The 57,671-nt window shown below is 46.2% G+C and carries 42 protein-coding genes and 1 pseudogene (1 of these 43 only partly in view); 16 read left to right on the plus strand and 27 right to left on the minus strand.

What is annotated here, in order from left to right; all coding sequences use genetic code 11:
- The 4 genes in view from K4039_RS02390 to K4039_RS02405 are tightly spaced (at most 41 nt apart) and all read right to left on the minus strand, a layout consistent with a single transcriptional unit that may run on beyond the window.
- Positions 1 to 1,096, minus strand: the 5' portion of a protein-coding gene (locus K4039_RS02390) for an McrB family protein (protein WP_265233518.1). 566 nt of this gene lie to the left of the window's left edge; only the first 1,096 of its 1,662 coding nucleotides appear in the window; the start codon lies at positions 1,094 to 1,096; its stop codon lies beyond the left edge, outside the window.
- A gap of 41 nt (positions 1,097 to 1,137) precedes the next feature.
- On the minus strand, positions 1,138 to 1,290 hold the full coding sequence (locus tag K4039_RS02395; RefSeq protein WP_265233519.1) for a hypothetical protein: 153 nt from the start codon (positions 1,288 to 1,290) through the stop codon (positions 1,138 to 1,140).
- 2 nt (positions 1,291 to 1,292) lie between these two features.
- Positions 1,293 to 1,694 (minus strand): type II toxin-antitoxin system VapC family toxin, encoded by a 402-nt coding sequence (locus K4039_RS02400; RefSeq protein WP_265233520.1) that lies wholly within the window; start codon positions 1,692 to 1,694, stop codon positions 1,293 to 1,295.
- Positions 1,694 to 1,921, minus strand: coding sequence for a hypothetical protein (locus tag K4039_RS02405; protein ID WP_265233521.1), 228 nt, complete (start codon positions 1,919 to 1,921; stop codon positions 1,694 to 1,696). The genes K4039_RS02400 and K4039_RS02405 overlap by 1 nt, the downstream gene beginning before the upstream one ends.
- Before the next feature lie 208 nt (positions 1,922 to 2,129).
- On the opposite strand from K4039_RS02405, the gene K4039_RS02410 reads away from it, so the two are divergent.
- Positions 2,130 to 3,779, plus strand: a complete 1,650-nt coding sequence (locus K4039_RS02410; protein ID WP_265233522.1) for an FAD-dependent oxidoreductase — start codon at positions 2,130 to 2,132, stop codon at positions 3,777 to 3,779.
- Between the two features lie 393 nt (positions 3,780 to 4,172).
- Here the strand turns inward: K4039_RS02410 and K4039_RS02415 are convergent, their stop codons facing one another.
- Positions 4,173 to 4,547 carry a type II toxin-antitoxin system RelE/ParE family toxin gene (locus K4039_RS02415; protein WP_265233523.1) on the minus strand — a complete coding sequence of 125 codons (375 nt, stop codon included), beginning with the start codon at positions 4,545 to 4,547 and terminating at the stop codon, positions 4,173 to 4,175.
- On the minus strand, positions 4,540 to 4,875 hold the full coding sequence (locus K4039_RS02420; protein ID WP_265233524.1) for a hypothetical protein: 336 nt from the start codon (positions 4,873 to 4,875) through the stop codon (positions 4,540 to 4,542). Before K4039_RS02420 ends, K4039_RS02415 begins: the two co-directional genes overlap by 8 nt.
- Positions 4,876 to 5,121: 246 nt before the next feature.
- Between K4039_RS02420 and K4039_RS02425 the strand changes: the two genes are divergently transcribed.
- Together K4039_RS02425 and K4039_RS02430 are read left to right on the plus strand one after the other, a co-directional pair.
- Positions 5,122 to 7,848, plus strand: coding sequence for a valine--tRNA ligase (locus K4039_RS02425; protein WP_265233525.1), 2,727 nt, complete (start codon positions 5,122 to 5,124; stop codon positions 7,846 to 7,848).
- A 320-nt stretch (positions 7,849 to 8,168) separates the two neighbouring features.
- Complete coding sequence (locus tag K4039_RS02430; RefSeq protein ID WP_265233526.1) at positions 8,169 to 8,621, plus strand: hypothetical protein; 453 nt, start codon at positions 8,169 to 8,171, stop codon at positions 8,619 to 8,621.
- A 64-nt stretch (positions 8,622 to 8,685) separates the two neighbouring features.
- On the opposite strand, the gene crtB is transcribed toward K4039_RS02430, so the two are convergent.
- Both crtB and pds read right to left on the minus strand, forming a co-directional pair.
- Positions 8,686 to 9,615, minus strand: coding sequence for a 15-cis-phytoene synthase CrtB (crtB, locus tag K4039_RS02435; protein ID WP_265233527.1), 930 nt, complete (start codon positions 9,613 to 9,615; stop codon positions 8,686 to 8,688).
- A gap of 208 nt (positions 9,616 to 9,823) precedes the next feature.
- Positions 9,824 to 11,197 (minus strand): 15-cis-phytoene desaturase, encoded by a 1,374-nt coding sequence (gene pds, locus K4039_RS02440; RefSeq protein WP_265233528.1) that lies wholly within the window; start codon positions 11,195 to 11,197, stop codon positions 9,824 to 9,826.
- 392 nt (positions 11,198 to 11,589) lie between these two features.
- Here pds and K4039_RS02445 point away from each other — a divergent pair, with 392 nt between their 5' ends.
- Positions 11,590 to 12,228, plus strand: coding sequence for a DUF2959 domain-containing protein (locus tag K4039_RS02445; RefSeq protein WP_265233529.1), 639 nt, complete (start codon positions 11,590 to 11,592; stop codon positions 12,226 to 12,228).
- A 193-nt stretch (positions 12,229 to 12,421) separates the two neighbouring features.
- On the opposite strand, the gene K4039_RS02450 is transcribed toward K4039_RS02445, so the two are convergent.
- From K4039_RS02450 to K4039_RS02475, 6 genes are all read right to left on the minus strand, one after another.
- A complete protein-coding gene (locus K4039_RS02450) occupies positions 12,422 to 13,627 on the minus strand; it encodes a hypothetical protein (protein ID WP_265233530.1) in 1,206 nt (401 codons plus the stop codon).
- Positions 13,628 to 13,723: 96 nt separating this feature from the next.
- On the minus strand, positions 13,724 to 14,821 hold the full coding sequence (locus K4039_RS02455; protein WP_265233531.1) for an SPFH domain-containing protein: 1,098 nt from the start codon (positions 14,819 to 14,821) through the stop codon (positions 13,724 to 13,726).
- A gap of 20 nt (positions 14,822 to 14,841) precedes the next feature.
- Complete coding sequence (locus tag K4039_RS02460; RefSeq protein WP_265233532.1) at positions 14,842 to 14,973, minus strand: hypothetical protein; 132 nt, start codon at positions 14,971 to 14,973, stop codon at positions 14,842 to 14,844.
- Entirely contained in the window at positions 14,970 to 15,740 is a 771-nt protein-coding gene (locus tag K4039_RS02465) for a Uma2 family endonuclease (RefSeq protein ID WP_265233533.1), read from the minus strand. Before K4039_RS02465 ends, K4039_RS02460 begins: the two co-directional genes overlap by 4 nt.
- 120 nt (positions 15,741 to 15,860) lie before the next feature.
- Positions 15,861 to 16,115, minus strand: coding sequence for a hypothetical protein (locus K4039_RS02470; RefSeq protein ID WP_265233534.1), 255 nt, complete (start codon positions 16,113 to 16,115; stop codon positions 15,861 to 15,863).
- Between the two features lie 241 nt (positions 16,116 to 16,356).
- Positions 16,357 to 17,607, minus strand: a complete 1,251-nt coding sequence (locus K4039_RS02475; RefSeq protein WP_265233535.1) for an FAD-dependent oxidoreductase — start codon at positions 17,605 to 17,607, stop codon at positions 16,357 to 16,359.
- A gap of 271 nt (positions 17,608 to 17,878) precedes the next feature.
- Here K4039_RS02475 and dnaK point away from each other — a divergent pair, with 271 nt between their 5' ends.
- From dnaK to K4039_RS02500, 5 genes and pseudogenes are all read left to right on the plus strand, one after another.
- On the plus strand, positions 17,879 to 19,975 hold the full coding sequence (gene dnaK / locus K4039_RS02480) for a molecular chaperone DnaK (RefSeq protein ID WP_265233536.1): 2,097 nt from the start codon (positions 17,879 to 17,881) through the stop codon (positions 19,973 to 19,975).
- On the plus strand, positions 19,966 to 20,094 hold the full coding sequence (locus K4039_RS02485) for a hypothetical protein (RefSeq protein WP_265233537.1): 129 nt from the start codon (positions 19,966 to 19,968) through the stop codon (positions 20,092 to 20,094). Before dnaK ends, K4039_RS02485 begins: the two co-directional genes overlap by 10 nt.
- Before the next feature lie 180 nt (positions 20,095 to 20,274).
- Positions 20,275 to 20,587, plus strand: a pseudogene (locus tag K4039_RS02490) (four helix bundle protein).
- A 77-nt stretch (positions 20,588 to 20,664) separates the two neighbouring features.
- Complete coding sequence (locus K4039_RS02495; RefSeq protein WP_265233538.1) at positions 20,665 to 21,780, plus strand: J domain-containing protein; 1,116 nt, start codon at positions 20,665 to 20,667, stop codon at positions 21,778 to 21,780.
- A 248-nt stretch (positions 21,781 to 22,028) separates the two neighbouring features.
- The gene (locus K4039_RS02500; RefSeq protein ID WP_265233539.1) at positions 22,029 to 24,464 is read left to right on the plus strand and encodes a dynamin family protein; all 2,436 of its coding nucleotides are present in this window, start codon (positions 22,029 to 22,031) and stop codon (positions 24,462 to 24,464) included.
- A 345-nt stretch (positions 24,465 to 24,809) separates the two neighbouring features.
- Here the strand turns inward: K4039_RS02500 and K4039_RS02505 are convergent, their stop codons facing one another.
- Both K4039_RS02505 and ilvD read right to left on the minus strand, forming a co-directional pair.
- Entirely contained in the window at positions 24,810 to 25,103 is a 294-nt protein-coding gene (locus tag K4039_RS02505; RefSeq protein ID WP_265233540.1) for a hypothetical protein, read from the minus strand.
- Between the two features lie 170 nt (positions 25,104 to 25,273).
- Positions 25,274 to 26,959, minus strand: coding sequence for a dihydroxy-acid dehydratase (gene ilvD / locus K4039_RS02510; RefSeq protein WP_265233541.1), 1,686 nt, complete (start codon positions 26,957 to 26,959; stop codon positions 25,274 to 25,276).
- A 302-nt stretch (positions 26,960 to 27,261) separates the two neighbouring features.
- Between ilvD and K4039_RS02515 the strand changes: the two genes are divergently transcribed.
- Positions 27,262 to 28,107 carry a pentapeptide repeat-containing protein gene (locus K4039_RS02515; protein ID WP_265233542.1) on the plus strand — a complete coding sequence of 282 codons (846 nt, stop codon included), beginning with the start codon at positions 27,262 to 27,264 and terminating at the stop codon, positions 28,105 to 28,107.
- Positions 28,108 to 28,327: 220 nt separating this feature from the next.
- Positions 28,328 to 29,155: a sulfite exporter TauE/SafE family protein gene (locus tag K4039_RS02520; protein WP_265233543.1), complete on the plus strand. Its 828-nt coding sequence runs from the start codon at positions 28,328 to 28,330 to the stop codon at positions 29,153 to 29,155.
- A 34-nt stretch (positions 29,156 to 29,189) separates the two neighbouring features.
- Here the strand turns inward: K4039_RS02520 and K4039_RS02525 are convergent, their stop codons facing one another.
- Positions 29,190 to 29,990, minus strand: coding sequence for a hypothetical protein (locus K4039_RS02525; protein WP_265233544.1), 801 nt, complete (start codon positions 29,988 to 29,990; stop codon positions 29,190 to 29,192).
- A gap of 207 nt (positions 29,991 to 30,197) precedes the next feature.
- On the opposite strand from K4039_RS02525, the gene K4039_RS02530 reads away from it, so the two are divergent.
- Positions 30,198 to 30,524 (plus strand): hypothetical protein, encoded by a 327-nt coding sequence (locus tag K4039_RS02530; protein WP_265233545.1) that lies wholly within the window; start codon positions 30,198 to 30,200, stop codon positions 30,522 to 30,524.
- Positions 30,525 to 30,781: 257 nt separating this feature from the next.
- On the plus strand, positions 30,782 to 31,321 hold the full coding sequence (locus K4039_RS02535) for a GIY-YIG nuclease family protein (RefSeq protein ID WP_265233546.1): 540 nt from the start codon (positions 30,782 to 30,784) through the stop codon (positions 31,319 to 31,321).
- Positions 31,322 to 31,598: 277 nt separating this feature from the next.
- Here the strand turns inward: K4039_RS02535 and K4039_RS02540 are convergent, their stop codons facing one another.
- From K4039_RS02540 to K4039_RS02550, 3 genes are all read right to left on the minus strand, one after another.
- On the minus strand, positions 31,599 to 32,930 hold the full coding sequence (locus tag K4039_RS02540) for a hybrid sensor histidine kinase/response regulator (protein ID WP_265233547.1): 1,332 nt from the start codon (positions 32,928 to 32,930) through the stop codon (positions 31,599 to 31,601).
- A gap of 390 nt (positions 32,931 to 33,320) precedes the next feature.
- Entirely contained in the window at positions 33,321 to 37,445 is a 4,125-nt protein-coding gene (locus K4039_RS02545; protein WP_265233548.1) for an ATP-binding protein, read from the minus strand.
- A 52-nt stretch (positions 37,446 to 37,497) separates the two neighbouring features.
- The gene (locus tag K4039_RS02550) at positions 37,498 to 43,008 is read right to left on the minus strand and encodes a PAS domain S-box protein (protein WP_265233549.1); all 5,511 of its coding nucleotides are present in this window, start codon (positions 43,006 to 43,008) and stop codon (positions 37,498 to 37,500) included.
- Positions 43,009 to 43,463: 455 nt separating this feature from the next.
- Between K4039_RS02550 and K4039_RS02555 the strand changes: the two genes are divergently transcribed.
- Positions 43,464 to 47,276, plus strand: coding sequence for a beta-galactosidase (locus tag K4039_RS02555; RefSeq protein WP_265233550.1), 3,813 nt, complete (start codon positions 43,464 to 43,466; stop codon positions 47,274 to 47,276).
- A gap of 144 nt (positions 47,277 to 47,420) precedes the next feature.
- Here K4039_RS02555 and K4039_RS02560 read toward each other — a convergent pair whose 3' ends face one another.
- From K4039_RS02560 to K4039_RS02570, 3 genes are all read right to left on the minus strand, one after another.
- The gene (locus tag K4039_RS02560) at positions 47,421 to 47,657 is read right to left on the minus strand and encodes a type II toxin-antitoxin system Phd/YefM family antitoxin (protein ID WP_265233551.1); all 237 of its coding nucleotides are present in this window, start codon (positions 47,655 to 47,657) and stop codon (positions 47,421 to 47,423) included.
- Between the two features lie 88 nt (positions 47,658 to 47,745).
- Positions 47,746 to 47,991 carry an HNH endonuclease gene (locus K4039_RS02565; RefSeq protein ID WP_265233552.1) on the minus strand — a complete coding sequence of 82 codons (246 nt, stop codon included), beginning with the start codon at positions 47,989 to 47,991 and terminating at the stop codon, positions 47,746 to 47,748.
- A gap of 30 nt (positions 47,992 to 48,021) precedes the next feature.
- Positions 48,022 to 48,456, minus strand: coding sequence for a KGK domain-containing protein (locus K4039_RS02570; protein ID WP_265233553.1), 435 nt, complete (start codon positions 48,454 to 48,456; stop codon positions 48,022 to 48,024).
- Between the two features lie 410 nt (positions 48,457 to 48,866).
- On the opposite strand from K4039_RS02570, the gene K4039_RS02575 reads away from it, so the two are divergent.
- Positions 48,867 to 48,995: a hypothetical protein gene (locus K4039_RS02575; protein WP_265233554.1), complete on the plus strand. Its 129-nt coding sequence runs from the start codon at positions 48,867 to 48,869 to the stop codon at positions 48,993 to 48,995.
- On the opposite strand, the gene K4039_RS02580 is transcribed toward K4039_RS02575, so the two are convergent.
- Positions 48,940 to 49,287, minus strand: coding sequence for a hypothetical protein (locus K4039_RS02580; RefSeq protein ID WP_265233588.1), 348 nt, complete (start codon positions 49,285 to 49,287; stop codon positions 48,940 to 48,942). The two genes, K4039_RS02575 and K4039_RS02580, sit on opposite strands and share 56 nt — an antisense overlap.
- A 370-nt stretch (positions 49,288 to 49,657) precedes the next feature.
- On the opposite strand from K4039_RS02580, the gene ileS reads away from it, so the two are divergent.
- Positions 49,658 to 53,242, plus strand: a complete 3,585-nt coding sequence (gene ileS / locus K4039_RS02585; RefSeq protein ID WP_265233555.1) for an isoleucine--tRNA ligase — start codon at positions 49,658 to 49,660, stop codon at positions 53,240 to 53,242.
- Positions 53,243 to 53,347: 105 nt separating this feature from the next.
- On the opposite strand, the gene K4039_RS02590 is transcribed toward ileS, so the two are convergent.
- From K4039_RS02590 to K4039_RS02600, 3 genes are all read right to left on the minus strand, one after another.
- A complete protein-coding gene (locus K4039_RS02590; RefSeq protein WP_265233556.1) occupies positions 53,348 to 53,620 on the minus strand; it encodes a hypothetical protein in 273 nt (90 codons plus the stop codon).
- Between the two features lie 44 nt (positions 53,621 to 53,664).
- Entirely contained in the window at positions 53,665 to 54,174 is a 510-nt protein-coding gene (locus K4039_RS02595; protein WP_265233557.1) for a dihydrofolate reductase family protein, read from the minus strand.
- Positions 54,175 to 54,537: 363 nt separating this feature from the next.
- On the minus strand, positions 54,538 to 57,639 hold the full coding sequence (locus K4039_RS02600; protein WP_265233558.1) for a COR domain-containing protein: 3,102 nt from the start codon (positions 57,637 to 57,639) through the stop codon (positions 54,538 to 54,540).
- Positions 57,640 to 57,671 lie beyond the last annotated feature (32 nt).

Below are 57,671 nucleotides of genomic sequence, written 5' to 3' on the forward strand. Positions count from 1 at the left end.
TTGGATAAGTTAATTGCCCGTCTTGACTTTGGGGGCGGATGCCTTGAATAAAGTCTTCATAAGTATAAGCTGGATGAAATTGGATCGTGTCTGAGAAACCGTCACCCCCGCCGATTAAGTGTTGGGCGAGTTTTTGGGCAAGGAAGGTTTTTCCGGTTCCGGGCGGGCCTTGAATGATGGTTTGGCCTTTGCGGTTAATGGTGTGTATCCATTGGGTTAGTTGGGTTGTTTGAAAACCAGTAGTTTGTGAAATTTCTTCTAGTTGATACACAGGATTAAATTCCTTTTCATATACTGACAAATATTCACTGAGAATAATTGGAGTAAAATAATTATTGTCATCGTAAAAATTGAAAATCAAAAACAATGGAAATAGTTTTTTAAATGTTTGTCCTATTTTCCTAATTAAGCCATTAGCAGAAGATCCTAATATTTTTTGTGATTCAAGTGAGATTTTAACCTGAATTTTAGTAAGTTCTATATTAACTTCATATGGTAGAATACCAGGTGACTCAGTGAAAATGTTTTCTAATAGTTCATAAACATTTTTTGCGGGTTCCATTCTGGAATCAAAATCCCAGTTAGTGAGTTTCAAATCAGTTGCTTTCTGAGTCAAACAGAAGCTATAATTTTTTGGAAGTTGAGAACGTTTAAAGAGTTCGATCATATCATCATCTATATAAGGCAGTAGGCGAAATTCTTTTACTGCCTCAAAATCGTTACTTTCTGAAGAAAAACCAAAAGTTAATTTCTGGTTTTCAAGATTCAGCATTAACTGAGCACGACTTATACAATGCACAGTAGAAATGATATCTTTTAAATCAAAAATTATACTGTAGGCTGTCGATTCCAAATTACCTATTTCATTAATAGAGCCAAACCCCTCACGTTTGACATTTATATATTCTTTAATAAAATCAGGCAACTGCTCTTCTACCTGGCTGGAAATATACTTTAATGGCTCTTCTACATATTTTAAAAATTTTTTCTTGTGTGCTATGTAAAAATCTGAGTTGGGATTTTCAGAAAATTGTGCCAATAAGTTAAATGTCTCTACTGAAAAAGGACATTCAGGATGTACAAAAACTTTTTCCATTTTTTCTGTAGGTTTAAGGTGACTCAATTGTTGTGATTAACTTATTGTAACAGATCGCCATTCCCGACACCAAACATCAGAAATGCGATCGCACTCACCATCCTTACCCACATCAATAGCCCTCCCAAACCAGTAACACAGGCAAAACCGCTAACAACCGTTCCCGAAAATTTAAACTTGCGCCGAGTGCTCACATTTACCAAATTGTGTCTATACTAGATAATTGAATCCGACGATCGCGACTAATAACCGGTACATTAAGATACAAAGCAGTAGCAGCAATAATGCGATCGGGTAAATCGGGAATTTGCGATCGGTCTACTTGCCTTAAAGTCAAAGCTATATTGCGATCGAAAGGAATTTCAACCAATAACGCATCATCGCTCTCAACTTCTCTCAATAATAGATCGAGAGTAGTTGAATTAATCCGCCCTCTCTCGCTCAGATAGACAATTTCTGCTAATGTAATTGATGAAAAAGCCACCTGATTTCCCTCGGCAGCTATCTCTTCTATTGTCGTTCTAGCAGTCACGGAAAGTCGTGAATCGGCAAAGATATACCAGATAACAGCATGAGTATCAGCTACAGCACGCAGCATTAGAAATCTTCCCTTGGGAAATTCGCCCATTCTTCGCTGCGAGCTTCATCTATATCAGCGGTAGAAGGTGCAATTCCCAAGTCAGCACATAAACCCCACAATGATTTGCGGGGAGCGGGCCGAACAACTAATTCTCGTTCTATTTCAGGAACTATCGACTTAATCAATCGTAACTTTTCGGCTAGAGACAAGTGCTTGACAAGATTTAAAACCGCCTCAAAAGTCATGTTTTTTATGTTGCAATTTGTGATTGATGTAATTGTAGCATTTTGGCTGCTAAGGACAGCATCACCAGGTTTGGGTTAAGAAGATTCGTTTACTACGGTTCCCTGAAAAGTTAAAAGTGTGTCGAAACTATCTAAACGTGCTATATTCAACTGCGTCAACCCTGAACAGCGCTTTCAGGTAATGCAAAATTATCAACGAGTCAACTAAATGCCCTCTACTTTCAAGAAATTAGCTTCGATCGCAATCTTCTTCGTAGCAGTCAAAATTTTAGTTGACTCAGGGCACTTCCAAAAAGCTGCCAACGACATCACACACAGAAACCCAGCCAGCGCCACATCAGACACCGAAACTCTCCGACACACAACCAGCAAAACTTCAAAATTGCCCCAAACATCAGCAGATAGAAAGTTTGATGTAGTAGTGTATGGCGATGAAGTACCGGGAATATGTGCCGCAATATGGGCCAAGAAAACTTTAGGTGAAAAAGGCAAAGTTGCGATCGTGCGATCGAACTACGCAACAGCTCTTTTGGGCGGCGTACTCACCCGTGGCGGTTTAGGTTACGTCGATTTAGATAAAATCCCCGATTGGTACCGCCAACCCTACGCCCAATGTTTCCGAGAATTCTTAGACAAAGCCAATGTTCCCGAATCTTGCTTAGAACCAAAAACCGCTGACAAAGCTCTTAGAGAGATGCTTTCGGAAGCCGGAATTAAAGTTATTTCCAACTCAACTCTGACTCCTCATGTAGTAAATCAAAAAATAGAATATGCCGAAGTCAAAGAGAGCAATATAAAAATTGAAGCTAATTCTTTTATTGATGTAACTCAAGACGCAGAACTGGCAAGAAAAGCCGGATTATCTTATTATACAGGATATGAATCGCAAAACATCAAATCAAAAAATGAATCCTTAGCTATATCTGTAGTTCCGACAATTACCGGGCTAACGATCGCCGATTTACGCAAAATAGAAGATGACATTCTCTACGACACTCCTTTAGTAGAAAAGATTAAAGCCAGCATTAGCAAATATAAAGATCCTGCCAGTACAGAATTCTGGATGAGGAATTTTTTGACTCCGATTTATCAAGCCTATCGAGACGGCTACAATATCAGAAGCGTAGCTATAGGTGCAGCATATCACGTAGATAGAAATCTCCCCTTTACTCAAGAAAAAGGATTCTTTTTTGACAAGGCAAATATTTGCGTTTATAAAAATAACTCGATGTCGTGGAACGGGTTTCTGTTTAAATACAAAGTTGACGAATTGATGAAGATGGAAGCTAACGGCAGAAAACCGACTCCTGAAATGGTTAAAGAAATGTCATACCTGCAAGAATGGCTGCAAAAAAAGTCTGGTAAAGATGTAAGACTATTTATCCCGGATGAGATTTATATCAGACAAACTTTGAATGTGCGCGATGTGGTAGCGCCGCTGACGGGGAAGGAGATTATCCAAGGTGGCACATTACCCGAAAAGTCGATCGGCAGTTTTTCCTATGATTTCGACTTGCGGGGCGGAGTCAAGGATTTGGGTTCGAGAATTCCGCCGCTGCCGGTGTATAATTTCGGGATAGAGAGCGCTTTGGCGAGTAAAGTGAGTAATTTAGCTATTGTAGGGCGATCGTCCGGATATGTAGGTATGGCGGTATCAGTCGGGCGAATTGCCACAGTGAATATTTATCAAGGACAAGGTGTGGGCGTAGCCGCTGGTTTGGCTAGCAAGTTGGGCGTGCCGCTGAATACGATTACTTCGAGTAAAACCAGAGAAACTTTGGAAGCTTTAACGGGGAAAACTACGTATTTGTCGGGGAGAGATACGAGTTATGGGGTGGATTATAAGGAGGTCAAATAATATTTGTAAACAGTCGTAAAGGCCGTTAATATGCCTTAAAAATCCGCATTCTTCAAGACTTCGGAAGTTTTAAACAATTAGGGCTTGCTGAAAAAGTCCACAAATCGAATCTAGGTGCCAAACAGCTTGAAAAATGGGAGATTCGGAGATGGGTTTTCAAATTTACTCCACAATTTTCCACCGAAATCCAAGGATTTTGAGCCGACAAACGTCATAACCTTGCACTTTTTTGTCTTTAAAAACCTTGAAACCGTTGGCAGTCATAGCTTCTAGTTATATTCAGCAAGCCCCAATTAGATATCACCAATGTTAAATCCCACCTACAAACTACAAACTTTTGTTTGATAATTTCTATCGAAACCTCATCTTCTACGGCGAAAGATTCCCCAACTCTTAAATATCCTCTCGCTCTTCGCTCTGCTGCTGCTCGTATTCTGTAATAATATTCTGAATATCCTCTGCTGCAATATCGACCTGTTCGGATTTGGTGTAAACGGTCAGCAAAATGATTCCCGTTGCTGTTTGGACGTAGTAAATTAAACGATATCCACCACTTTTACCTTTTTGAGTGTCGCTATTTCGGACTCTTAACTTGAAGACGGCATAACCCACTCCAGCAATTCGATCTCCTGGCAGTTCTCCCCGTGTGAGTTGTTCGATAACGGGTTGAATATCATTGCGTATGCTGCGGTATTTTTTGGCAAGAGTGCGTAAATTGCGATTGAAGGTTGGTGAAACTATAACTTGAATTAAGGGCAAGTCAGTCATTTTCAATTCCTTCCCACATTTGAGCAACCGAAATGGTTTGCCCAGTCATGGCTTCGTGCCAAGCTTGCCGAAAATCTTGTAGAAGCGCTGTTTTAGATTGGCCCTCTCCGTCAATTTCTGAGGGTTCTGGAATACTAAAAGAATTAGCAGGAGGCATCTCTTGGATTTCTGCTGAGAAAACCTCTGGCAGATTATTTTGCGAAATGATTACCCCCTGACGTTGCTTTTGGCTTAGAAACTCTATAAAACTCGCAACTAATGCCAGATGTTCTGGAGAGAGTCGATCGAGCCATCGATCGATTTGATGTCGAAGTGCTGCTACATTCATAATGCCATGATACCTGTGAATTCTACCTTTATTTTAACGTAAAATTACAATGTTTCATCTCAATTACCATAATATTTGTAGGGGCAGCTTCGCCAAGATATATAATGAAAACGAGAGATATAGTAAACCCGCCCCGCCTTGAATATCGCTCTTCCCTCTAACATCCTCTGGCACTGATGTGGTTTAAAACTCTTCTCCTCCCTTCTGTGGCACAATCTTAATATAAAAACAGCACCCTTGCAGCAAATGACCGCAAACCTACCGCCCCAATACGACCCCAAAGCCACCGAAACCAAGTGGCAAAAATACTGGGAAGACAACCAAACCTTCAAAGCAGACCCAGAAACAGGCGGCGAACCCTACTGCGTCGTCATCCCGCCCCCCAACGTCACCGGCAGCCTCCACATGGGACACGCCTTTGAAGAAACCCTCATTGATGTCCTCGTCCGCTATCACCGCATGACTGGACGCAATACCCTGTGGTTGCCGGGAACGGATCATGCTAGCATCGCAGTTCAAACAATTCTCGAAAAACAACTCAAAGCAGAAGGCAAAACTCGCCACGATTTAGGCCGAGAAAAATTCTTAGAACGCGCTTGGGAATGGAAAGCTGAATCTGGCAATACTATTACTAATCAACTCCGCAGTTTGGGCGTGTCTGTCGATTGGTCGCGAGAACGCTTTACGATGGATGAAGGCCTATCCGCTGCGGTTTTAGAAGCCTTTGTCCGCCTCTACGATGAGGGGCTGATTTATCGCGGCAATTACTTGGTGAATTGGTGTCCGGCGAGTCAGTCTGCTGTGTCGGATTTGGAGGTTGACCAGCAGGAAGTTGAGGGGCATTTGTGGCATTTCCGCTATCCTTTGACCGACGGTTCCGGTTATTTGGAGGTGGCGACTACTCGGCCGGAAACGATGCTGGGCGATACTGGGGTGGCCGTGAATCCAGAGGACGATCGCTATAAACATCTTATCGGTAAAACTGTCACTTTGCCCATTCTCAATCGCGAAATTCCCATCATTGCCGATGAGTTTGTCGATCCAACTTTCGGAACTGGCTGTGTCAAAGTGACTCCCGCCCACGATCCGAATGACTTCGAGATGGGTAAGCGTCACAATTTGCCGTTTATTAACATCATGAATAAGGACGGCACTTTAAACGAAAATGCCGGAGAGTTCCAGGGACAAGATAGATTTGTCGCCCGCAAAAATGTGGTAAAGCGGTTAGAAACTGACGGCGTTTTAGTAAAAATAGAAGATTACAAACATACAGTACCGTATAGCGAACGTGGCAAAGTTCCCGTCGAACCTTTGCTATCTACACAATGGTTTGTGAAAATCGATCCGCTTTCTCAACGCGCGTTAGAAGCCTTAGACAAAAGTAATTCGCCTGTATTTGTTCCTGACAGATGGACAAAGGTTTATCGCGATTGGTTGGTGAAGCTGAAAGATTGGTGTATTTCCCGGCAATTGTGGTGGGGACACCAAATCCCGGCTTGGTATGCTGTTAGCGAAACTAACGGCGAAATTACTGATACAACGCCGTTTGTGGTGGCTAAAAGTGAAGCTGATGCTAGGGAAAAAGCAGTGGCTAAGTTTGGCAAAGATGTCGAATTAGCAAGAGATCCAGATGTATTGGATACTTGGTTTTCGTCTGGGTTGTGGCCTTTTTCAACTCTGGGATGGCCGGACGAAACTAAGGATTTGGATTTTTACTATCCGACAACTACTCTGGTGACAGGTTTTGATATCATCTTTTTCTGGGTTGCTAGAATGACGATGATGGCAGGACATTTTACTGAAAAGATGCCGTTTGAGACTGTTTACATTCACGGTTTGGTGTTGGATGAAAACGGTCACAAAATGTCTAAGAGTAAAAACAATGGTATTGATCCGCTGTTGTTAATTGCTAAGTACGGAACTGATGCTTTGCGCTACACTTTGGTTAAGGAAGTGATTGGGGCTGGGCAGAATATTCGCATGGAGTACGATCGCAAAACTGATGAATCGAAATCAGTCGAGGCGTCCCGGAACTTCACAAATAAGCTGTGGAATGCGGCCCGGTTTGTGATGATGAATCTGGAGGGACAGACTCCGCAGCAGTTGGGAAGTCCGGCTGTGGAAGGTGGTAATTTGGAATTGTGCGATCGCTGGATTCTTTCTCGCTATCATCAAGTTGTGCAACAAAGCCGCAATTCTTTGGAAACTTACGGTTTGGGAGAAGCGGCTAAGAATCTTTACGAGTTTATTTGGGGCGATTTTTGCGACTGGTATATTGAGTTAGTCAAATCTCGCTTACAACAGGATGCTGAACCAAATTCTAAGAAAGTCGCGCAGCAAACTTTTGCTTTTGTGTTGGAAGGAATTCTGAAATTGCTGCATCCTTTTATGCCGCACATTACTGAGGAAATTTGGCACACTCTGACTCAAACAGGTGACGATCAATGTTTGGCTTTGCAAGCTTATCCTGAAGCGGATACATCGCTAATCGATCCAGAATTAGAACAGCAGTTTGAGTTGCTGTTCGGGACTATTCGCACTATTCGCAATTTGCGGGCAGATTCTGATATCAAACCCAGTGTGAAGGTGACGGCGATTTTGCAAAGCGAAAGCGAGAAGGAACGCCAAATTATCTCGGATGGAAGCGTTTACATCAAAGATTTGGCTAAGGTGGAAAATCTGACTGTTACTGCTAGTTTGGATGGAGATTTGGGACAGACAATTGCTGGGGTTGTCGGTACTGTACAAGTATTGATTCCTCTGGCTGGGGTGGTGGATTTGGTGGCTTTGCGCGGTAAATTAGAGAAGAAGCTGGCCAAGGTGGAAGCTGAAATTAAGCATACTGCGGCGCGTTTGACTAATCAAAAGTTTGTGGATAAGGCTGATCCGCAAGTGGTTCAGGTGGCGCGGGATGGTTTGGCTGAAGCCGAAAAACAAGCTGAGATTTTGCGCGATCGGCTAAAGTTGTTTTAGTCATTAGTCATTAGTCAGCAGTCATTAGTCGCGGGTTGGGTGAGAAACCGGGTTTCTACCCAATTTTCTGTTTAGTTACCAGAAATCTCGAAAGAAACCCGGTTTCTGAGATGATTCGTGGGTGGGCGAGAAACCGGGTTTCTATGAAATTTTCTGTTTAGTTACGAGAAATCTCGAAAGAAACCCGGTTTCTGAGGTGATTCGCGGGTGGGGTGAGAAACCGGGTTTCTACCCAATTTTCTGTTTAGTTACCAGAAATCTCGAAAGAAACCCGGTTTCTGAGGTTATTGCCGAAATTACCGAAATTACCAATTACCCTGATGTTATATTTAGCCAAAGTACAAAAGAAGGATATTTTAGATGAGATAAGTCTGCAATTGCTGGCTTGTCAAAATGCTGATGAGACTTGGGCTATTCTTCCCGAACAAACTGTCTTGATAGTGCCGCCCAATTGTGACCAAAATGTGTTAAATCAAGGAATGCTAGTATTAGCAGATATTGGCGAAAATCGCAACATTTTGCAGGTTCAAACCGCTACAAACTGGGTGCTAGAATTAGTTGAAAAGTATTTAGCCACAGGCTTTACTCCCGATTTTTTGCAGCAAGAAGCCCAGAAAGCAGAAGAGTGCCGCCAATCTCTCACTTTGCAAAGTCAAGAATTGTCTCGAAGATCGATCGAACTTGAAGCCCGCCGCGAACAAATTCAAAATTTAGAAGCCAAACTCCAGCAGGAAAAACAATTGCTGGAAAGCAAAAATCCGCCCTCGGAATAGAATTTCGATGCGCCATAACAAAGTCCGCCGGCGCGGACTCATATCGAAGCAATATGGCCAGCGGCTAAAGCACTTTTGACTTTATCCAAGCGGCGGGGAGACACAGCAATTTCTGAGAATTGCTGACATAGGCCCGCTTCTGGAAAACATCGTACTGATTCCGTTCGATCGCATTTAAGATTCTGCTGTACAACATCGTAGCAGCCCACACTGTCCAGCGGATATCGGGACTCAAAACTTTGATTCCGGGCTCGGCGCTGGTGTATAATTTGCGAGCTCGCTGAATTTGAAACTTCATCAACTCCCGCCAGCGGTTGTCAATCACACCGTTGAATAAATCTTCTTCGGTGTAGTTAAACAGCGCTAAGTCTTCTAAGGGCAGGTAAATGCGGCCACGACGGGCGTCTTCTCCGACATCGCGCAGAATGTTAGTTAACTGCTTGGCTATACCGAGGGCGATTGCTTCTTCCTTGGGAATTTTATTTCCCCAGTGCCAATTCCAGTTGGCAGCCCGGTTCGATTCGTCCACACCCATCACAGACATCGACATCAGCCCGACAGTACCCGCTACTCGATAACAGTAAAGATTGAGCTCTTCAAAAGTTTGGTAGCGGCTGCGGTACAAGTCCATTTGCTGGCCCGCAATCATCTCTCTAAACGGCTGAATGTCGATCGGGAAACGAGACAAGGTATCCACCAAAGCCACGTCGTAATCGTCGTGGGGATGGCCCGCAAACAATGATTCTAGGCGTTTTTCCCACAGATTTAGGGTTTCAGGGGTCGTGGTCTCAGAACCAGGCCCGTCTACGAGTTCGTCGGTGCGGCGGCACCAAACGTAAATCGCCCAGATAGCCCGACGTTTGGCTTCGGGCATGAGTTGAGTGCCTAAATAAAAATTTTTGGCATAACTCGCTGTGACTTGGCGGCACAATTCGTAGGATTCTTCCAAAGAAGCCAGAGTTCTCATGCACTGGAGTTTTGACAGTTGCAGCATCCGAGAATAAGAAATTTAAAGATTAGAACTGAAATTCCCCCGTTGAGACAACGGGAGATTCTTTTACGTCTTTAGGATTGACGCATCCGAACCGAGAAACCTGGTTTTTTAACCGAGATTGAGGGTTTTCAGCAAATATTTTGGCTAAAAACCCGGTTTCACGTCGCCCGCGCGCAAATCCCAGTATTTATGAAAAATTCTTAATTTTTCATTTTTTATTGGCTGTTGAAATAGCCTGCGCTGTCAGCTTACCAGAAAGCACAGCACCTTCCATACTCGCAAGATAACGCTGCATCGTATAATCCCCCGTTAGATAGAAATTGCTAATGGGAGTGGTTTGGGTGGGACGACACTCTTGGCGGCCGGGAGTGGCTTTGTAGACGGAACGTGGGGTCTTGACTACGTGATATTTGAGCACTTTGGCGGGTTCTGGGATTTGGTCGGGAAAGAGTTTTTCTAACTCGACCATTGTGGCTGCGACGATATCTTCGTCAGACTTGCCTATCCAGTCTTTGGCCGGTGCGAGTACCAGTTCCAGCATGGATTTGTCTGGGTTGGCATATTCGCGGCAGGTGTTGCTCATGTCTGCGTAGACGCTCAGCAAGGGCGATCGCGAGAACAGCAAGTGGTCTATATCTGTTAACTTGCGATCGAACCACAAGTGTACATTAATCACCGGTACACCCTCCAAACCTTCGAGCTTTTTGAAATAACCCATTTCGGCCCAAGGTTTCGGCATCATCAACTTCAGCGGGTCAACCGGCATCGCCGAGACGTAAATATCAGCCGTCAGAACTTCTGACTCTGCACCTTTCACGCCCCGAATCTGGAAACCGCGCACCGTGTTGTCATCATTGAGCAAAAACTCACCAATGGGTGCATTCAGCCGAACTTCGCCACCGCGTTCAGTTATGTAGTCTACCATCGGCTGACACAACCTCTCCGTAGGGGGGCCGTCTAAAAAAGCCATTTTCGAGCCTTTTGTCTCTTGCAAGAAGCGGTTGAGGGCTGTCAGCAGAATGGTTGCAGATATTTCGTGGGGGTCGATAAAATTCAGCGCTTTGGACATGGCGATGAATACTTCTTTTTCGACTCTGGGGGGGACATTTTGCTTCTTCAGCCAGTCGGAAAAGGAGTATTTGTCCATTTCTTCGACGTATTTCTGGCCCTGAAGTATCGCCGGAACCAAACCGAGGCCGAAACTTATTTTTTCGCCCCAGGTGAGCATATCGTTGTTTCTGAGGATAGCCACAAGGCCGTTGAAGGGGGCCGGAATATTCGGAAAGTCAAAGCGCGAATAGGTTCCGGGCGTTTCCGGCTGATTGAAAATCATCGAGTGCTCTTTCCATTGCAGCCTGTCTTCGATGTCTAGTTCTTTGAATAGTTGGAGCATATTTGGGTATGCACCGAAAAATATGTGGAGGCCGGTTTCGTACCAGTCGCCGTCTGCATCTTTCCAAGCGGCTACCTTGCCGCCGAGTACGTCCCGACTTTCTAGGAGAATGGGGGTGTGACCCGCATCGGTGAGATATTTTGCACAGGATAACCCTGCTAGGCCGGCTCCGGCGATCGCAACTCGCATTTAATACTACTGCCCTCTATATTCATTTTGTCTTCATTCTACTTTACAACTCGTTACATCTTTTTGGACAATCTGTAGGGAAACTGCACTACCCAAAGCCGTGTCAACTTAAGGTACAACCCATAGTCCGGCAAGGGTTGAAACCCCTGCCTCAAAGCGCAAGTCCTCTCAAAGAGGACTAATGAGTTCTTGAGTCCTCTTTGAGAGGACTTTAGCTATTAGACAGGGGTTTCAACCCCTGGCGGACTAACGGGCAGACGAAAGACTTGGCGGGCTAACAGCTTAAGTTGACACTCCTTGGGCATTGCCGTCTCCTCTTCCCTTCGTGCCCGATACTTATTAAGTTTTGCTATTATAAATTATCAAAACAATTGCTTAAAAAAGTTAAATTCATGGCACAAACAATTCAAGCTAGAAATGTTGCACTAAATGATTTGGAAGCTCAATTCAAAATTGAGTGGGTTGAGGATGACCAATTCTTTCGGGAGTGGCAAGATGATTTGCCAGAAATAACTGATGCCGAAAAGCAGCGACTGGACAGAGTGAAAGCAAGTTACAGAAATTTGCTCAAACATCCGCCACTGCTAGAAAATACAGTCAAAATGGTCGTACTGTCTCCGCTTTTAGATTTAGCTGATTTTTATCTTGCTCCTTTTCACGTTACTTCAGAAAAATCTGTAGAAATTATTGACGAAGATGAAGGACTAATTGTCAGGGGACAAATGGATGTTTTGGCTTTGTTTCAGGAGTTTTGGGTAGTAGTTGTCGAATCTAAGAAAGCGGCGTTTTCTTTGGAAGTCGGTATTCCGCAGTTATTAGCTTATATGTTAGGTAGTGTGACGGGCGATCGACCTACTTACGGTTTGTTAATGAATGGCTCTAACTTCTTATTTGTCAAGTTGGTTAAGGGGGAAACACCGCAGTACGCTTTTTCTCGCTGGTTTTCTATGTTCAATCCGGGGAATGATTTGTACACTGTGCTGAGTATTTTGAAGCGTCTCGGTGAGTTGAATGTGGGCAATATAGTTTAGCAAGCAATCCCACCAACGATGAATCAGAAACCGGGTTTTTTTCACAATCTTGTGGTTTCATCGAAAAACTTAGCAAAAAACCCGGTTTCTCGGCCACGCAACGATGAATCAGAAACCGGGTTTTTCCGACAATCTTGCGCTTTCATCGAAAAACTTGGCAAAAAACCCGGTTTCTCGGCCACGCAACGACAACTCAGAAACCGGGTTTTTCCGACAATCTTGCGCTTTCATCCACAAACGAAGTTGGTTGGGATTCGGGCTCAGGTAAGCCGGGAATAGGAAGATATCTCCAATTACCACTAAACAATAGGTACATCGCACCCGCAAACACGATACCGCTAACAACAGCAGCAGTAATTTTCCAAACACTGTAGGGACGATCGCCTTGAACTTCAGCGGTGCGAGCATTAACTATTACTTGATATTGCTTGTTTTGATAGCGATAGGCACACATCCACACAGGTAGCAAAATATGCTTAAAAGTGATAGCATTGTAATCTGTAGAAATGCTGTGAACCCGCTGAGTGTCGCCGCCGATATGTCTACAAACATCGAAGTGAATAGTACCCGCCATGACATTTTTAGCAGATTCAAATCCTTGAGGGAGAGAAACTTGCGATCGCTGTGCTTCAAATCCAGCTAAATAAGATGAATTGTACGCGCGTAGCGACTCTTTGAGATGCCAAGGTTCTAACTCATCTAGGCGATTGCGATCGACTGAAGTTGTAGCCGGAATCAGAATATCGTCAAAAGTGCGATCGACTCTGCCAGAAGCAGGCCACCATCTAGTATGCTGCACTTGGCGGGTTTTAGTTTCAGTTTCACCGTTAGCATTTGTTTCTGTATAACTCTCAGTGACGTAGTAGTGTTCTCCGCGATCGCCCTTATAGTAACTCACCGTATAACAGTCGTAAGTCCAAAACGGCAAATAAACCCCTTGAATTTTCTCCGGTTGCGCTAGGGATTGCAAAGCAGAAGGAGCAAACCAGCGGTTGCTTAGCCACTTCTGAATGCTTTCTCTGGCCTGTTTATCAGTAACTTCAAAGGGTACAATTCCCTCTGGGTGTAAGCTAGGGCTAGCCTTTGCGGGTTTCGCCACAATTGGAGAAGCGCAAAACGGACATTTCCCCGCTACTTTCGGCGGTTCAAAAGTAATACTTGCTCCGCAATCATTGCATTTTACTTCTAAGGCTGTTATTGATAGATCTATCAGCGTCGTTTGGTCGATTTTTAGATATTGTTCGTAAGAATTTTCTTGTACTTCTTCGGCACTTTGGGGAATTGCATCTTCCCAGCCGCAGTAAGCACATTTTAGCTTTCCTGCTTTGGGGTTGAACTGTAAATAAGCACCGCAGCTAGGACAGGGAAAACGTTTAACAGCAGCTTCAGAATTATTCATAATAGTAGTTTATTTGTGAGGTTACACGCAATAGGTAATCGGCAATCGGGAAAGCGTACCGATTACGAATTACCGATTACCTAAATATGCCAAATCTTAGGTGGCTGCTGGTGGGGGAGGCGGTGGCACTGTAGCCAATAAAGATGCTAATTCCGGCACTTGCGATGCTAACTTCCAGCCGTCAAAACCTGCCCGCCAAACCATTACCTGATGTGTCAAACCATTTTGCAGAAGTTGATGCAATTCAAAGGGCCCTAATTGTTGACTGTTTGGGGCAATGTACCACTGAGTTTGTGTTGCTGGGAGAGGTGGTGGCGGTGTTTGCGATGCTGGCGATGCTGGCGATTGCATCATATTTGTCATTTGCTGACCCATTGCCATTCCCATGCCCAATTCTAATGCTTGATTGCCACCGCTGGGGTTATTGGCTGATGCTTCTATAGCATTAGCAGCTTGATATTGGGTATATTGCTGCATATTTCCCAGAAGTCCGATCGAGGCTCGTTTGTCTAGTGCTGCTTCCACTTCAGCCGGCATTGAGATATTTTCAATTAATATCTGAGTTAATTCTAACCCGAACTGCTGGATATTTGGCTGTAGGGCTATGCGTATTTGTTCGCCCATTTGTGTGTAGTTGGCTGCAAAATCTAGCAGGGGAATGCGGGATGTGCCAACCCAATTTGCAAAGGCGGTGACTATTGTATTGCGGAGTTGTTCGCTAATTTCATCTACTTGAAATAGTCCGTCTGTGCTGATTAATTGGTTTAAGAGTTGTTGTGGATTGTAAACTTTAATGTTGTAGGTTCCAAAAGCGCGCATTCGCACTGGGCCTAGTTCTGGATCGCGGATAATAATGGGGTTAGCGGTTCCCCATTTCAGGTTGGTAAATATTTTGGTGTTAAAAAAGTAAACTTCTGCTTTAAAGGGAGAGTTGAAACCGTAGGGCCAACCTTGTAAGGTGCTCAGAAGGGGTAAGTTGCGGGTGTTCAGTTCGTGCATTCCAGGATCGAAGACATCGGCAACTTTACCTTCGTTGACAAAGACTGCTACTTGTCCGGGCCTGACGGTGAGTTTAGCACCTTGTTTAATTTCGTTTTGGTGGCGCTCGAATCGATAGGCAATGGTATCGTTGGTGTTGTCTAACCATTCGATGATATCGATAAATTCGCCGCGAATTTTGTCAAAGAGTCCCATATTTTTATTTTGAGCTTTTGTTAAATTTTAACTTCAATAGGAGCGATCGCTCTTCCCGATCGCCATTGTAAAGTTTTTAGGCGCGATCGCTGGGAATGAGGGCGATCGCCCCTTGACTCCCTCAATCCCCTCCCAGCAATGGTTTCCCTCACAATTCGGGTTCAAGGCCGGCCGATCGCAATTGAGCGCGCAATTGCTCTAATTGGTGTTGGGCGCGATCGGCTCTTTGCCGCTCTTCTTCAGCTCTTTCAAAGCCCGTTAACAGCAGATTCCCTGCACTATCCCACCAGCGCAGCCAAGGTAATTCAGCATTTTGATATCTTTCCTGCCAGATGCCCAATTCCACTCCTAACGGTTGAATGGGATAATGATGGCGATCGTTGACCGGGACTAAATGATAGCTATTATCTACTAAATGGTAAACTTCAACACTCGCCTTTGTCACTTCATAAATCCCATAAAAAGCCGGACGGATGACATTTTCATAAATCCAGAATTTACCTGGCTTAGTTTCCTGTTGACCCGATCGCAATAAAGGCGTTCTGTCCCGTTCTTCTGCACCATTCCCCGATACAAACTCCAACACAATTAACGGCGCTACAAATTCTTGCCACATCACATAAGAACGGCGCAATTGACCGTCAATTGTGGGCGGAACGTTGGGAACATAAAACCAGTCCGGCGCTTCTGCACCCCGTTCTAACGGCTCTGTCAACCGCCAATAAATGCCGCTGTCTTGACCGATACAATAGTTACCATCTGGATGAATGTTTTGGAAGACAGGAGTAATTGAATCGGTTAACAGAATGCTTTGGGGAAGTTCTTGAAAGTTTTTCACAAAAGTGCCGTCGGATTCTGGTAGCTGAGTGTGGTCTGGCCAACCTGTGGGGTTGTTTTCTACATCTAGGCTGAATTTCATAATGTTATTTTGATTGCAGGCATTGTTGATAGGGAGCTTTTGATTTTGATTGTAGGCGATCTATTTCAGAGTTTCATAGTTTTTGTAAGGTACGCCACAAGCACCCTACCGAAATATAAATCATAGCAATTCTTCCCGTATTTCATATTCCCCTTGCTCTCCTAGGACTAAAGGTTCATCCTGAAAGCACCCGATCGTTCTTTCAAAAAACCCCGGCGACCAGCCTAAATCTTCCGCTGTTTTAGCCTCAGTTGCAGGTACAATCGGCTGGAAAATTACAATAACTTCCAAATCTGTATCTTTGATACCGCCGGGGATTTGCAAATGCAGCATCCCGTCTGCACCGACGCGCGATCGCACTTTAATCATTTGCATAACTCTTGCTTCCTTAACTTTGTACTGAATTTTAATCTTCTAATAACCTCAATAGACTTGCATTGCATAAATCTTCAATTGATAAGTCAACCGCAGATGTCAAGCAGATAAACACAAATAAACGCAGATAATTTTAAGATAATTTCCGAATGAATGCAATGCAAGTCTAATCTTGATCCCATTCATTCAGGCTCCCTATACTTTGATGACAGGTATAAATTAAGTATAGTTGAAAACCTGATTACTCTTCCACGCGAACCCGAGTGGCGCCAAAAGCAATTAATCGCGCTGGGATATTTCGCAAAATTGGCAACTGCAACAAAGCTGGAGGTGTAAACTGTCGATCGCTATCCAAGGCTCCCTTAATAATTTGGTCTTGCATCAAGGACTGAAATCCTTGAATGATGCGCGTCGGCCATTCCCGCTGTCGCTGCACCTCTGCCAAATCCCACAGGTGCAAGTGATGGTTTTTCAGGGGTGTACTCAGTACATTGGCCGCGACGACAGCATCTTGAATCGCATAGTTAATTCCCACGCCACCTATCGGGGACATGACATGGGCGGCATCCCCAATTAACAGCAAACCGGGACGATACCAGCGGGGCAGACGGCTGGATTCAACTGACAGAAATGAAATCTGCGACCAATCTTTGAGTTGAGCGACTCTATCTGCAAATTCCGGTGCTAGTTCAGCCACAGATTTTTGCAAATTTTCTATGCCTGAATCGCGCAATTTCTGATAGCTGCCTTTGAGAATTACATAACCTAGTTGCCAGTAATCCAAGCGGTCAATAACCACTAATAAATGACCTCCCGCAGCTCGCCCTCCCACACCGGAATCTTTGACATCGTGGGGACTGCGCGGCAAACGGAACCACAGAACGTCCATCGGCGGGGAAGTTTTAATCGGTTCAAAACCTGCTAATTGGCGCAGGCGGGAAAAGCGACCGTCGGCTGCAACTGTCAGGGGCGATCGCACTGCATGATATCCCCCATGTCCCCGATATCGAATTCCGCACACTATTTCATTTTCTATAATTATTTCTTGTACGTTAGCTCCCATTACTAGCTGAAAATTGGGGTAGCGCTGCGCTTCGGCGGTGATGAATTCGAGAAACTTGACTTGGGGAAGAATTGTAATGTAAGGGTACTTGGTTTTCAGGCTGCTAAGATCTGCGATTGTGGCAGTATTTTCACCAGCTTGGATGGTGAGGCGGCGCATTTTGGTATGCGGCAATTCCAGTAATTTGTCGGCTAAACCCAATTGATCCATAATTTCCATTACTGACGGATGCAGGGTATCGCCGCGAAATTCTCGATCGAAATCTTTGTGTACTTCTAGCAGCATCACGGGAATGTTTTGCCGCGCTAAAAGCAATGCTAAAACAGCGCCAGCGGGCCCGCCTCCTACTATGCAGCAGCTTGTTTCCTGCGAGTCAATGACAGAATGAGTTGTAGTGAATTCTGAATTCTCAACCGAGTTGACAGCCATATTTTTCGGCTCCCGCTTGGTGAATAAGTTTGCTAATTACTTACATTGTATGGCTTTGCTAGAGAATGGGAGTTATATCCTGTGCGATCGTTTGTAGTGCGGATTTCAGTCCCCAGGCTGTTACGGACTGAATTCCGTACTACGAACCGTTTCAGCCACGAGTGAGAGAACCCCCCGCAGCCCCGTGGCTCGACAAGGTACAATAAATGCGATCGAACTTAACGCTTATATTTAAAAAGCTACACACAACGCCACAGGAGACAACGGACGTATGGGAAAAGTAGTTGGCATTGACCTCGGAACGACAAACTCAGTAGTAGCTGTCATGGAAGGCGGCAAACCGGTTGTGATTGCCAACGCAGAAGGGATGCGGACAACTCCCTCGGTGGTTGCTTTCACCAAGGAAGGAGAACGCCTTGTCGGACAAATGGCCAGACGCCAAAATGTTCTTAACCCCCAAAACACCTTTTACGCCGTCAAACGGTACATCGGGCGCAAATATACCGAACTGACTCCAGAAGCAAAGCGCGTCCCTTACACAACTCGCCGCGAGGAGAATGGGAACATCAAAATTAAATGCCCTCGCCTGAAAAAAGATTTCGCCCCAGAGGAAATTTCGGCGATGGTGTTGCGGAAATTGGCCGATGAAGCTAGCCGCTATCTCGGACAAGAAGTCACGGGGGCTGTAATCACTGTTCCCGCTTATTTCAACGACTCGCAGCGACAGGCGACGCGGGATGCTGGCAGAATTGCCGGACTTGATGTGAAGCGGATTTTAAATGAACCGACTGCGGCTTCTTTGGCTTACGGTTTGGAAAGGCGAGAAAGTCAAACTATTTTAGTTTTTGATTTGGGCGGCGGTACTTTTGATGTATCTATCTTAGATGTTGGAGATGGAGTATTTGAAGTCAAAGCAACTAGCGGCGATACTCAATTGGGTGGCAATGATTTTGACCAGAAAATTGTTGATTGGTTGGCTGAACAATTTTTAGAAAAAGAAGGGGTGGATTTACGCAAAAACCGCCAAGCTTTGCAGCGCTTGATCGAAGCATCTGAGAAAGCTAAAATTGAGCTTTCGGGAGTTGGTGTTACTGAAATTAATTTGCCGTTTATTGATGCTAATGAAGATGGGCCTTTGCATTTGGAAACGCGACTAACTCGCGGTCAATTTGAGGGGCTGTGCACCGATTTGGTGCAGCGGCTGCGGCGGCCGGTGAAACAAGCTTTGGCTGATGCAAATTTGAGTCCTTCTCGGATTGATGAAATTGTGTTGGTTGGCGGTTCGACTCGGATTCCTTTGGTGCAGGAAATTGTTCGCAGTTTGATCGATCGCGAACCGAATCAAAATGTGAATCCCGATGAGGTTGTGGCCGTGGGTGCTGCAATTCAGGCGGGAATTTTGGGCGGGGATGTCCGCGATGTGCTGCTGTTGGATGTGACGCCGCTGTCCCTGGGCTTGGAAACTATCGGCGGGGTGATGAAAAAACTGATTCCTCGCAATACTACTATTCCCGTTAGGCGATCGGACATTTTTTCGACTGCTGAAAACAACCAAACTGTGGTAGAAGTTCACATCATCCAAGGGGAACGGGAATTAGGTAGAGATAATAAGTCTTTGGGAAGGTTTAAACTAACTGGAATTCCGCCGGCACCGCGAGGGATTCCCCAGGTACAAGTTGCTTTTGATATTGATGCTAACGGGATGCTGTTGGTGACTGCTTTAGACAAAACTACCGGCAGGGAACAAAGCATTACTGTGCAAGGTGCTTCGACGCTGAGTCAGCAGGAAGTGAATCAAATGATTCGCGATGCGGAACAGTTTGCTCAAGCTGATAAGTTGCAGCGGGAAAGGGTGGAAAAACGCAATCGTGCTGAGGCTTTGGCCTATCAAGCTGAGCGACAATTGCGGGAAGTTGCACTCGATCGCGGAATGCAGTTTGCTCAAAGAAGCCGCCAGCGCATTGAAACGTTAATTCGGGAATTGCGAGACAGTTTGGAACGCAACGACGAGCGGGGAGTTGACCAAGTTGGTTCGGATTTGCAAGATGCTCTTTACGATTTGAACCGCGAAGTTTCAGCTTTTGCTGAGGATGACGATGATGATGATTTCTTTGAGTCTGTGAAGCGGACTTTTACGGGCGATGGTACGAAGCGACGCAGTGATGACAGCAGCTATTATACGAATGCTAAGCCGTACAGGCGATCGACTGTCGATCCAATTCCCGATCGCCCCTACGATCGCGATCGGATGCCAGATCGCGATCGATCCTACGATCGTACACCCGATCGTAGAACCAGCACTAATCGCCCGACTCGCCCCTATCAAAACCAAAGCGACGACTGGGATGATGACGACGATTGGCTGTAATTGAAGGAAGAAGGAAGATTTTTGGAGAAGGAAGAAGGAAGAAGGAAGAGGGAAGAAGGAAGAAGGAAGAAGTAAGAAGGAAGGAAGGAAGAAGCAGATTTTCCGCACACAATATGTGATGGCTTTTTTCTAACTTCTTCTACACTTCTTTTTTCTCTTCTCTCTCCTCTTTTTTCTCTCCTCTCTCCTCTATCCTCTACTACACTAGACTTCTTTGAAATCGATAGAGATCACTATAATAAGCAAGGAGAAAATTATGTTTTATAGCCCATAGAGAACAATACATTTGGCAGCGGGGTATTTATCTTTGTCAACTTTGCTACGAATTAACCAAATCTTTTCCTCCATCTGAACTATATGGTCTTACCAGTCAAATTCGCCGTGCATCTGTATCAGTACCAGCTAATATTGCTGAGGGATATGGACGTGTTAGCAGGAAAGAGTCGATATTTACAAATAGCTCTTGGTTCACTGCGAGAACTGGATACTCATTTAGTGATTTCTGAAAAAGTGGGGTTAGGAACACACGAGCAAATATCACCTGTTGTTAAAGACGTAGATGAAGTCACACGACTAATTGTCAGCACTATCAATAAACTTCAAGCCGAATAAAACCTCTTTAATTCTTCCCTCTTCCCTCTTCCTTCTTCCTTCTTCCTTCTTCCTTCTTCCCTCTTCCTTCTCCAATTATGCAAAACTTTCGTAATTACTATCAAATTCTGGGAGTACCCAGAGATGCTAAGGCTGATGAGATCAAAAAAGCCTATCGACGACTCGCGAGACAGTTGCACCCTGACGTAAATCCGGGGGACAAATCTTCAGAAGATAGGTTTAAAGATATTAATGAAGCCTACGATATTCTTTCAGACATCGAAAAGCGTGCTCAATACGACCAGTTTAGTAAATTCTGGAAACAAAAGGGATTTCAAGGGAAACAAGGCGTAAAACTTCCCAATTTTACAAGTTGGGGAAACAACAAAGCTAGCCGTAAAAAACCTGCTGAAGATATCGATTTTAGCGATTACTCAGATTTCAATAAATTTCTCGACCAAGTGCTCGGAAGACGCAGGGAAGTGAGAATGGCGACAGCAAATGATGCACCGCGAGTGTCCACTTCGGAACCGTGGAGTACCGGTTCTAAAAAAACGAGTTATGTTGCTAATTCTAGGGAAGATAGAAGGGATTTTGACGATCGCGAAATGCGACGAGAAACAGTCGATCGCGAAATGCGACGCGAAACAGTCGATCGCGAAATGCGACGCGAAACTAGAGAAATAGACGATCGCGAAATCAGAAGAGACATCGAGGCGAGGCTGACTCTGCCTTTGGAAAGAGCTTATTCCGGCGGTACTGAGCGCATTCGTTTGGACGACGGGCGGTGGATCGAGGTAAATATGCCTGGGGCGATGGTATCGGGCCAGCAAATTCGCCTGCGAAATCAAGGTATTGGCGGCGGCGATTTGTACTTAAAAATCACAGTTTCTCCCCATCCATTTTTTAGCTTAGAAATGTCGGATATTTGCTGTCAATTGCTGCTGACACCCTGCGAAGCGGTGCTTGGTGGAGATGTGGAAGTGCCGACGCTGGATGGCCCGGTGAAGATGAAACTACCGCCGGGAGTCACGTCTGGGAAGCGGTTGCGGCTGGCGAATAAGGGCTATCCGACTGGAAATGGCGATCGGGGCGATCAGCTAGTAGAAATTCAGGTGTTAATTCCCAAGGAAATTAGTGAAGAGGAACGGGAATTATACGAAAAATTGCGGCAAATTGAGACTTTCAAACCGCGTCAAGATTTGTCTGTATAATTCTGTAGGGTGCGCACTGCGCACCTTCTAAGCTGTTGCGCATTTAAATTGTGTGTCAAAAATCAATCACACTTTTGTGGGGTGGGCTTCTAGCCCGCGCCTAATATGCAATTTAAAAGCAGAACAGCTTACTAATTATGTTGAGAAATCCTCAATAACATAAGTAAAATTACTGTTGCAATTCTTCAGGAACTAGCGGACAATTAACCCTAAGCTAATTTTCCCACAATCAGGAGCAGTCTGCCGCCATGACTCAAATGCCGCCTCAATGCAACAATCTGCAAGAGCAAGTTGACTCTTTACTGCAACTGCTGCGTCAGGAATCGTCTTTGCGACAACAAGATATCACTGCGGTACAATCTTCTCTGAAAAAAGCAACTTCTCCCCAATTTGAGATTGTGTTTGCGGGTGCTTTCAGTGCGGGAAAATCAATGCTGATCAATGCTTTGCTGGAGCGTGAATTGCTCTACAGTGCTGAAGGACACGCCACAGGTACTGAATGCTACATCGCCTACGCTGAATCGGCCCAAAAAGAGCGCGTTGTTCTCACTTTTTCGAGCGAAGTTGAGATTCGCGCTCAAGTTTATGCTCTGTGCGAACAGTTGAATTTAACTACTGAAATCAATATTAATCAAATAGATGTAGTAAAGATTTTATCTCAGGGATGTTCGATAATTATCGAAAAGGAAGGCGGAGAAAATAAATCGGAGCAAGCCAAACAAGCGAAGGCTTTGACTCTGCTTTTAGAAGGATTTGAAGCGAATCGCGATCGCATCCAAACTGTCGAAAATGCCACGTATTCGATGGAACAGTTTAACTTTTCCAATCTCAAGGAAGCTGCTAGTTATGCGCGGCGCGGGAGCAACAGTGCTGTACTCAAGCGAGTTGAATATTACTGTTATCATCCGCTGCTACAAGATGGCAATATTATTATCGATACGCCGGGAATTGATGCGCCTGTCAAACAGGATGCGGAATTGACCTATGATAAGATTGAAAGCCCGGATACTTCGGCGGTTGTCTGCGTCTTGAAGGCTGCGTCGTCTGGGGAAATGACGACGGAAGAGACGGAGTTGATGGAGAAAACGCGATCGAATCCGGGAATTCGCGATCGCCTATTTTACATTTTCAACCGCATTGACGAAACTTGGTACAACACGCAACTGCGACAGCGCTTAGAAAATCTGATTAATTCCGACTTTCGCGACACCACCAGAGTCTATAAAACCAGCGGATTGCTGGGATTTTACGGGAGTTTGATTAGAGGGACAACCGGGCGCGATCGCTTTGGTTTGGATACAATATTTGCCGAAAGTCGCGATCGCCTGGATGCAGACACGAATTCGGGTAACAACAGCGAAAATAGTCAAGAAACACCGCAATTTGTCAACGAATTTAACCGCTACTGCGCCAATTCCGGCAAACTGTCTGCTAGCCAATTTCGGATTTCAGTTAACAGTTACGAAACCCCAAATCAAAACTACGTGCGGATTCTTGCGGAACAAGGTCAACCATTAATCCAGCAATTAATTCAAGATAGCGGCATCGAAGATTTTCGCACAGCCATCACCGATTATCTCACCAAAGAAAAGCGCCCGCAACTGTTCAAAAATCTCGCTGACGATTTAGAGGATTTGTGCATTCAACTGCGGAAACAATACCAAACAATTCAGCGGAGTTTGGACAGCCAGCCCCGCGAAATTGAAGCGATGAAAGCCCAGGAACTTTTGCGGCTAAATCAAGAATTGCAGCAAGTTGGACAAGAATTTCGGGAACACATCGCCGCCGAAGTCAATGATATGATTATGAACAGATGCGATATTTTCGATACAGATTTTCGCCAACTGCAATCTCGGATGATCCGTCGCTTGGATGAATTGTTAGATGGATTTTCGGTTGAGGCGGCTTACGGACGCACTTTGATGACTCATCCGCGCAATGCTACAGCGCCTTTAATTGCGGTTTTAGTGGAAGCGCTTTATTATTTAGCGAATCAGTTGGAAGATATTTTAGTAGAGGCTACTAAGTCACTGGTTGATAATTATTTCCAGTATTTGAAAGACAGTGTTCGTAAGTCGGAATACTATCGATTGCTTTATCGGTTGTTGGGGAATGATGGGGGAATTGAACAGCAGTTAGAGGAGTTGTCGCAGCGGGTTTCTAATGCTTTGGTGAATGCAGCGGGCGTGGAGTGCGATCGCTACGTGCGAGAAAGTCCCCGTTTTTACGACGAAGGCACGTTTTCGATTTACCAATTCCGGGAAACATTACAGCAAACATCTCAAGGTTTCGACTGCGAAAATATGGTAGACGCGCAACCGGCAATTCGGCAATTGTTGAGGCTAGATTTCGAGCCAAAAGTATCTAGAACTATTCGGCAAACTTTCCGCCAAACTGTTAATCAAACTCTGAAAGAGCATTTGTTACCGATGGCGGAGAAGCAAGCTGATGATATTTTGCAGAAATACAGTCAAGCCCGCGATTATTTAGAACAAACTTTAGCACAGGAAGCTGAGGAGAAGATTGCTAAAAATCTGCGGCTGCAAGTTGAGAATGAAGAGAAGATTCAAGAGTACGATCGGGCGGTTTCTGGGATTAATGGTTGTTTGCGGGCGATGAAGTTGCACGAGCATTTGTTGCCTGTAATTGAAGAAAACAATAGCGTTGCCGTGGATTTTGAATAATTGAAATTTTGGCGATTGGAAACCGGGCGATTGGAAACCGGGCGATTGGAAATCCGGCGATTGGAAACCGGGCGATTGGAAACCGGGCGATTGGAAATCCGGCGATTGGAAACCAGGCGATTGGAAACCAGGCGATTGGAAACCAGGCGATTGGGAATCGCGGCTACACAGACAAAACCCGCCTCCGCGGGTTGAAGACATTCTTAGGAACGAAAATTTAATAACTTAAACAGCTCCTACAGTCCTCTCTCCTATAATCTGGGAAGTAAAAGGAGACAGAGCCTCCTGATCTGCGTTACCAGGCAGAGCGAAAGTAACAAGCAAGTCGATTAAGTTATTAAATTGTCATTCCTTATCGTCAGTGTTGCGGTGCTGTAATATATCCAGAATGCGTCGATTTTCAGTTTGAAGACCCCGGATATCTAATTCCACCATCTCCATCCGCTGAAGGCTTTGAGTCATGAGTTGAAGCATCGCATCGATATTGCGCTGCTGAATTTCAATATTGCGATTCATAGTTTCAATATTCCGCTGGTGTACTTCGGTTGTGGAAATTAAAGCACTAACAGCTACTTTAATATCGATCGCGTCATTTTCGAGGCGATCGACACGATTGGGGATATTGCTAGATTCAGTCATGGGGCTGCATCAGTATTGTATATCCGTTATTTTAGCAAGTTTTCAGGTGTGTTAGCTAGCGGGGCGATCGCACAATACATATCTCTTCCAAAAGCAAGTATTGGGACATATCTCTTGTAAAAGCAAGTATTGGGCAGGCAGGATGCCTGCACCACAGTAATTAACAGATTTTAACCCAAGCCCAAATCAGTCACAGCACCAATACTGCTAGAAGAAACCAACTTAGCGTATTTAGCCAAAACTCCCCTAGTATAGCGAGGTTGAGGAGCCTGCCAAAGAGCCCGTCGCCGCTCCAATTCTGCATCATCAACATTGAGCTGCAACAACCTATTTGGAGCATCAATCGTGATTGAATCGTCCTCATTTACGAGAGCAATTATGCCGCCAACTTGCGCTTCCGGTGCCACGTGACCGACCACCATACCGTAGGTTCCGCCGGAAAAGCGGCCATCAGTAATTAACGCCACAGAATCGCCTAAACCTGCGCCAATAATTGCGGAAGTTGGTGCTAACATTTCGCGCATTCCCGGCCCGCCTTTGGGCCCTTCGTAGCGGATGACAATTACATCTCCGGCTTTGATTTTGCCAGCCAAAATTGCAGCCAAACAATTTTCTTCCGATTCAAATACCCGCGCTGGGCCGGTAATTTGTGGTTTTTTAACACCTGTAATTTTAGCAACGGCTCCTTCTGTTGCCAAATTTCCCCTCAGAATTGCTAAATGTCCTTGGGCGTACATCGGGTTTTTCCAAGGACGGATGACATCTTGATCGGCGCGCGGTTCGGCTGGAATATCTGCTAACACTTCAGCAATAGTTTGGCCGCTAATTGTCAGCGCATCGCCGTCTAGCAAACCGCGTTCCAAAAGCATTTTCATGACTTGCGGAATTCCACCGGCTTTGTGCAAATCGGTGGCTACGTATTTGCCACTGGGTTTGAGGTCGCACAATACTGGTACTTTCCCTCGAATAGTTTCAAAATCGTCGAGGGATAGTTTAACGCCGATCGCATTTGAAATCGCCAATAAATGCAGCACAGCGTTGGTTGAACCGCCGACTGCCATGATTACCGCGATCGCATTTTCAAAGGCCTTCCGTGTCAAAATTTGGCTCGGTAACAACTGTTTCCGAATCGCTTCCACCAAAACTTTGGCAGATTCCTCAGCGCTGTCAGCTTTTTCGGCATCTTCAGCAGCCATTGTCGAAGAATAGGGCAAACTCATGCCCATCGCTTCAAAAGCGCTGGACATTGTATTTGCGGTGAACATTCCGCCACAGGAACCGGCACCGGGACAAGCTTTTTGTTCTACTGCGGTGAGTTCTGTTTCGTCAATTTTGCCGGCGCTGAATTGACCGACTGCTTCAAAAGCGCTGACTACGGTTAAATCTTGTCCGTTGTGGTGTCCCGGTTTGATCGTGCCACCGTAGACAAAAATAGCAGGAATGTTCATGCGGGCGATCGCAATCATCGCCCCCGGCATATTCTTATCGCAGCCGCCCACAGCCAGCACACCGTCCATACTTTGGCCGTTGCAAACCGTTTCAATGGAATCAGCAATCACATCTCTCGACACCAGAGAATATTTCATCCCTTCAGTTCCCATCGAGATCCCGTCGCTGATCGTAATCGTACCGAACATCTGCGGCATCGCGCCAGCTTCCCGCGCACCGGCCACAGCCCGCAAAGCGAGCTCGTTCAATCCCATATTGCAGGGCGTAATCGTGCTGTACCCGTTAGCAATCCCCACAATGGGCTTAGTGAAATCGCCGTCGCCAAAACCCACGGCCCGCAGCATAGCTCGGTTGGGCGCGCGCTGCACACCGCCAGTCACAGCTTGGCTTCTCAAATTTTCAGGCATTTTAAAATTTCCTTTGTCAGTTGTCAGTTGTTTGTGGTTCAGTTGTCAGTTGTCAGTTGTTTGTGGTCGCTGGCTGTTGACTGCTGACTGTTGATATCTTTACGCTATCTTTGATTCTCTCAGAATCGCTGACATTTGTGAGGCCCTCTAGAATAGATTCGCACAGCAGTGTGGGGACAGCAGAGGGCAAAAATTATACTGATACTAAAGTGTGCAGGGTGAATACCGTGGTTATCTGGGATGATGTGTGTGGTATAACCCGTCATTCTAACGTTTGAAACAAAAATTGCGAGGCTAATGACATGGAGGCCGATCGAATTCTGAGGCAATATGCGGCCGGAGAAAGAATTTTTCGAGAGATTAACCTCGCGGGAGCCGACTTAAAAGGGGTCAACCTCAGCGAGGCTAATTTTACCCGATCGAATTTCCAAAACGCCAACCTCAAAGGCGCTAACCTGACGGGAGCGAACTTGCGCGAGGTGAAATTGGCAGGAGTGGACATGACGGAAGCCAACCTCAGCGAAGCAAATCTTATCGGTACCGATTTGAGCCGCGCCAATCTCAGCGGGGCTAACTTGGTGGGAGCAAACCTGCGCGGCTCAATGGCGAGAGAAGTCAACATGACTAAAGCAAATTTGACGGAAGCAAATTTGACAGAAGCCAACTTTACCGAAGCGAATTTGTTTGCGGCTAACTTAACGGAAGCTAGCATGATTCGCACTAATTTGATGAAGGCCAATTTAAGTTGGTCAACTCTCAAAGCCGTAAACCTGACAAATGCTATCCTCAGCGAGTCGCTTTTAGAAAGAGCTAATCTGACTCAGGCAATTCTCAGCGGGGCGATGCTGAGTGGGGCCAACCTGACTGGTGCAGACTTGCGCCAAGTCACGATGGTTGGAGCTAATCTCACCGAAGCTAATCTGAGCAATGCTAATTTGAGAGTTGCCAATATGAGTTGGTCAACGCTGCGCGGAGCTAACTTGAGCGGTGCTAATTTGTTCCGGGCTAAGCTTTACTGGTCTAATTTGAGCGGGGCTATTCTGGTGGAAGCTGTTTTGATTGATGCTAATCTCAATCGAACTAACTTCCGTGATGCTGATTTGAGGCGGGCAATTATGCCTGACGGCGCCACTAATGACTCTCAATAGTTAACTGTTAACTCTCAATAGTTAACTGTTAACTGTTAACTCTCAATAGTTAACTGTTAACTAATATCATGTCCGGTTGAATAGTTATCATACTTTTGTCCGACCATGCCCAATGCCCCATGCCCCATGACCTGTTTGGCCAATGCCCAATGCCCCATGCCCCATGACCTGTTTGCCCAATGCCCGTAGGTTTTATTAGCAATTAACCGGACTTGATATAATGAATGTTAGCGAATTATTGATTCTGGGTGCGGCCGGACTGTTTGCGGGTATCCTAGCTGGTTTTTTGGGTATCGGCGGCGGTACGGTGCTTGTACCTTTGTTGGTGGCTCTCAATTATGCTCCGGTGCAAGCGGTTGCTACTAGCGGTTTGTCGATCGTAATTACGGCTCTTTCTGGCAGCATCCAGAATTGGCGCATGGGCTACCTCAATTTGAGTCAAGTCGCAGGCATCGGATTTCCTGCCGTCATCACAGCACAAATTGGTGCTTATTTGGCGGGGATATTTCCGCCTTATTTGCTGTTAGTTTCTTTTGGGTTGTTGTTGTGGTTGAATATTTATTTGATTGAAGTTCGCAAGCACCTGACAGCTAAGAAAGCGGAAGGGGAAGGGGAAGAATCAGGCTCAATTTCCAATTCCCAATTCCCAAACAATTCAAATATTTTATTTAATCCAACTTTTGCTAAAATTGCGACTGGCAGTGCGGCGGGTTTATTAGCGGGTTTGTTCGGCGTTGGTGGCGGCGTGATTATGGTTCCTCTGCAAATCTTGCTGTTAGGAGAAAGCATTAAAACCGCAATTCAAACGAGTTTGGGTGTCATCGTCATCACTGCTATTTCGGCGACGGCGGGACACGCGGCGCGCGGCAATGTTTTGTGGGTTGTGGGGTTGATTCTGGGGGGTGGCGGTTTGTTAGGGGCGCAAATTAGCACGCGGTTTTTGCCGAGATTGTCCGATCGCACTATTAGTTTAGCTTTTCGATCGCTCTTGGCAGTATTATCGCTCTATGTTTTCTGGCAAGCTTGGCAAAAATTTAGTAATGGGTAATTGGTAAGGTGCGCAGTGCGCACCCTACGAAAGACTAATTTTCTGATAGTTTCTTGACGGCGCGAGTCAGACGCTGCAAATAAGGCTTGACAATTTCTTGATTTTGGCGCTGCAACTCGGAAACCTGGTTCTGCAAAAGGTGAATCTCGGTTTGCAACATCCCTGTGTCTATTGTCGGTCGATCGAGCAAAACCTGCAATTGCTTCAGAGAACCTTGGATTTCATTCAAGTCTACTTCAGTCGATCGCTCCTGCAACTCTGCTGTAATAGTTTTAACCTCAGTTAACTTTTCGTCCAGCAATAAAAATCGGACATTGACATTTTCCCAATCATGCTCTCTGAGGGCGCTATTTTCCAGAATGCGGAGTTTTTGCTGCAAATCCGACAGCATGGTGTAGAGTTCCTGAGAATCGGCAGGAAGTGCCTGTGCTTGGCGTTCGAGGGATGCTACCGCACCTTGTAAGTCGGCGATGGGGCCCGATTCCAAAATACCGAGTTTTTGTTTCAAGTCGGAGACGGTGGTGTCGAGTTGGACAAGTTCTCCAGGTAGTCTCTGAACTTGCTGCGATCGACCTTCTACTGCGGCCTGCACCTCCGCGATCGCAGAATTTGCCTTGTATTGCATTTTTTGCTCGAAACGCTGGCGATTGGCGAGATTTAGCGAGAGTGCTGCGGTTAACGGGGCGGCAGCGTAGAGAATTTGGCCCGACAATCCCGCAGCAATCGTGCCAATCGCTGAACCGGCAATAGAGGCGTATTCTGCCAATTCTAGCCAATCCGGCTGGTTTGGGGAAATTCTCAAAGCTGGGTATGATGCGTCTTCGATCTTCTGCATAGCCTTTTAGTCGTAGTCTGATAGATTCCGATACCGACATGATATAGCGATCGGCAAATAAATCAGGGTCATTTATCAAAATTTCGGGATTGTGATATTTTTACTTACTTCTGCCGAATGCCAAAAGATGAGAATGAGTGCCCTCAAAGCGGTCGGTGTCGGGTAAAATTCAGAATGCGCCGATCGTCTGTCAGGAGTATACAGAAAATGGGTCTCAAGATTATTGAAAGCTACGATAGCAGTTTTGTCCTCGAACCGGAGGCTAAAGCTGCACTGTTCGGTTCACTAACCAGTGACAGCTTTCTCCAACAAGTAGCCGGACAATTGCAGTGCTCGCGGATCGAATTTGCCGAGTTACTTTTTCAGCCAGTCCCTTACAGCAGCGAGACGCCGAAGGGAATGCCTGCGGAATTTCAAAAGTATCACGAATCGATCGATTTTGCGATCGTCAACGTCCCGCCCAATTTCATGTTTCAAGCCAAAATATTTAAACCCAGCCGCCTCTGTGCCGTTTATCGCGTTTTCAAGAATTAGTTAAACAGTTGACAGTTGACAGTTGGCAGTTGGCAGTTGGCAGTTGATAGTTGGCAGTTGACAGTTGGCAGTTGATAGTTGGCAGTTGGCAGTTGACAGTTGACAGTTGACAGTTGATAGTTGACAGAAGGAAGAAGGAAGAAAACATACACAGCAAGCTTTTTAGCATCCGTCCGTATTTCACCTTCAATTAAGTAGATTTACTTAAAAATCAGGAAAATTTCAGGAAAAATTAACATCGATAATTCAAACAACAAATGACAGAAGAAATTCACCCTCTCGCCAGCTTAGAATTCATTCCCTACATTGACTCAGAAGGGAAATTGCCCGAATTTGTCCAGGGTAAAATCGGCGTGTACGCGATTTTCGACAACGAAAAAGTCCTGCAATTTGTCGGCTATTCCCGCGATACTTACCTCAGCCTCAAACAGCATTTGGTGCGCCAAACCGAACATTGCTACTGGCTAAAAGTCCAAATTATCGATCGACCCAGCCGCACTATACTAGAAAGCATCCGATCGAGTTGGATTTCCGAAAACGGTTCCCAGCCCCAGGGCAACGCTGCCGATGCCACCAAGTGGAACGATCCCATCGACACCAAAACCGTGATGACTGCCCAAGAAATCGCAAATTATGAAGGTATTGTCGCCGATGAACTTGCCAAAGATAAATTGTTAAAAAATGTAGCGCGGCGCGTGGAAAATGAAATTTTATCGCTGCTCAAACTTCGCGGTGTAACTGAAGAAATCCGGTTTAATCCCAAGCTGAAAACTAGCGGTTTGCTGGATTTAAAGTAACTACGCTCTCAGGCTAATTCCACACAATCTACCCTGTTTGCAGTCAGGAATTAAGTCCTCTCTCTCAGGACTAAAGTCCTCACTACAAACCTTTTTGTATTGAGGACTTAAGTTCTTTCTCTCAGGACTTTATTCCTGACTACGAACTTATAACATTTTAAAATTTATAGCAACCGCCGCATCGGGCGCAGACATAAATAACCTCATAAATAGAGCCGATACCAGTCAAGCATAAATAGTTTGATTCCCGTACTGTGCAACTGTCAACTGTCAACTGTCAACCGTCAACTGCCATAACAGATATCGGAATCTGCAAAATGAACTCTGTCCCCCCGCCAAGAGCAGAAATACAACTGATTTTACCTCCATGTTTTTCCACTATAATATCGTGACTGATAGCCAACCCTAATCCAGTACCGCTGCCGACAGGCTTCGTGCTAAAAAATGGGTCAAATATCCGGTGGTACACTGCCTCGCTGATCCCACAACCGTTATCGGCAATGTGAATAACAACCGATTGATTGTTTTGAATTGCGAATTTTGAATCTGGATTGTGCAGCGCAGGTTCTGAGTCAGAAGTTACTGAAGTGCTGATGGTAATTTTTCGAGGATATGGTTTAGTTTCCAGGGCATCAATAGCATTACTTAGCAGGTTCATGAACACCTGATTTAATTGACTGGCGTAACAGGTGATTTTTGGTAGTTGACTGTAGTGTTTGATCACCTCAATTTCACCGGCCTTGTTTGCTTCCTTGAGCCGATGTTCCAAAATAACTAAAGTATTGTCAATGCCTGCATGAATATCCACTGACTTATTTTTTTCTTCGCCAAGGCGGGAGAAGTTGCGCAAAGATAGCACAATTTTGCTGATCCGAGAAGCACCATCTTTCATCGAATTCAGCAGTTTTGGATAATCTTCTGCAATGAAGTCGGGTTGAATTTTGTCCAATTCGTCGGTAATTTCTGCAACGGGGTGCGGGTAGTAATGTCGGTATAATTTGATGAGGCGAACCAAATCTCGTGCATAGTCAGCAGCCATACCAATATTGCCGGAGATAAAGTTGACTGGATTGTTGATTTCGTGAGCAATTCCTGCGGCTAGTTGACCTAAAGAAGCCATTTTTTCCTTCTGTATTAACTGAGCTTGAGTCTTCTTAAGTTCAGTTACAGTTTGTTCGAGTTGTTGGGCGTAGGATTGTGTTTGTTGGAACAAATGGCGCTGCATGATTTGATTTGAGACGCGGGCCAGAACTTCTTTGTCGTGAAACGGTTTTGTGATATAGTCTACACCGCCAACTTCAAAGGCTTTGACTTGATCTAACACTTCATTCAAAGCACTGATAAAAATAACCGGAATGTCCTTAGTTGTGGCAGAAGCTTTTAACTCTTTGCAGACTGTGTAGCCGTCCATATCTGGCATCATGATGTCCAGCAATATCAAGTCGGGAGGAGTTAATTCGATCGACCTTAAAGCTAGTTGACCGTCGGGTGCGGTGCGTGTTTTGTAGCCGTGCTTCGAGAGTATTTTAGATAAAAGATGCAAATTATTCGGAACATCATCAACAATTAAAATATTCCCTTTTAACAGGGGAGTTGTTTGGTCATTCATATCTTTCTAAGAAGTCAGTAGTCATTAGTCAGTAGTCATTAGTCATTAGTCATTAGTCATTAATCATCAGGAAGAAGGAAGCTTTTAGTTATCGTCGCGAGAGAAGGAATAAGCCATATTTTACAAGGATGTCAGCAATTATGAACCTCCTCAGCTTCGGGCGCGGTTGCTATTTTTTTAAATAACCTTTGTAGGTTTGTAATGATGACTTTAGGATCAATACGATTCACTTAAGATAATCCGATCGGCAAAACGATGTGACAAAAATATACTGCGATTGCTTTCCAGAAGCGCAATGACAAAAAAGCGTTAAATGAACTGTATTGACTTTAGTATTCAAAGTTTAATGAGGACTGTAGTCCTCACTACGAACATTATTTAATATCATTGTTATTTCGTTTCGGGACGGATGAGAGCTAGTATTTGATTGAATTGAAACTCGTTAGCTAATGCGGCGAGAGCGCTGGCTAAAGAGTGATTTCGATCGCGAATTAGCTCAATTTGATTGAGAATCAATTCTAAATCGCACTCAATTGTAGCTTTCTCTAAATCAGCCAGCCAACCCGCTGGTAAAGCTGCGATAGTCTCTGAAGTCGGAGCCTCGATTGGAGTTGGCTCCGGCACATTCTCCGGTTCATCGTAAATGTAACGCACTCCGAGATGTTTGTGGAGCGTGGTAAATATTTCTGCCTCTCGAAAGGGTTTGTGGATAAAGTCATCGCAATCATCTGATGCAGTAACGGTTCGCGCTTCCTCGGCGCTAGCGGCACTGACGGCAATAATGGCGGTAGCTTGACCTTTAATGGTGCCTTTGATACGTTGCGTAGCTTCATGTCCATCCATCATGGGCATCCACATATCCATAAAAATTAAGTGTGGCTCGAAACTCGACCAGATTTCAATGGCTTCTACACCATTACTGGCTTCTTTGAGTTCAAAGTCAAAGGCTGCAAGGATTTTGATCAGCAGTTTGCGGTTGTCCTCGCGATCGTCCACAATCAAGATCCGATAGCGCTGCTGATTAGGTTCGAGGGCTATTATCCGACGCGGCGGCTGTACCAGTTGAATGTCCGCCGCCTCAACCGCGCTGACGGGGAGATCAAAGGCGAAGGTAGTGCCGCGCCCTACTTGACTGCGCACAGTGATCATGCCACCCATCAGCTTGACAAACTCTTGACTGATGGCTAGCCCCAAGCCGGTTCCCTGCTGAGATGTTTCCCCTGTTTTGGTTTGGACAAAGGCTTGAAAAAGCTGATCTAACTCATCACTCGCCATGCCGCAGCCGGTGTCTTTTATTTCAAAATGTAATTTGTAATTGATTGGTAATTGCTGATTTTCAGGCTCCATAACCCAACTTACTTTTACCGCAATTCCTCCCTCTTTCGTAAACTTAATGGCGTTAGAAAGTAGATTAATTAAAACTTGGCGCAATTTAATTTCATCGGTTTTGACGTATTGGGGAGTATCGCTAGAGTAGCTAAATATTAACTCCAATTGTTGCTCCCGCGCCTGGAGTTGGAACATCTCCTCCACCTCGTTTAGTAGTCTGCTTAATTTAAAGTTTGTTGGGTTGAGGGTAATGCGTCCCGCCTCTATTTTGGCTAAATCTAATATTTGATTGATCAGAGTTAGCAAGTGTTCTCCGCTGCGGTTGATGATCTGGAGATTTTCCTGTTGTTCGCGGCTGAGGTTTGTTGAGCGCTGCATCAATTGGGAGAATCCTAGAATTGAGTTGAGAGGGGTGCGTAATTCGTGGCTCATGTTGGCCAAAAAAGTGCTTTTCGCGAGGTTGGCTGATTCTGCTGCCCAGGCGGTTTGTTGGAGCTGTACTGCTTGCTGTTGAGTGGCTTCGAGCAATTGAGCTTGTTGTAAGGCTACTCCGAGTTGAGTGCTAATTTGCAGCGCAATATTGATCTCTGCTTCGCGCCAAGTACGGGGCCCAGAATTTTGATAGCTGGCGAGCAAACCCCACAGTTGAATGCCACATAATATGGGTGAAATAATGTAGGATTTAGCTTGAAATTGCTCTAATAGTTTCAGGTAACAAGGAGTAAACCCAGCGGTGTATATGTCTTCAATCATGCGGTAAGCAACGCCTCGATTGTACATACCGCCTTGATTTCTTTGTAGATAGGTATCTCGCACTGGTTCTCTGTAGGTTTGGAGCGTTTTTACTGTACAGTTAGAGTCTTCGACAAGATTGTTTGACCAATCAGAATCGTTCGATTGTTTTTGGATCAGAGATGTCCAGCCTTCCGCCATTGACTCGGCAACAAATTCGCCGCTCCAATCTGGATTAAAACGATAGATGGCGACTCGATCGCATTTTAGGGTTTCTCGCAGCTCAGAGGTTGTGGTTTGGAAGATTGTGTCAATATCTAAGGACTGACGGATGCGATCGATCGATCGCCCGATCGCTTGTTCCCGCTGGGCGCTTTCTCGCAAAGCTGCCTCGGCTTGTTTGTGAGCGCTAATATCCAAGACAGTGCCGAACCAACGGATCAACTGCCCTGTTTGATCAAAAACTGGTTTCCCTCGGACTTCCATGTAAGTGAGCGAGCCATCTCTGCGGATCAGCCGCAGATCGAGTTCAAAGCTTTTTTTGTGGATACGTCGCTCCTCAAGCATTGTCAGATAGGGCGATCGATCTTCGGGATGAAAACGCTCGACTAATTCTGGGGTTGCTAGCGGTTTTTGAGTCGGATCGAGCTCGAACATACGATAGAGTTCTTGACTCCAAGTGCTTGTGGCTTGGGCTATATCGTATTCCCAACTACCAATATGGGCAATTTTTTGGGCTTCCAGCAGTCGGGCTTCGGCTAACTGGCGATCGCTAATATCACGGGCTACCCAAACCGCAGAGCGATCGGACAATGGCGAAATTTTAGCAGCAAACCAAACTTCTTGGTTATTAATTTGCAGACTGTAATCAAAATTAATAGTTTGTTGGGTTGCTAATGCCTCTCGAACTCGATCGAAATAAATCTCCTCGCTTTCGTCTTGGAAAAATTGTTGGATGATGGAGTCGATCTGACTCGTGTGATAGTTGTCTTGAAAAATTCCCTTGGTGGGTATGATTTGGATGGTTTTTTCTGTGGGTTCTAAAATTAAGATAATATCTGCGATCGACTCGAATATTTTTAGAATTTGCTCGGTAGAACTGTAAAACTTTTCTTCGAGCAATTGGCGATCGGCAATTTCATCCTGTAATAGTTCATTAGCACGAGCTAAGGCGGTGGTACCAACTTCGGTTTCTAAAGTGCGATTGTAGTTAGTTAAGATTTTTTCTGATTGTTTCCGGCCTGAGATGTCAGCAAAAGCATTGACGGCATAAATAATGTTTCCGCCTGCGTCAAAAATTGGTGTGGCGCGCACCTCAAGAGGAATAATTTCCCCATTTCGATGCAGTTCTAAATCGTCAACGAGCACCGTTTCGGCCCGCAGCGCTCGGAAGGCGGGCAGTTCTTCTGTTGGATACGGCTGATTTTGGCGGTAGATTTGATAAACTTCTACCATTTCTTGTAAAGTCGCTTCGGGGATATTTTCTACGCCGAGCAAACGCTTGGCAGTTTGGTTTAAGTAGATGACTTTACCCGATGTATCGTGGATAGATATCCCTGCGGGTACGGCTTCGATAAATTGCTTGAGTTGGCTCTCACTCTGCGCTAAAGCTTCAGTTAAAGATTTTTGTTCTGCAAAAGCCTTTTGCAGTTGCGCTGCCATTAGATTGAAGGAATTGGTGAGTTCTCCGACTTCATCGCAGCGTCTAATTTCTAAAGGTTGATCCCATTCGCCTTTTGCTACATTTTTGGCGGCGGTATTCAAGCGCAAAATGGGTTTTGTTACCCAACGGGAAGTCAAAAATCCGATCGCACTCCCGATCGCCAGCGTACCCGCGCACAACCACAATGTATTGCGCGTATTCGCTTGAATGGGAGCCATGAAATCCGACTCTGGCACCACCACCACAATCAACCAATCCAAGCCACGGGCATCTCGATAGGGAGTGACGCGGAGAAATTGCGGAGATCCCTCGATCGTCAAAGTCAATTGCTGGGCTGTTTGTAGGGTGCCCAAATTGCCAAATTTGTTGGCGAGTTGCTGAGCAATATATCGGGTGCGGACATCCTGGCTGTTGATGCGCCGCAATGGCATCGGTTGCTGTTTTCCTTGCTTGACAAAAGGCGTTTCTAGGGTGGATGTGGCAACCAAATTGCCCGATCGATCCATGATGAAAGTTTGTCCAGATTTAGAGAAGTGCAGCCGATCGAGAAAAGTGCTAATTTTGGACGGCCCAGAATCATTGGTGAGGCGATCGGCAATTCGCTCTCCTACTTGCTGCATTAGCTGCTGCGCTACCTCCTCGACGGCTTTTTGACCACTTTTAAAAGAAAGAAAGCCTACGACGCCGACGGCGCTGACTGTTAGCAAAACAAACGGAACAATCAAAACTGTTCGCAGGGGAAGCTTGCGGAAAAGTTTTGCTGCTGGGCGGTTGAGGGGATTAATGGGCATAGCGGTAAAGGAATTGCCCTAGTGGAGGCTGATTGTTATGAGTTTTTTACCCCTACCTTGGCACATTTAACTGAGCTAAGACGGCGGCGAATCGAGCAGGATCGATCGGCTTTGCTAAGTGTTCGTTGTAACCAGCGGCGATCGCTCGATCGCGGTCTTGTTGGCTAGCATAAGCTGTTAGCGCCACAGCCGGCAAGCGCTTGATTTTGTCAGATTCGGACGATCGCACTTTGCGGATCAGCGAGTAGCCATCCTCAATCGGCATCCCGATATCGCTGACTAAAATATCTGGCGGCGACTGCTGTAAAATGTTGATCGCCTCAGCAGCCGAAGCAGCAGCAGTCGCAGTCGCCCCCAACTGTTCCAGCGCCACCACCAAAAACTCGCGGTTGTCGGGTTCGTCATCAACTACCAACACCTTTAAACCAGCCAAAATACCCGGAGGAATTTGAGCGGCTTTGCTGTCCTCTCTCAACTGTGGCTGCTTACTGCGACGCTGTTTCAGGGGCAGCATTACCGTGAATGTCGCACCCTTGTCTTTACCCGGACTTTCGGCGCGTACAGTGCCGCCGTGGAGTTCCACCAAGTGCCGGACGATCGCCAATCCCAGCCCCAAACCGCTGTCAGCCCGAGTAATCGAGCCATCTGCTTGTCGGAAGCGATCGAATACGTAGGGCAGAAACTCAGCAGAAATGCCCTTGCCGGTATCGCTAACAGTAATTTGCACGTAATTAGGTGATGAGGAATTAGCCACAGCTACCGCAGACAAGCGCACTGCTACAGTTCCGCCAGAAGGCGTAAACTTGACGGCGTTAGTCAGCAAATTCGAGACTACCTGCTGCAACCTCTGGGCATCGCCCCACATCAAACTGACTGCGGGGTCAAATTCCGAGGAAACAGTCACAGACTTAGCCTGGGCTGTGAAAATGACTGAATTCAGAGCAACTTCGATCGTCTTTCTGATCATGAACCAGCCGGGTTTCAGAGCCAGCTTGCCTTGAATAATCCGGGAAACATCGAGCAAATCTTCCACTAGCTGCGCCTGCACCCGTGACTGACGCTCGATCGCTTCGAGGGCGCTCTTTAAAGTTGCTGGGGTGTACCCGCCTCTGCGAAGTATCTGGGCCCAGCCCAGAATCGCATTTAAAGGCGTCCGCAGTTCGTGGGAAAGAGTGGCGAGAAACTCGTCTTTCTGGCGGTTGATGGCTTCTGCTTCGGCCCGCGCGGCTTGTTCGCGATCGAGCAACTGAGCGAGTTCTGCCTCTACTTGCTTGCGATCGCTGATGTCGGCGACGATCGACATACAGTTAATGTTACCCTTGCCGTCGCGGACTGGAGTTGCCCACAAACCGATGTCGATCGATCTGCCGTCTTTCCTTTGGCGGTGGGTTTCCACTCCGGCGAGCCCGTGTCCGGCGCGAATTCTTTTCAACTTCGCCGTGAATTCCTCCCGTTTGTCTGGGGGAATGCTGGGCAAAAATTCACCTACCACCTCTGATTCTGACCAGCCAAAAATCCTCTCGGCGGCTGGGTTCCACATTTTCACAATCCCGTCGTCGGCACTGAAAACGCTAATTGCTAGGGGACAAGCCTGAATCAAAGCTTCCAAAGTTTGATTGATTTGCGATCGCGCTTCCTCTGCTTGTTTGCGATCGCTGATATCGACGTTCACCCCGATCATCCGCAGAGGTAAACCGCGATCGTCCTGAAACACCTTAGCCCTGCAAGCAATCCAGCCCACGCTGTTGTCGGGCCGGCAGATGCGGAACTCAATGTTTAATTCCTCCCCGGAAGCTGCGGTTGCCTGCACCTGCTGTTGGGTGAAAGTGCGATCGTCTGGATGCACCATTGCCAGCAAATTTTGATAGCTGCTGTCGAAACCGCCGATCGGCAGCCCGTACAATGCCTCTAACTCCGGCGTACAAGCGAGTTCGCCCGTTTGGACGTTCCATTCAAAAGTTCCGATTTTGCCTGCTTGCTGAGCGATTTGCAGCCGTTGTTGATTGTTTTTGAGTTCTGCTTCCACCCGCGAGATTTCGGTCAAGTCGATGTAGAAGGCGACGATCGTCTCTGGTTCGCCCTTGTCGGGGCACAAAGTCGTCGCGCCCATCAAAATCGGGACGCGGCTGCCATCTTTGCGGATGTACTCTTTCTTAAAAGGAGTTGCAACTCCCTTAGCCCGGAGTTCTTGCGCCGCCCTGGCGTCGAGGTGCAGGTATTCGGGGGGGGTCATCCTGTCCCACCGCATGATACCGGAGAGCACGTCTGAGCGGGTGTAGCCGACCATTTTTAGCAGGGAGTCGTTGGCGTAGGCGATGCGGCCGGTCAAATCGCCGATCGCGACTCCGAAAATATTGGACTCAAACAGTCGCCGGAATATGGCTTCGCTTTGCTGCACCAACCGTTTTGCTTGATTGCGATCAGTAATTTCGGCAACCACAGTGCTGACTCCCAACAGCGTTCCCGATTCATCGATCACGGGGTAAAAGCTGACTTGCCAATCCCGGACAACTCCCGGCTGTTGAAGGGTTGCAGCCTTCATTTCCAAGTCGAGCACGGGGGTTTGCGTTGCCAGCACTTGCAGGTAAATCGGCTCTACCATATCGGCAAGTTCTGGTATCGCTTCTCTGACGGTGTGCCCGATGTGATCTGCGATCGATCTGCCGTTGATCTGAGCGAGGCATTCGTTCATGCGGATGTAGCGCAAATTGGTATCGACAAAGGAGAGCCCAACTGGTGTGGTGTTGTAAACTAAGTCGAGTTCTGCTAGTTGGTTGCGAATGCGAATTTCGTTTTCTCGGAGTTGGTTTTGGGCTTGTTTGCGATCGGTGATATCGAGTACAAAGAACGATCCTTTGTCTGTGAATCCTTGCAAGTTTCCGGCGCCGGCTAAAATTGGAAAGCGTGTGCCGTCTTTGCGGATGAATTCTTTTTCATAGGGCGCGCAACTTCCTGATGCTGCGATTTGGGCGAGGGCGCTGCGATCGAGTTCTGCGTATTCCGGCGGCGTGATATCGACCCAGCGAATCTGTCCAGAAACTAAGTCTTTCCTAGTATATCCAATCATTTCCAGCAGCGCGTCGTTAGCTTCCGTAATTTCGCCGTCCACATCCCAGAAACCGATACCGATCATATTAGATTCAACCACGCTGCGGAACCGCGTTTCGCTTTTCCGCAAAGCTAATTCTGTTTGTTTGGCGGCGGTAATATCTGCGAGAATTATGCCGGCACCGATGATTTCTCCCCTTTCATTTTTCACTGGGTAATAGTTGGCTAGCCAGTAGCCAAAATCTCCCGCTTTTCCCGGAAGTTCGTCGCTAACTTCTACATTTAAAATAGGTTGACCGGTTTCTAGAACTTGCTGAATTATCGGTGCAAATTTGGCTGCTGATTCTGGCAACAATTGGCGGAAATCTTGACCGAGATGCTCTTCGGCGGACAAACCCTGGAGTTCTGCTAAGACGTGATTGATATGGATGAAGCGCATTTCGCGATCGAGAAAGCAAATCGCTAGGGGAGATGCTTCTAACAGCGCGTCAATTAAGGCGAAGGATTCCGATGTTTGAGATAGTGCTTGTTGTGCTTCTGTATAAAGTCTGGCGTTGTCTAGGGCGATCGCCACGCGGTATGCTAAATCTTCTAGCATTGCCATGTCTGCTGCACTGTAGCGGCGGCCAAACTTCGAGGTAAAGCAACTAATCGCACCCATTACCCGCCCGCGCGCTTTCAGCGGTACGCAAGCGTGAGATCCGATATTGAGCGATCGCAATCTTTCCATTTCTGCTGCATTGTCGGCTGCTGCTGCTAAAATCTCTGCATCCACTTCGGCAATTAGCTCGGATTTGCCGCTGCGAATTACCAGCGGATAGCCGTTAACAGCATCGGAGGCGATCTGGCTGCGGATTCTCAAGTTATTCAGAGTATCAACCGTAGAGGGTTCTACGTGAGCCACAGCGACTTGGCGCACTTTTGAGTCAGTTTCGGTCAAATGAATGCAACACCCGTCTGCGATCGAATTAACGGCTAATTCAGCGACATTTTGCAGCACTGTTTCCCCGTCAAACGCCGCAGCCAGCATTTTGCTAACTTCTGCTAAAAATCCCGATCGCCGCTGTTCAATTTCCGCTTTTTCCCTAGCTGCTTGTTCGATTGTCAACTGCAATCTTTGAGTTTCGGCAAGTTTGAGTTCTGTGATGTCGCGGGCAACAATTAACGCCGATTCTGGTACGCCGTCTTTGTCAAATTCTGGAACAACGCGAGATTGATATGTTCTGAGACCGTCGGTTGAGTGCCCCTGAAATTCGATGATTTTTTCTCTACCTGTTCCTAATACTTGGTGCAGGGTTTCATCCCACATTTGGCAGAGTTCTGGCAGCATTCCTAGGTCTTGATTGGTTTTGCCGAGGAAGAATGAAACTGGTTTTCCTTGGCTTCTGGCAACTGCTTGATTGACATAAATATAACGCAGTTCTTTGTCAATGCGGATAATCGCATCTGGCGTATTTTCTAGCAGCGTTCTCAGTTGCTGTTCGCTGCTTGACAAAGCTGCTTGCGTTTTTTTTCTTTCGGTGACATCTCGCACCGTGCCCACGTGTCCGATGAGTTCGCCACAGTCGGAGAACATCGGCGCGGAACCAACGTGAATCCAGCGCACAATCCCCTCTGATATTTGCAGGCGATACTCGATCGCATATTCCCCAGCTTCTTGAGTATAATCCTGCCATTGGCTCAATACGCGCGATCGGTCTTCCGGGTGAATGCAATTCTCCCAACCTTCTCCTAAAAGTTCTGCCAAACTCAAGCCCAAAATTGCCTGACAGCGCGGGTTTGCATAGGTGTAGCGCCCCTGGAAATCCGCCATAAAAATCCCCATCGGCGAACAGGAACTTAAACAGCGAAATCGTTCTTCTTGAGCTTGCAGCGCTTCTTTAGCGACTGTCAGTTCTGCCGTGCGCTGTTTAACACGGTTTTCTAGCTCAGAGTAAGCTAAAGCTAGGGCTAGTTCTGCTGATTTGCGATCGGTAATATCAATGCCACTTGTTATCACATATTCTACCACACCCTCGCCATCGACCATCACTGTATTCGACCAAGAAATGAAGCGCTTGCCGCCATTCTTAGTACGCCAATAGTTTTGATATTCGCTATAAAATTCTGCGGTGTTAAGTTTAGCAAAAACTGTTTGTACTGGCTCTATTTCTTCGGGAATCAAGAAGAGATCCCAAACATATTTATCCACAACTTCTGCTGCTGAGTAGCCTGTGGTTTTTTCGCAAGCTTGGTTAAAGCGGACAATCCGTCCTTGGCTGTCGAGAACTACAATTAAGCAAGCCGTCGTGTCAATTACTTTTGAAATAATCTGGCGTTCTATTTCTAGTTCTTGTTCTGCGGACTTTAAGCTAAAATACCAAGCGCTAACCATTGCAGCGGCAAAAAGTAAAATTGCAGGAGTTGCCTGGAAGGAAAACAGTAACAGACTTGTCAGCAGTAAAGCCGTGGCGGCGCTAAATGTAGCAATGCTGTAAGATTTAATGGGTAAGGGCAAGACCTGAAACCGACTCATTTTTGTTGACCTGTAGCGATGGCGCGATCGCACGAGTTCTGGTACCGATGAAACAATATTGTTAAAACTAATTATGTCTTTTTCCTATACATGACCACATTTGTAGGGGTCGTGCCATCTTCCCAGAGACAGATTTGCCGAAGTCAGTTGACAGTTGACAGTTGATAGTTGTCAGTTGTTAGTTGTCAGTTGTTAGTTGTCAGTCAGAGGGAATAAGAAAAATGCTCCCACTCTCCCCATCTCCCACTCTCCCCATCTCCCCATCTCCCCATCTCCCCCTCTCCCACTCTCCCCCTCTCCCCATCTCCCACTCTCCCCATCTCCCACTCTCCCACTCTCCCACTCTCCCACTCTCCCCTCTCTCCATTCGTCGAAGCCAAACAATTTATACGCGCAGCAGCTTATGATAAATGAATCGACAAACTGGATAAGTTGATTTCTGGGAGGAACTTACCGTGAATCACAAGCTGGCAAAAATTATCGGATTATTTTTCGCAGCCGCCATCGTCTTCGGATTCATCGGTTACGCGCTGCAAAATCCCAACTCGGTCAACAACTCAGTAATGTCGATCGGCTTTCCCAATCTTACCCCAGCTACCGCCAGTGCGATCGACAACAAGCGCGACCAAATCTATCTCAACGGCACCTGGCAATTTGTCCCCGCCATTGGCAACCCCCAAAGTCCCCCCGCCTCCCCAAGTTGGGGCTCCATCCAAGTACCCGGAGACTGGCAAGAAGAAAAAAGCGAATTCATACCCGGAATCATCACTCGCGGCACCGGCAAAGACTGGGAAAATTTCAACAGCAAACAACTATCAAAAGCTTGGTATCAGAAAAATATAGACATCCCAGGCGACGGTCAAAACCGCCGAATTTTTATCGACTTAGCCAGAGTGAGTACCGATGCAATCATCTTTGTTAACGGCATTAACTGCGGCCAAATCGAATCGCCTTACGGTACTGTTGAAATTACAAAAGTAGCCAAATCAGGTCAAAATACCATATCTATTTTAGTCGCGGCAGTCTCCGACGAAAAAGACAAAGCCGTGATCATGAGTCCCACAGAAATTTATACAACAAAATCCAATTTGCAATCGCGCGGACTCATCGGCGAAGTCAGGATTTTTAGCGTTCCCCAAGGCCCCCTAATTAGCGACGTATTCGTCCAAACTTCCACCAGAAAGAAACAAGTTAAATTAGATGTCGAACTCAAAGACATTACCCAAAACGGTCAAGTTCAACTAATCGCCCAAATGTTCGACGAGAAAGGCAAAGTTGAACAAAAATTTATCGGAACAGCCAGCGTTCAAGCCAAACCAATTCAAACCGTACAAGTCCAGTGGGATTGGCAAAATCCCCGCCTTTGGGATGCCGGCCAACCCAACCTCTACACCCTGCAATTAGAAGTAACAGGCAGCGGCGTCAAAACGCAATATCACCAACCCTTCGGATTCCGCGAATTTTGGGTAGAAGGGCGCAAGTTTTTCTTAAATGGCACCGAGTTTCGCCTGCGTCCCACCTTACATTCCGATACTTGGGAAGGCGGCACATTAGAAGTTTCAGATAGTTTAATAGACGCCTATGTAAAAGCCGGTTTCAATATAGCAGAAATCTGGCCTTGGAATCACGACGAACGGGGTAGATGGCACTTTCGAGAACTATTTTCCGAACGCGCAGACCTCAAAGGTTTTCCAATTATGGCTCCCGCTTTAGATATTACTCCCATAGCTTGGAGCGAACAGTGGAATAACCGCCAAATAATCGATCGCTGGAAAGGGCGAATGGCAGCAGAAATGCGCCGCTACCGCAATCATCCCTCAGTATTAATGTGGGCGACAAGTCCCAATTATTTCGGCAGCGGTGACGATCAAAATCCCCGCCGCATCGGCAAGAAAAAAATAGAAGGAACTCTCGGCCCCACAGAAGACCAGCGTATGCGCGCCAAAACCCCCTTGGGGAACGAGGCTTTTGCTGCTATGAAATTGGTAGACCCAACCAGACCTGTAATGGTACATCAAGGCGGCACTTTTGGCGATGTTTATTCGCTGAATTCTTATTTAAATGTGATGCCATTGCAAGAGAGGGAAGAGTGGATTTCCGAATGGAGCAAAACCGGAGAAATGCCCTACATGGTGGTAGAATTTGGCACGCCTCTGCACGCGACAATGATGCGAAACCGCCAAGGTTTTGATAAAGTGATTGTTAGCGAGCCTTTGATGACTGAATTTGCAGCAATTTACTTGGGGAAAGAAGCTTATCAGTTAGAAAATCCCACTTATAAAGGTAAAATTCGCGAGCAATTTGTCAAGGATATGCAGTATAAAAGCTGGCATAACAGCAAGGATTTAGATTTTGCACCTGCTTTTCAAAAGTTGCAGCAGTTATTCAGTACAAATACTTGGCGGACTTGGCGGACTTTTGGAATGTCTGGGGGGATGATTCCTTGGCAGCAAGGACACGGTTGGGAGGTTTCGGATGCTGGCAGAACTAAGGTGGATCTTGGAGCATTTCAATCGGGTCGCCGGGGCGTTTATTTGAAGCAAGTGTCGAATAATCTGATGCATCATTTGCAGCCCGAAGCTTACAATATTTATCCGGCAGGGGAGGCAATTATGAATAATAACGGCCCGACTTTGGCTTGGATTGCTGGTGCTAATCAGGCTTTTGCTGCCAAAGATCATAGCTTTTTTGCAGGCGGAAAATTGGCCAAGCAAATAGTATTAATTAACGATACTAGAGCGCAGCAGGATTTTGCACTCAATTGGCGAGTTAGGGTCGGGGGAGAAGAGGTAGCAACTGGCGAAAAGAAGGGGAAAATTGAGACAGCAGGCACGCTATTTCTGCCAATAGATGTGAAATTGCCAAATACAATTTCTAGCAAGGCTGACGGCGAAATTCGCTTGACTGCACGAATTGGCGATCGCCCGCATTCTGATACATTTCCTTTCCGGGTGTTTGCCAATCAAACCAAAGTCAAGGATGCGCTGACAATCTTCGATCCTGTGGGCAAAACATCGGCAATGTTAAAGCAGTTAGGTTATCAGCTTGTGCCGTGGAACGGTTCGCAAGTTTCATCGCTACTAATTATCGGTCGGGAAGCATTTTCTAGCGGGCAAAATTTGCCAGGAAATTTAGAAACTTTCGTGCGAAACGGTGGCAAAGCAATGGTGTTTGCTCAGCGCCGGGAATGGCTAAAAAACATGGGTTTGCGGGTTGCCGAACACGTCAGCCGCCGCGCGTATCCAGTTGATAATAACTATGCAGCAATTAGCGGTTTAGACGGTGAAGATTTGCGCGATTGGATGGGAGAAAGCACGCTGCTTGAAGCTTATCCAGATACAACTCAAACTGGGTCAAGATTGAGTCCGGCAAATATGCCTTGGTACGGCTGGCATTGGGGAAATCGCGGCGCTGTCAGCAGCGCTTCAATGGAGAAGCCACATCGTAGCGGTTGGCGGCCAATTTTGGAATCTGAGTTTGATTTGGCTTATTCGCCGCTGATGGAATTGGATTATGGAAAAGGGCGACTGATTTTAAACGAGTTGGATGTGGAAGACCATTATTCTGTAGATGGTGGGGCGGCGCAGTTAGTGCAACAAGTTGTGAGTTACGGGATGAATTCTCCGGTGATGGGAAAGCCGGATAAAGTGGTTTTAATTGGGGGAGACAAGGATGCCAAGAAGTTGGACAGTTTGGGGGTAATTTATCAGCGGGCTAATGGGCTTTCTCAGGATGTTGGTTTGGCGATTGTGGGTGCCGAAGCGAATCTGAAAGATGCAGAATTACGCGGTTATTTGAATGCTGGCGGGAAGGCGTTTTTCTTGCCGCGTCAAGTACCTGTCGCTGGTTTGGGCGTGGGTTTGCAGCAGGCGAAGGATTTTGGGGGTTCGCTGGCGGTTCCGGGTTGGGATGAGGTGAAGGGGCTTAGCGGTTCGGATTTGCGATCGCGCTCTTTTTATGATACTTGGTTGATTAAGTCTGGGGGAGAAATCGGTGCTGACGGTTTGTTAAGTCGGGTTGCTGTAGGTAAGGGCGTGGCGATTTTCTCTCAGATTGACTCGGATAGTTTGAATGCTGATGCTAAGACTTATTTGCGTTTTACTCGCTGGCGACAAACCAGGGCTAATGCTCAGATTTTGGCTAATTTGGGGGCGAGTTTTAAGGCGGATGGTGCTGTGTTTAACGGTTCTAGTCAGGAGTTTTATCACTCGGATTACAAGACGGATTTTGAGAATGGGGACGATCCTTATCGGTATTATCGATGGTAAGTTTTACCAGTCAATTTTGACCGGATATTTGGCAATATCCCCGGCGAATAGAATTCGCGGCTATACAAACGATGTCCGCCTCCGCGGACTGAAGAATAGAGGGAGTATTTAAACAGGATTTGGTATGAGTATCCAGGAGTAATTTCATGAGTTACCTGTCCAGAATTCGTCAGATAACGGCTCATCAAAATCCTCACTTGTCCAGATTGTTCCAGCGTGCAATCCTGCTGTGCGCGGCTTAGCTGGGGATGCAATGGGCGCTAAGCGTACAAGGGGAATGCCGCCTTCTGTGAGCACAACTTCTATGCCTTTAAGTGCTAGAGATAATAACTCTTTTAAGTTTGTTTGTGCTTCTTGTATGTCAACTGTTTTTGTGAGCATTGCAGTTATCCTAGCTAGGAGTTAAAAGTGCGATCGCATGGCAGAGTGCAATTTCTCTCTCAAACGGTCAAACTTATTATACTCAATATCACAGGTCAAAGTGTCGCTTAAAGCGCGGGTCTAGTTTGTCGGTTTTCCTTTGGTTGCAGGTGCGGCAGAGGGTTTGCAGGTTGCTGATGTCGTTGCTGCCACCGCGCCCTAGGGGGATGATATGATCGATCGTCAGTTCGGCTTCTAGTTTCGTTTGGCCACAGCTTTGGCACTGGTATTTATTGCGATCGAATACGTATTTTCGGACTTCTGGGGGAATGCGAATTCTGGGGGTTTTAGTCATGATGTATTTTAACCGCGGATGTTTGATGGATTAGCTGGGTGAGTTTTCTTGATTGAGAAGTTGGCGGCGCAAATCATCAAGGGGGGATTCTGGTTGGCTAGTTTCTGACTCGTTGTTTTCTGGTGTTTCTTCGAGTTCTGGTTCGTCGGGGCAAAATTCTATGGTGACATTGAGTTTGAGCTTGATCTTTCCTTTCTTCCAGCCCTGAGTACCCACTCTGAGAATTTCACAATCGATACCTTCACCAAACCATTTATCATAGGCATTAGGTCTTTTATTAGTATTGAAACCTACATCAATATCTAGTTTTTGTTGGCTTAACGAACTATTTAGTGTCTGTCCTAACCCGAACTCAGGGAAAATTATATTTACTGTTTCCTTGAGTTTTTCTACTTTAAGCATTGCGTTACCAAAAGATAAAGCATCATCATTGCCGCAGTTGTGAAAATCAACTTTATTTTTCATCTTGATTTTTAGTTTCTTTAAACTGTTATCCTAACTATTTTAGAGTAGTATCTCATTTTTGACAAGAATCCCGGCGAATAGAATTCGCGGCTATACAAACGATGTCCGCCTCCGCGGACTAAGAATGTGTTCAACCCGCGCACCATCCGGGTTTTGTCTGTGTCGCCGCGATTTCCAATCGCCGTAATTTATGCTCTTTTCGTAAGTAAGAATCCCGGCGAATAGAATTCGCGGCTATACAAACGATGTCCGCCTCCGCGGACTAAGAATGTTTTATCTCTTCAACCCGCTTGGAGTGGGTTTTGTCTGTGTCGCCGCGATTTCCAATCGCCGTAATTTATGCTTGTTAATCGATTAAATCATGGCGGGAAAATTATGGAATCTCTCTCTACACTCAAGCACATTCGATTTTGATTAAATGTGATGGAGGTGGCAGTAATAATTCTAATCACTATATTTTTAGATCGGACTTACAAAAATTAGTTAACGTAGCTCCATATAGAAATCAGAATATAGCAATCCTAAATCATTTTCAATAACTGGTTCCCAGGCTCTTGGCGAAAGGAAACCCATGTCACTCTTGAAGAGCCTCGCCTGCGAAAATGGAGGCCTCGCCTCCGGATCTGCGTTACTTTCGCAGAGCGAAAGTAACGAGTAGTCAAGGTTTGTGGCTACCCGTGCCGATCGCACCATAACACTGTTTGAACAACCGGGCGCGATCGTCCCGTCCCCACTTTTGCTGAATCCTTCAGTCTCACCGTCGGTCAAATGTTCAGTTGGTTGAGCGAATAGCCGATCGCCCGATCGACTAAAATGTATAGCAACCTCCACATCGGGCACGGACGTAAATAACCCACAAATAAAAACTAGACCCGTTACAGATCAAGGGTTTGAGTCCCACACTTAACTGTCAACTGTCCAATGTCAACTGTCCACTGCTATAATGTGCAGTCGATCGCTTATACTGGAATATCTGGTTGTCAGCCCTTCAAGGACGAGAGAGGACTAAATTCCTCACTACAAACTTAATTATGATTATTTAACCCGACTTGATAAGTAAGTACACTTAACTAAACTTAAGATATCGAGGGCTAAAAAACTTGCTGTATAAGCATTTTTCTTCCTTCTTCCTTCTTCCTTCTTCCTTCTTCCTTCTTCCTTCCTTCTACTAACAGCTAACTACAGAAAGGTTTACTCAAAAATGGAAGCAAAATCCTACAAAGACACCGTAAATTTGCCCAAAACCAAGTTTGATATGCGCGCCAACGCCGTCAAACGGGAACCAGAATTGCAACAATTTTGGGCAGATCAAGAAATCTACGATCGCCTTTCCCACGATAACCCAGGCGATTTGTTCATCCTCCACGACGGGCCCCCCTACGCCAACGGACAACTCCACATCGGCCACGCCCTCAACAAAATCCTCAAAGATTTCATCAACCGCTACCAAATGCTGCGCGGCAAAAAAGTTCGCTACGTGCCCGGTTGGGATTGTCACGGATTGCCGATCGAACTTAAAGTATTGCAAAACATGAAATCGGACGATCGGCTAAATCTTACCCCGATCGATCTCCGCCGCAAAGCCGCCGCCTTCGCCCAGGAAACAATGGCCCAGCAGCGCACATCCTTCCAGCGCTACGGCGTTTGGGGCGACTGGGAACACCCGTATTTAACCATGAAACCCGAATACGAAGCGGCTCAAATTGGCGTTTTCGGTGAAATGGTGCTCAAAGGCTACATCTTCCGCGGCTTCAAACCCGTGCACTGGAGTCCGAGCTCGAAAACAGCCCTCGCCGAAGCTGAATTGGAATATCCCGAAGGCCACGTCTCGCGCAGCATCTACGTCGGCTTTCATGTCAGAAAGTTGTCAAAAGCTTTGCAAACGAAGCTCAAGCGCTATATGCCGAGCCTCTGGGCGGCGATTTGGACGACTACCCCTTGGACGATTCCGGCTAACTTGGCGATCGCAGTCAATCCCGAACTGACTTATGCAGTGGTGGAACCGCCGGCAAATTCCCACATCGCCCAACAATTTATCTTAGTTGCTGTCGATGCGGTCGATCGGCTATCAGCAACTTTGAACACTGAATTAAAAATCCTGGCCACCTTCAAAGGTAAAGATTTAGAAGGTTCCATCTACAAACATCCGTTGTTCGATCGCGAAAGCCCAATTGTTGCCGGCGGCGACTACATTACCGCTGACTCAGGAACCGGATTGGTGCACACCGCGCCGGGCCACGGACAAGAAGATTTTATCGTTGGGAAACGCTGCGGTTTACCAGTTTTAACGCCCGTTGATGAAAGCGGAAATTTCACAGCCGAAGCTGGAGTCTTCGCAGGTCTAAATGTCCTCGGAAATGGCAATGGCGCAGTCATTGATGCCCTTGCCGAAGCAAATTGTTTGATCAAAGAGGAAGCTTATCCTCACTCCTATCCTTACGATTGGCGCACTAAAAAGCCGACAATTTTTCGGGCGACGGAACAGTGGTTTGCGTCGGTTGCAGGGTTCCGAGATGAAGCGTTAAAGGCCATTTCTAGTGTGAATTGGATTCCCGCGCAAGGGGAAAATCGGATCACTGCAATGGTTAGCGATCGATCGGATTGGTGTATTTCTCGTCAGCGGACTTGGGGCGTGCCGATTCCGGTGTTTTACGACGAAGAAACGAACGAACCGCTGTTGAATGCGGAGACAATCGCCCACGTACAAGCTATTTTTGCAGACAAAGGTTCGGATGCTTGGTGGGAAATGTCGATCGCCGAATTGCTACCGGAATCATACCGCAATAACGGCCGCACTTACCGTAAGGGAACCGACACGATGGATGTGTGGTTTGATTCCGGTTCTTCCTGGGCTGCGGTGGCGAAAGGGCGATCGGAATTAAACTATCCTGCTGATATCTATTTGGAAGGTTCAGACCAACATCGGGGCTGGTTTCAATCGAGCTTGCTAACCAGTGTAGCAACTAACGGCGTTGCTCCTTACAAAACAGTTTTGACTCACGGTTTTGTGCTCGATGAAAAAGGCCGGAAGATGAGTAAATCTGAAGGTAATGTCGTCGATCCGGCCTTAGTAATTAAGGAATATGGCGCTGATGTTTTGCGGCTGTGGGTATCTTCGGTAGACTATTCCGCCGACGTGCCTTTGGGCAAAAATATTCTCAAACAGCAATCGGATGTTTACCGCAAAATTCGCAATACAGCTAAGTTTTTGCTGGGGAATTTGCACGATTTCGATCCGGCAAAAGATGCTGTTGCTTACGAGGATTTGCCGGAACTCGATCGCTATATGCTGCACAGAATGGGCGAAGTTTTTGCGGAAGTTCAAGATGCTTTTGAAAGCTTCCAATTTTCGCGATTCTTCCAAACTGTCCAGAATTTCTGCACGGTGGATTTATCTAATTTTTACTTGGATATTGCCAAGGATCGACTTTACATCAGTTCGACAGATTCACTGCGCCGTCGCAGTTGTCAAACGGTAATTGCGATCGCAGTTGAGAATTTGGCACGGGCGATCGCACCTGTGTTATGTCACATGGCTGAGGATATTTGGCAGTATCTCCCCTATCCAACTCCCTACAAGTCAGTGTTTGAGGCTGGTTGGGTGCAACTTGATGCGAAATGGCATAATCCTGAATTGGCTACTCGCTGGCAGTATTTGCGCCAAGTACGCGGGGAAGTTAATAAGGTTTTGGAACAGGCGAGGACTGAAAAGGCGATCGGTTCTTCTTTGGAAGCTAAGGTTTTATTGTATGTTCCTGATGTCGCCAAAAGATCACAATTGCAAGCTTTGAATCCTAGCAGCGAAGGATTGATGGATTATGTGCGATCGCAAAATTCAGCCATCGAGTTAGCAGCAGAGGAGAAAGCCAAAGCAGTACAAGACAAACAGGAAGCACAGGCGGCAAGTGTTGCAAAAGTCTTGACAGTAAAGACAATTGATGCTGTGGAAACTGTCGAAAAGGGCGCTCAATCTTCTGAGGTAGTCGAGTATACGGCGGTTGCTGAACCGTCGGCTGCGGAATGGCAGCAATTGTTAGATGAAAGCGCCCAGTTTTTGACTGATTTGCCTGAGTACATGGGCAACTTTTTCACAGAATACCAAAAGGCGATCGTCACACTTGGGCTGTTAGGTTCTGTGTTGCTGACTGGTAGAATAACAATGGCGGTTTTGGATACGATTAATCAGGTTCCGATGTTGGGTGAACTGTTTGAAGTGATCGGTTTCCTATTCACATTGTGGTTTGTTTTCCGTAACTTGTTGTTTGCTGAAAACCGTCAAGAAATTGCAGCACAAGTTGAGTTGCTGAGGTTAGATGTGGCTGGAAATGATGCGGCGATTGTGTTCCCGGAAAAACAGCCGATTGTGATGGAAGTGCCGGAAAAGGTGCTTGTAGAGTTACAGCCGATCGCACTTATGGCCACAGCAACCGCCGAAATGGCTATTGTGAAAGCGCCTGAAATCCCGAAAGCGACATTAAGTGCGATCGATAAACAGTCGGAAATTCTGGCTAACATCACTTTGATACCTGATTCTGCCAAGGCTAGCAACGCCGTAGACGAACTGCGGTACTTATTTATCACATCAGAAGTCGAACTGGTTGAATCGAACGTGGTGATTGAAGGATTGCCCTACAGTTACGAATCTCCAGAGTTAGCGATTGGTGTTGTTAAGGTGGGTGGCCATAAGTGCGATCGATGCTGGAACTATTCTACTCATGTCGGAGAGTCGATCGATCATCCGCTAATTTGCGAACGTTGCGTGTCAGCAGTTGACGGCAAATTCTAACCATCGTCTTCAACCCCTCTGAGCTCGGGTTTCGTTTGTGTAGACGCGGTTTCAACCGCCGTCTCCAACTCTTGTGGGATGGGCTTCTAGCCCGTCCCGAATATGCTATTTCTTAAAAAAATGGCAGACGATTTCACCAGGGTTGTTTTGTCCAAACGCCAAAACAGTGCCATCTTGCTTAACGGTACTGTGGCTGCGGCAATTGTAGATTTCCAGAGGCTGTTTAACTTGATCCACACTCAGAGTTACCCTGTATTCCCAGTAGTTTTTCGCACTGCGTTTGATATCGACAATGCAAATCTCGCGCCCTTGATAATTTCGGCAAACAGAAGCCTCAGCCGGAAGGGCGACGCAGCAAAAAGATATTAATAGTAACAAGCAGCAAACACATTTCATCATCGACTTAACAACAAAGCGCGCCCTCAAGCCTCCACATCATAGGATAGCTGAACCATACCCGAACTGTAAGTCTGACATCCAGTTAGCTGCAAAGCTGTAGTATTGGGATTAGCAAATAAAGGAATTCCCTCGCCCAAAATTAGCGGGTGCACCGAGAGAATTAGCTCGTTTACAAGATGGTTGTTCAGGAAATCGCGAATTAGCAGAGAGCCTCCCACTAACCAAATATTTTTGCCCTCAAGCAAGCGTAAATCATTGACAAAACTCTCTAATTGTGTTACCACTTCCACATCAGAAGTTGCTGCGAAATCTAGATTTTTGGTAAAAACATAACTTTTTTTTTCTTGGTAGGGATACTCGCCAAAAGTTAGAACTTGTTCGTAGGTTTTGCGACCCATGAGGACTGTATCGATGCTATCTAAGAATTTAGTATAACCGTAATTTTGGTCTGTATACAGCCAGTCAATCTCGCCATTCGATCGCGCGATGTAACCGTCTAAACTAGATGCAATGAAGAGTACAATTTTACGCATGGCAATACCGGGATTTTGGCTGTGGGGGCGATCGCCCGATCTACCTTAATTTTAGATCGTATCATGTCCGAAGACAACGCGGGCAATAAGTGCGATCGCAGTAATTGACCGGAGAGAACTACCCATCGGGGCCCAGAAACCGGGTTTCTACGATTCTTTGGTTGGGTGACGAGAAATATAGAGAGAAACCCGGTTTCTGAGGTTTACGCAGGGGGCCAAGAAACCGAGGTTTACGCATCGAGGCCAAGAAACCGGGTTTCTACGAGTCATTGGTTGGGTGACGATAAATATCGAGAGAAACCCGGTTTCTGAGATTTTCGCATGAGGCCAAGAAACCGAGGAAATCAGGGATCTCGATCTAATTTACTGTGCCGATGGTAGCTTAAGTTCGATACCCACTTTTTCACCAAGATCGATCGCATTATTAGCAATATCAATCGCGCCTCCCACACCAGTGCCGAGAATACCAGCCAACGCGACAAGAGCTGTTAAGCTTTTCTTTAATCTGGCTTTACTCCATTGATCCTCCGGTTTATTGACTTCCGTTTCGACATCTTCAATATCAATAATTACTCCCTCGCGGATGTCTTCGGGGAACTGCGCTGCGGTTTCTCGCATCGATGAAATTAGTTTCAGAATTTCGGCAGTATTGGGGTTATTATTTTGGATAAATGTGCTGTTAGTTACTTCGGCTTTTTCATTAGCCACAACACCAGATACCGGAGCGTTGAATTGGTTTTTAGGAGAATCTTGAGTCATGTTGATAATGTTGTTGATAGTTGTCGGAAAACTAGAAGCATCTACACGATCGGGGGGATCGATTCGCAAAACTCGCTCTTTCTCCCGTTGTTGCGAGTAATCCGGGAAATCCTCAATTAAAGCGCACACGTTGACCATTTCATAAGATTTTTGGCATTCAACCTCGTACTTGCCCTTCTCCAAACGGCGACGCAAAGCATCAAAATCGTAGAGGTGAGAGTTTAGGCTGCCATTGCATTCAGGACAGTTGCAGGGGATTAATTCTTTGTATTTTAGACGATCGTCATAAGTATTATGAATCTTCCACAATTCGTGGCGGATGCGCTCTAAAATAGATTTTTTCTGTTTCCCAGAAACTCGAATGCGGATTTCTCGTTTGTGATAATCCTCGATGACTTCGGCTTTGCCATAACCATCGGTAAGGATGACCCCATCGCGCCACACGATATCCCCCCTACCCTTTGGTAAGAAAGATTGAGGGCGGTAGATTAACAGGTGCATTTCTACGATGAAGCGGGTAATGATGCCCTTGGGCATAAAGTCGTATTCGTAGCGCAAAATCAGGTTATCGATGTCGTCCCAGTTGTAATCGGGCGTTGCGAGGGGGAGAAGTTGCGGGGCGATGTATTGTCCGGGTTGGCCGGGGATTTCGTAACACAGTTTGAAGTGTTTCATTAACTGGAGTAGTTCGTCGTGTAAGTCTTGGTATTCTCTTTCGTACCAGATTTGCTTGAGGTTTTTCTGGGTGAAATACCCGCAGTTGGCGATGACTTCCGCGTTGTCGGCTACTTCTTTGTCGTCAGTAATTTCTTTCTTGCTGATGACTTTGTAAACAGCGTTGGTTGCCAATTCTGGACGCAGGATGACTATGTTTTTGAGGATGGGGTCTTTTTGGAAGTGGAGGATAATACCCAAGTCGTGGAGGTATTTGCTGAGACTCAGCATGGCGGGTTTATCGGACTTTTTAAAGCCTTGGCCAGCGCAGATATTGTAAAATTCACTGATTTCGATGTGGGTTTGGCGTTGGGAATAGTTTTCCAAAATGTGGCGGACGTTGGCCCAGCGTTTGGGGATGGGCGTACTGATGTGATCTAGGTTGCTGATGCGGTTTTGGAGCGCGCGTTGGAGGGCTGCGAGTCCGCGATTGCTGGCGAGGTTGGTAGCGAAATCTTTTTCTAAGTTGGCAAAGTCGCGCCGCTGTTGGGAGAGGTTGATTTCGCAGCAGATGTCTTGTTTTTCGTTTTGGACAAGGAAGACAGGACTGCTTTTGCTGAGGAGTTCGATGATATTCAACCAGTAGCAGAGGTTGGGGTTTTCGCGGCGGTTATCGACGAGGAGGATGTAGAGGGAACGTTCGGTGAGGAAGAATTGGTGCGTGGCGTGGTAGATTTCCTGTCCGCCAAAGTCCCAGAGGTGGACGCGGAAAGGTTTGCCGTTGGCTTGTGGGAATTCCCAGCGGATTACATTGATGCCTTCGGTGCTGGGTTCTTGTTTTTCGAGTTCGTAGTCGGGGTTGAGGAGTTTTTTGGCTAGGCTGGTTTTTCCCGCTTCGCCTTCGCCGACAATCAAAAGTTTGGCTTCGTTGAGTTCTTCGGTATCGTTGGGATCGCGGGTTAGGAAGTAGAAGTCAAGAATGGTACGCAAATCACCAGGATCTCCGAATCGGCTTCCGCCCATGATTTCCCGTGGAATTGGCATCGGATTACCCCGCAAATCCAGTTTTTCCAGCTTCTCCATGCTGCGGATCGCCTCTGGGATGGCTGCAATCTGATTGTTGTTGAGGTCAAGGTGTGTCAGATTGGACAGTTGACCGATCACATCTGGAATTTGGGCGATCTGATTTCTTCTAAGATCAAGCTGTGTCAGATTGGACAGTTGACCGATCGCATCTGGAATTTGGGCGATCTGATTACTTCTGAGGTCAAGCTGTGTCAGATTGGACAGTTGACCCATCGCATCTGGGAGTTGTGTTATTTGATTGTTAAAGAGGTAAAGCTGTGTCAGATTAGACAGTTGACCGATCGCATCTGGGAGTTGGGCGATCTGATTACTGCTGAGGTAAAGCTGTGTCAGATTGGATAGTTTGGCGATCGCATCTGGGATGACTGTAATCTGATTGTAACTGAGGGAAAGCTCTGTCAGATTCGACAGTTGCCCGATCGCCTCTGGGATGACTGTAATCTGATTGCCACCGAGGTAAAGCTCTGTCAGATTCGACAGTTGCTCGATCGCCTCTGCGATGACTGTAATCTGATTGTTATAGAGGATAAGCTCTGTCAGATTCGACAGTTGCCCGATCGCCTCTGGGATGACTTTAATCTGATTGGTATGGAGGTTAAGGTGTGTCAGATTCGACAGTTGCCCGATGAATTCTGGGATGACTGTAATCTGATTGCCACCGAGGTAAAGCCATGTCAAATTAAACAGTTGCCCGATCGCCTCTGGGATGACTTTAATCTGATTGTGAGCAATCGAAAGTATTTTTAAGTTGGTTAATTGAAAAACTACATCAGGAAACTCTGTTAACTTATTCCCAACCCACTCTTCTTTCTCCTCATCGTACTTCCCCAACACCAACTTTTCAAGCTGCGTGCACTTGCCAATCTCCGGCGGCAAATCCTCCAACTCCAGCCCCGCCAAATCCAATTCCGTCAAATTTTCCTCAGCCGCCCGGTTAATTCGCCGCACTGCTTCTTCTCGCGTCATGCCCTTTGTTTCCCCGTGTGTTTCCCCGCCAT

This window comes from Lyngbya sp. CCAP 1446/10 (genome assembly GCF_026130175.1).
Classification (GTDB): Bacteria; Cyanobacteriota; Cyanobacteriia; order Cyanobacteriales; family Microcoleaceae; genus Microcoleus.

Coding starts and splice junctions, on each gene's coding strand:
- K4039_RS02570 (WP_265233553.1), bottom strand. CDS start 48,456: ATGAAAAATAAAGTTGATTTTCACAACTGCGGCAATGATGATGCTTTA.
- K4039_RS02505 (WP_265233540.1), bottom strand. CDS start 25,103: ATGACTGAATCTAGCAATATCCCCAATCGTGTCGATCGCCTCGAAAAT.
- K4039_RS02520 (WP_265233543.1), top strand. CDS start 28,328: ATGAATGTTAGCGAATTATTGATTCTGGGTGCGGCCGGACTGTTTGCG.
- K4039_RS02565 (WP_265233552.1), bottom strand. CDS start 47,991: ATGACTAAAACCCCCAGAATTCGCATTCCCCCAGAAGTCCGAAAATAC.
- K4039_RS02545 (WP_265233548.1), bottom strand. CDS start 37,445: ATGCCCATTAATCCCCTCAACCGCCCAGCAGCAAAACTTTTCCGCAAG.
- K4039_RS02550 (WP_265233549.1), bottom strand. CDS start 43,008: ATGAGTCGGTTTCAGGTCTTGCCCTTACCCATTAAATCTTACAGCATT.
- K4039_RS02425 (WP_265233525.1), top strand. CDS start 5,122: ATGACCGCAAACCTACCGCCCCAATACGACCCCAAAGCCACCGAAACC.
- K4039_RS02560 (WP_265233551.1), bottom strand. CDS start 47,657: ATGCTCACAAAAACAGTTGACATACAAGAAGCACAAACAAACTTAAAA.
- K4039_RS02470 (WP_265233534.1), bottom strand. CDS start 16,115: ATGCAAATGATTAAAGTGCGATCGCGCGTCGGTGCAGACGGGATGCTG.
- dnaK (WP_265233536.1), top strand. CDS start 17,879: ATGGGAAAAGTAGTTGGCATTGACCTCGGAACGACAAACTCAGTAGTA.
- K4039_RS02420 (WP_265233524.1), bottom strand. CDS start 4,875: ATGAATGTAGCAGCACTTCGACATCAAATCGATCGATGGCTCGATCGA.
- K4039_RS02595 (WP_265233557.1), bottom strand. CDS start 54,174: ATGCGTAAAATTGTACTCTTCATTGCATCTAGTTTAGACGGTTACATC.
- K4039_RS02410 (WP_265233522.1), top strand. CDS start 2,130: ATGCCCTCTACTTTCAAGAAATTAGCTTCGATCGCAATCTTCTTCGTA.
- K4039_RS02540 (WP_265233547.1), bottom strand. CDS start 32,930: ATGAATGACCAAACAACTCCCCTGTTAAAAGGGAATATTTTAATTGTT.
- K4039_RS02475 (WP_265233535.1), bottom strand. CDS start 17,607: ATGGCTGTCAACTCGGTTGAGAATTCAGAATTCACTACAACTCATTCT.
- K4039_RS02600 (WP_265233558.1), bottom strand. CDS start 57,639: ATGACGCGAGAAGAAGCAGTGCGGCGAATTAACCGGGCGGCTGAGGAA.
- K4039_RS02515 (WP_265233542.1), top strand. CDS start 27,262: ATGGAGGCCGATCGAATTCTGAGGCAATATGCGGCCGGAGAAAGAATT.
- K4039_RS02455 (WP_265233531.1), bottom strand. CDS start 14,821: ATGGGACTCTTTGACAAAATTCGCGGCGAATTTATCGATATCATCGAA.
- ileS (WP_265233555.1), top strand. CDS start 49,658: ATGGAAGCAAAATCCTACAAAGACACCGTAAATTTGCCCAAAACCAAG.
- K4039_RS02400 (WP_265233520.1), bottom strand. CDS start 1,694: ATGCTGCGTGCTGTAGCTGATACTCATGCTGTTATCTGGTATATCTTT.
- K4039_RS02465 (WP_265233533.1), bottom strand. CDS start 15,740: ATGAAATTCAGCCTAGATGTAGAAAACAACCCCACAGGTTGGCCAGAC.
- ilvD (WP_265233541.1), bottom strand. CDS start 26,959: ATGCCTGAAAATTTGAGAAGCCAAGCTGTGACTGGCGGTGTGCAGCGC.
- K4039_RS02405 (WP_265233521.1), bottom strand. CDS start 1,921: ATGACTTTTGAGGCGGTTTTAAATCTTGTCAAGCACTTGTCTCTAGCC.
- K4039_RS02535 (WP_265233546.1), top strand. CDS start 30,782: ATGACAGAAGAAATTCACCCTCTCGCCAGCTTAGAATTCATTCCCTAC.
- K4039_RS02415 (WP_265233523.1), bottom strand. CDS start 4,547: ATGACTGACTTGCCCTTAATTCAAGTTATAGTTTCACCAACCTTCAAT.
- K4039_RS02450 (WP_265233530.1), bottom strand. CDS start 13,627: ATGAATAATTCTGAAGCTGCTGTTAAACGTTTTCCCTGTCCTAGCTGC.
- K4039_RS02530 (WP_265233545.1), top strand. CDS start 30,198: ATGGGTCTCAAGATTATTGAAAGCTACGATAGCAGTTTTGTCCTCGAA.
- crtB (WP_265233527.1), bottom strand. CDS start 9,615: ATGCTGCAACTGTCAAAACTCCAGTGCATGAGAACTCTGGCTTCTTTG.
- K4039_RS02525 (WP_265233544.1), bottom strand. CDS start 29,990: ATGCAGAAGATCGAAGACGCATCATACCCAGCTTTGAGAATTTCCCCA.
- K4039_RS02445 (WP_265233529.1), top strand. CDS start 11,590: ATGGCACAAACAATTCAAGCTAGAAATGTTGCACTAAATGATTTGGAA.
- K4039_RS02430 (WP_265233526.1), top strand. CDS start 8,169: ATGTTATATTTAGCCAAAGTACAAAAGAAGGATATTTTAGATGAGATA.
- pds (WP_265233528.1), bottom strand. CDS start 11,197: ATGCGAGTTGCGATCGCCGGAGCCGGCCTAGCAGGGTTATCCTGTGCA.
- K4039_RS02495 (WP_265233538.1), top strand. CDS start 20,665: ATGCAAAACTTTCGTAATTACTATCAAATTCTGGGAGTACCCAGAGAT.
- K4039_RS02500 (WP_265233539.1), top strand. CDS start 22,029: ATGACTCAAATGCCGCCTCAATGCAACAATCTGCAAGAGCAAGTTGAC.